Origin of the sequence: Gordoniibacillus kamchatkensis, from assembly GCF_000829455.1 — a bacterium.
Taxonomy (GTDB): Bacteria; Bacillota; Bacilli; order Paenibacillales; family NBRC-103111; genus Gordoniibacillus; species Gordoniibacillus kamchatkensis.
In genome coordinates, this window is record NZ_JXAK01000027.1 from 1 (window position 1) to 57,671 (window position 57,671).

At 58.3% G+C, this 57,671-nt stretch carries 52 protein-coding genes and 3 pseudogenes (1 of these 55 running past the window's edge); 35 read left to right on the forward strand and 20 right to left on the reverse strand.

Annotation, left to right across the window (positions count from 1 at the left end; translation table 11 throughout):
* The 8 genes and pseudogenes from SD70_RS15900 to SD70_RS15945 form a co-directional block, all read left to right on the forward strand.
* Positions 1–224, forward strand: a pseudogene (locus SD70_RS15900) (CCA tRNA nucleotidyltransferase); the annotation flags it as partial.
* A 698-nt stretch (positions 225–922) separates the two neighbouring features.
* Positions 923–1,891, forward strand: a complete 969-nt coding sequence (locus SD70_RS15915) for a biotin--[acetyl-CoA-carboxylase] ligase (RefSeq protein WP_041048529.1) — start codon at positions 923–925, stop codon at positions 1,889–1,891.
* 485 nt (positions 1,892–2,376) lie between these two features.
* A complete protein-coding gene (panB, locus tag SD70_RS15920; RefSeq protein ID WP_041048530.1) occupies positions 2,377–3,237 on the forward strand; it encodes a 3-methyl-2-oxobutanoate hydroxymethyltransferase in 861 nt (286 codons plus the stop codon).
* Positions 3,238–3,308: 71 nt separating this feature from the next.
* Positions 3,309–4,190: a pantoate--beta-alanine ligase gene (panC, locus tag SD70_RS15925; RefSeq protein WP_041048531.1), complete on the forward strand. Its 882-nt coding sequence runs from the start codon at positions 3,309–3,311 to the stop codon at positions 4,188–4,190.
* 22 nt (positions 4,191–4,212) lie between these two features.
* Positions 4,213–4,596, forward strand: a complete 384-nt coding sequence (gene panD, locus SD70_RS15930) for an aspartate 1-decarboxylase (RefSeq protein ID WP_041048532.1) — start codon at positions 4,213–4,215, stop codon at positions 4,594–4,596.
* A 351-nt stretch (positions 4,597–4,947) separates the two neighbouring features.
* Positions 4,948–5,571 carry a tetratricopeptide repeat protein gene (locus SD70_RS15935; protein ID WP_052487513.1) on the forward strand — a complete coding sequence of 208 codons (624 nt, stop codon included), beginning with the start codon at positions 4,948–4,950 and terminating at the stop codon, positions 5,569–5,571.
* A gap of 68 nt (positions 5,572–5,639) precedes the next feature.
* Positions 5,640–8,522, forward strand: a complete 2,883-nt coding sequence (dinG, locus tag SD70_RS15940) for an ATP-dependent DNA helicase DinG (protein WP_041048533.1) — start codon at positions 5,640–5,642, stop codon at positions 8,520–8,522.
* Positions 8,519–9,139 (forward strand): redox-sensing transcriptional repressor Rex, encoded by a 621-nt coding sequence (locus tag SD70_RS15945; RefSeq protein ID WP_041048534.1) that lies wholly within the window; start codon positions 8,519–8,521, stop codon positions 9,137–9,139. The genes dinG and SD70_RS15945 overlap by 4 nt, the downstream gene beginning before the upstream one ends.
* A gap of 65 nt (positions 9,140–9,204) precedes the next feature.
* On the opposite strand, the gene SD70_RS15950 is transcribed toward SD70_RS15945, so the two are convergent.
* Together SD70_RS15950 and SD70_RS15955 are read right to left on the reverse strand one after the other, a co-directional pair.
* Positions 9,205–10,212, reverse strand: a complete 1,008-nt coding sequence (locus SD70_RS15950; protein ID WP_041048535.1) for an inorganic phosphate transporter — start codon at positions 10,210–10,212, stop codon at positions 9,205–9,207.
* A gap of 17 nt (positions 10,213–10,229) precedes the next feature.
* Positions 10,230–10,847: a DUF47 domain-containing protein gene (locus tag SD70_RS15955; protein WP_041048589.1), complete on the reverse strand. Its 618-nt coding sequence runs from the start codon at positions 10,845–10,847 to the stop codon at positions 10,230–10,232.
* Between the two features lie 243 nt (positions 10,848–11,090).
* Between SD70_RS15955 and SD70_RS15960 the strand changes: the two genes are divergently transcribed.
* The 8 genes from SD70_RS15960 (at position 11,091) to SD70_RS15995 (ending at position 19,651) form a co-directional block, all read left to right on the forward strand.
* Positions 11,091–12,395: an amidohydrolase gene (locus SD70_RS15960; protein ID WP_041048536.1), complete on the forward strand. Its 1,305-nt coding sequence runs from the start codon at positions 11,091–11,093 to the stop codon at positions 12,393–12,395.
* A gap of 12 nt (positions 12,396–12,407) precedes the next feature.
* Positions 12,408–12,896: a cell wall elongation regulator TseB-like domain-containing protein gene (locus SD70_RS15965; protein WP_052487514.1), complete on the forward strand. Its 489-nt coding sequence runs from the start codon at positions 12,408–12,410 to the stop codon at positions 12,894–12,896.
* A 218-nt stretch (positions 12,897–13,114) separates the two neighbouring features.
* Positions 13,115–13,654: a hypothetical protein gene (locus tag SD70_RS15970; protein ID WP_041048538.1), complete on the forward strand. Its 540-nt coding sequence runs from the start codon at positions 13,115–13,117 to the stop codon at positions 13,652–13,654.
* Positions 13,647–15,158: an AAA family ATPase gene (locus tag SD70_RS15975; RefSeq protein ID WP_041048539.1), complete on the forward strand. Its 1,512-nt coding sequence runs from the start codon at positions 13,647–13,649 to the stop codon at positions 15,156–15,158. Before SD70_RS15970 ends, SD70_RS15975 begins: the two co-directional genes overlap by 8 nt.
* 190 nt (positions 15,159–15,348) lie before the next feature.
* Positions 15,349–16,221 (forward strand): 3-hydroxyacyl-CoA dehydrogenase family protein, encoded by an 873-nt coding sequence (locus SD70_RS15980; RefSeq protein WP_041048541.1) that lies wholly within the window; start codon positions 15,349–15,351, stop codon positions 16,219–16,221.
* Positions 16,218–17,480, forward strand: a complete 1,263-nt coding sequence (locus SD70_RS15985) for an acetate/propionate family kinase (RefSeq protein ID WP_052487516.1) — start codon at positions 16,218–16,220, stop codon at positions 17,478–17,480. The genes SD70_RS15980 and SD70_RS15985 overlap by 4 nt, the downstream gene beginning before the upstream one ends.
* 93 nt (positions 17,481–17,573) lie before the next feature.
* Positions 17,574–18,869, forward strand: a complete 1,296-nt coding sequence (gene asnS / locus SD70_RS15990) for an asparagine--tRNA ligase (protein ID WP_041048543.1) — start codon at positions 17,574–17,576, stop codon at positions 18,867–18,869.
* An 80-nt stretch (positions 18,870–18,949) separates the two neighbouring features.
* Positions 18,950–19,651 (forward strand): DnaD domain-containing protein, encoded by a 702-nt coding sequence (locus tag SD70_RS15995; protein ID WP_041048545.1) that lies wholly within the window; start codon positions 18,950–18,952, stop codon positions 19,649–19,651.
* A 639-nt stretch (positions 19,652–20,290) separates the two neighbouring features.
* On the opposite strand, the gene SD70_RS16000 is transcribed toward SD70_RS15995, so the two are convergent.
* On the reverse strand, positions 20,291–20,926 hold the full coding sequence (locus SD70_RS16000) for a transmembrane-type terpene cyclase (RefSeq protein ID WP_041048546.1): 636 nt from the start codon (positions 20,924–20,926) through the stop codon (positions 20,291–20,293).
* A 166-nt stretch (positions 20,927–21,092) separates the two neighbouring features.
* On the opposite strand from SD70_RS16000, the gene SD70_RS16005 reads away from it, so the two are divergent.
* On the forward strand, positions 21,093–22,799 hold the full coding sequence (locus SD70_RS16005) for a hypothetical protein (protein WP_156158048.1): 1,707 nt from the start codon (positions 21,093–21,095) through the stop codon (positions 22,797–22,799).
* Between the two features lie 45 nt (positions 22,800–22,844).
* Here the strand turns inward: SD70_RS16005 and mtnB are convergent, their stop codons facing one another.
* The 8 genes and pseudogenes from mtnB to SD70_RS16045 form a co-directional block, all read right to left on the reverse strand.
* Positions 22,845–23,504 (reverse strand): methylthioribulose 1-phosphate dehydratase, encoded by a 660-nt coding sequence (gene mtnB / locus SD70_RS16010; RefSeq protein WP_041048548.1) that lies wholly within the window; start codon positions 23,502–23,504, stop codon positions 22,845–22,847.
* On the reverse strand, positions 23,501–24,175 hold the full coding sequence (locus SD70_RS16015) for a 2-hydroxy-3-keto-5-methylthiopentenyl-1-phosphate phosphatase (RefSeq protein WP_041048549.1): 675 nt from the start codon (positions 24,173–24,175) through the stop codon (positions 23,501–23,503). The genes mtnB and SD70_RS16015 overlap by 4 nt, the downstream gene beginning before the upstream one ends.
* A pseudogene (locus SD70_RS16020) lies at positions 24,172–25,508 on the reverse strand (2,3-diketo-5-methylthiopentyl-1-phosphate enolase). Before SD70_RS16020 ends, SD70_RS16015 begins: the two are co-directional and overlap by 4 nt.
* Before the next feature lie 64 nt (positions 25,509–25,572).
* On the reverse strand, positions 25,573–26,433 hold the full coding sequence (gene proC / locus SD70_RS16025; RefSeq protein ID WP_041048550.1) for a pyrroline-5-carboxylate reductase: 861 nt from the start codon (positions 26,431–26,433) through the stop codon (positions 25,573–25,575).
* Positions 26,434–26,459: 26 nt separating this feature from the next.
* Positions 26,460–27,707, reverse strand: a complete 1,248-nt coding sequence (locus tag SD70_RS16030; protein WP_041048551.1) for a glutamate-5-semialdehyde dehydrogenase — start codon at positions 27,705–27,707, stop codon at positions 26,460–26,462.
* Between the two features lie 13 nt (positions 27,708–27,720).
* On the reverse strand, positions 27,721–28,989 hold the full coding sequence (proS, locus tag SD70_RS16035; RefSeq protein ID WP_041048552.1) for a proline--tRNA ligase: 1,269 nt from the start codon (positions 28,987–28,989) through the stop codon (positions 27,721–27,723).
* On the reverse strand, positions 28,986–30,083 hold the full coding sequence (proB, locus tag SD70_RS16040) for a glutamate 5-kinase (RefSeq protein ID WP_041048553.1): 1,098 nt from the start codon (positions 30,081–30,083) through the stop codon (positions 28,986–28,988). The genes proS and proB overlap by 4 nt, the downstream gene beginning before the upstream one ends.
* A gap of 757 nt (positions 30,084–30,840) precedes the next feature.
* Positions 30,841–32,055: a pyridoxal phosphate-dependent aminotransferase gene (locus tag SD70_RS16045; RefSeq protein ID WP_052487517.1), complete on the reverse strand. Its 1,215-nt coding sequence runs from the start codon at positions 32,053–32,055 to the stop codon at positions 30,841–30,843.
* A gap of 202 nt (positions 32,056–32,257) precedes the next feature.
* Here SD70_RS16045 and SD70_RS16050 point away from each other — a divergent pair, with 202 nt between their 5' ends.
* On the forward strand, positions 32,258–33,040 hold the full coding sequence (locus SD70_RS16050; protein ID WP_041048554.1) for a class I SAM-dependent methyltransferase: 783 nt from the start codon (positions 32,258–32,260) through the stop codon (positions 33,038–33,040).
* Positions 33,041–33,075: 35 nt separating this feature from the next.
* Here the strand turns inward: SD70_RS16050 and SD70_RS16055 are convergent, their stop codons facing one another.
* Positions 33,076–33,744 carry a polysaccharide deacetylase family protein gene (locus tag SD70_RS16055; protein ID WP_052487518.1) on the reverse strand — a complete coding sequence of 223 codons (669 nt, stop codon included), beginning with the start codon at positions 33,742–33,744 and terminating at the stop codon, positions 33,076–33,078.
* A 138-nt stretch (positions 33,745–33,882) separates the two neighbouring features.
* Between SD70_RS16055 and SD70_RS16060 the strand changes: the two genes are divergently transcribed.
* Together SD70_RS16060 and SD70_RS16065 are read left to right on the forward strand one after the other, a co-directional pair.
* Positions 33,883–34,173, forward strand: coding sequence for a LysM peptidoglycan-binding domain-containing protein (locus SD70_RS16060; protein ID WP_041048555.1), 291 nt, complete (start codon positions 33,883–33,885; stop codon positions 34,171–34,173).
* Between the two features lie 36 nt (positions 34,174–34,209).
* Positions 34,210–34,554: a LysM peptidoglycan-binding domain-containing protein gene (locus tag SD70_RS16065; protein WP_052487519.1), complete on the forward strand. Its 345-nt coding sequence runs from the start codon at positions 34,210–34,212 to the stop codon at positions 34,552–34,554.
* Positions 34,555–34,618: 64 nt separating this feature from the next.
* Here SD70_RS16065 and SD70_RS16070 read toward each other — a convergent pair whose 3' ends face one another.
* Positions 34,619–35,566, reverse strand: a complete 948-nt coding sequence (locus SD70_RS16070) for a LysR family transcriptional regulator (protein ID WP_041048556.1) — start codon at positions 35,564–35,566, stop codon at positions 34,619–34,621.
* Between the two features lie 144 nt (positions 35,567–35,710).
* Here SD70_RS16070 and leuC point away from each other — a divergent pair, with 144 nt between their 5' ends.
* From leuC to SD70_RS36090, 11 genes and pseudogenes are all read left to right on the forward strand, one after another.
* The gene (gene leuC, locus SD70_RS16075) at positions 35,711–37,132 is read left to right on the forward strand and encodes a 3-isopropylmalate dehydratase large subunit (protein ID WP_041048557.1); all 1,422 of its coding nucleotides are present in this window, start codon (positions 35,711–35,713) and stop codon (positions 37,130–37,132) included.
* Positions 37,133–37,168: 36 nt separating this feature from the next.
* Entirely contained in the window at positions 37,169–37,771 is a 603-nt protein-coding gene (gene leuD / locus SD70_RS16080; protein WP_041048558.1) for a 3-isopropylmalate dehydratase small subunit, read from the forward strand.
* Between the two features lie 186 nt (positions 37,772–37,957).
* Positions 37,958–38,491: a YceI family protein gene (locus SD70_RS16085; RefSeq protein WP_041048559.1), complete on the forward strand. Its 534-nt coding sequence runs from the start codon at positions 37,958–37,960 to the stop codon at positions 38,489–38,491.
* 446 nt (positions 38,492–38,937) lie between these two features.
* Positions 38,938–40,431 (forward strand): N-acetylmuramoyl-L-alanine amidase family protein, encoded by a 1,494-nt coding sequence (locus tag SD70_RS16090; RefSeq protein WP_041048560.1) that lies wholly within the window; start codon positions 38,938–38,940, stop codon positions 40,429–40,431.
* A gap of 14 nt (positions 40,432–40,445) precedes the next feature.
* A complete protein-coding gene (locus tag SD70_RS16095; RefSeq protein ID WP_052487520.1) occupies positions 40,446–41,033 on the forward strand; it encodes a GerMN domain-containing protein in 588 nt (195 codons plus the stop codon).
* A gap of 45 nt (positions 41,034–41,078) precedes the next feature.
* Positions 41,079–41,792, forward strand: coding sequence for an S-layer homology domain-containing protein (locus tag SD70_RS33430; RefSeq protein ID WP_052487521.1), 714 nt, complete (start codon positions 41,079–41,081; stop codon positions 41,790–41,792).
* Complete coding sequence (locus tag SD70_RS33435) at positions 41,777–42,793, forward strand: hypothetical protein (RefSeq protein WP_052487522.1); 1,017 nt, start codon at positions 41,777–41,779, stop codon at positions 42,791–42,793. The genes SD70_RS33430 and SD70_RS33435 overlap by 16 nt, the downstream gene beginning before the upstream one ends.
* Positions 42,690–43,826: a hypothetical protein gene (locus tag SD70_RS33440; protein WP_052487523.1), complete on the forward strand. Its 1,137-nt coding sequence runs from the start codon at positions 42,690–42,692 to the stop codon at positions 43,824–43,826. The genes SD70_RS33435 and SD70_RS33440 overlap by 104 nt, the downstream gene beginning before the upstream one ends.
* Positions 43,827–44,011: 185 nt before the next feature.
* Positions 44,012–44,702 (forward strand): annotated as a pseudogene (gene nth, locus SD70_RS16105) (endonuclease III).
* A gap of 53 nt (positions 44,703–44,755) precedes the next feature.
* A complete protein-coding gene (locus SD70_RS16110) occupies positions 44,756–45,028 on the forward strand; it encodes a hypothetical protein (RefSeq protein WP_041048561.1) in 273 nt (90 codons plus the stop codon).
* A 63-nt stretch (positions 45,029–45,091) separates the two neighbouring features.
* Positions 45,092–46,528 (forward strand): dynamin family protein, encoded by a 1,437-nt coding sequence (locus tag SD70_RS36090; RefSeq protein WP_156158050.1) that lies wholly within the window; start codon positions 45,092–45,094, stop codon positions 46,526–46,528.
* On the opposite strand, the gene SD70_RS36095 is transcribed toward SD70_RS36090, so the two are convergent.
* Positions 46,468–46,839: a hypothetical protein gene (locus SD70_RS36095; protein ID WP_156158051.1), complete on the reverse strand. Its 372-nt coding sequence runs from the start codon at positions 46,837–46,839 to the stop codon at positions 46,468–46,470. The two genes, SD70_RS36090 and SD70_RS36095, sit on opposite strands and share 61 nt — an antisense overlap.
* 178 nt (positions 46,840–47,017) lie before the next feature.
* Between SD70_RS36095 and SD70_RS36100 the strand changes: the two genes are divergently transcribed.
* Positions 47,018–48,805 carry a dynamin family protein gene (locus tag SD70_RS36100; RefSeq protein ID WP_156158052.1) on the forward strand — a complete coding sequence of 596 codons (1,788 nt, stop codon included), beginning with the start codon at positions 47,018–47,020 and terminating at the stop codon, positions 48,803–48,805.
* A 60-nt stretch (positions 48,806–48,865) separates the two neighbouring features.
* Positions 48,866–49,234 (forward strand): DUF4180 domain-containing protein, encoded by a 369-nt coding sequence (locus tag SD70_RS16120; RefSeq protein WP_041048562.1) that lies wholly within the window; start codon positions 48,866–48,868, stop codon positions 49,232–49,234.
* Positions 49,235–49,340: 106 nt separating this feature from the next.
* On the opposite strand, the gene SD70_RS16125 is transcribed toward SD70_RS16120, so the two are convergent.
* From SD70_RS16125 to SD70_RS16150, 6 genes are read right to left on the reverse strand one after another with little or no spacing between them, the layout of a single operon-like run.
* Complete coding sequence (locus tag SD70_RS16125; RefSeq protein WP_041048563.1) at positions 49,341–49,859, reverse strand: hypothetical protein; 519 nt, start codon at positions 49,857–49,859, stop codon at positions 49,341–49,343.
* Entirely contained in the window at positions 49,805–51,097 is a 1,293-nt protein-coding gene (locus SD70_RS16130) for a hypothetical protein (protein ID WP_041048564.1), read from the reverse strand. The genes SD70_RS16125 and SD70_RS16130 overlap by 55 nt, the downstream gene beginning before the upstream one ends.
* Before the next feature lie 38 nt (positions 51,098–51,135).
* A complete protein-coding gene (locus tag SD70_RS16135; protein ID WP_041048565.1) occupies positions 51,136–52,734 on the reverse strand; it encodes a DHA2 family efflux MFS transporter permease subunit in 1,599 nt (532 codons plus the stop codon).
* A 14-nt stretch (positions 52,735–52,748) separates the two neighbouring features.
* On the reverse strand, positions 52,749–54,083 hold the full coding sequence (locus SD70_RS16140) for an efflux RND transporter periplasmic adaptor subunit (RefSeq protein WP_041048566.1): 1,335 nt from the start codon (positions 54,081–54,083) through the stop codon (positions 52,749–52,751).
* 12 nt (positions 54,084–54,095) lie between these two features.
* Complete coding sequence (locus SD70_RS16145; protein ID WP_041048568.1) at positions 54,096–54,755, reverse strand: HlyD family secretion protein; 660 nt, start codon at positions 54,753–54,755, stop codon at positions 54,096–54,098.
* Positions 54,752–55,195 carry a MarR family winged helix-turn-helix transcriptional regulator gene (locus tag SD70_RS16150; RefSeq protein WP_052487524.1) on the reverse strand — a complete coding sequence of 148 codons (444 nt, stop codon included), beginning with the start codon at positions 55,193–55,195 and terminating at the stop codon, positions 54,752–54,754. Before SD70_RS16150 ends, SD70_RS16145 begins: the two co-directional genes overlap by 4 nt.
* A 350-nt stretch (positions 55,196–55,545) precedes the next feature.
* Here SD70_RS16150 and SD70_RS16155 point away from each other — a divergent pair, with 350 nt between their 5' ends.
* Both SD70_RS16155 and SD70_RS16160 read left to right on the forward strand, forming a co-directional pair.
* Entirely contained in the window at positions 55,546–57,327 is a 1,782-nt protein-coding gene (locus tag SD70_RS16155) for an ABC transporter ATP-binding protein (RefSeq protein ID WP_052487525.1), read from the forward strand.
* A gap of 8 nt (positions 57,328–57,335) precedes the next feature.
* A protein-coding gene (locus SD70_RS16160) for an ABC transporter ATP-binding protein (RefSeq protein WP_041048598.1) crosses the window boundary here: on the forward strand, positions 57,336–57,671 show its 5' portion. Its footprint extends 1,545 nt past the window's final position; only the first 336 of its 1,881 coding nucleotides appear in the window; its start codon is at positions 57,336–57,338; its stop codon lies beyond the right edge, outside the window.

Genomic DNA, 57,671 nt, shown 5'->3' on the forward strand with positions numbered 1-57,671 from the left:
GCGGCGAGGCGTGGCTCGCCGCGATGCCGGCGACGAGCCTCGGCGAGCTCGCCGTCAGCGGCAGCGACGTGCTGGCGGCGCTCGGCGAGCGGGGCGGCCCGTGGCTCGGTGAGCTGCTGCAGGCGCTGCTCGAACGCGTCGCTCTCGGCGAGACGCCAAACGAACCTGGCGCCCTGCTCGCCGCCGCAAAGCGGCTGCGCGCTGCTGCGCACAAAGGGAGCTAGTCGAGATCGGATGACCGCTGCTTAGCCCTGCTGCAATTGCGTTTTGCTCATCTGGAGCTCCGGGAACGTTATTTTGGAGCGCTCTACTTGCTTTGGCAGCAACTAGAGCAGGCCAAATTTCGAAAACGCCAGATTCTCGTGCCAGAATTGCGCTACATACACTTGCACTCCTCCGATTAGATTGAGGAGCCGCTGCAATTGCGTTTTCGGCAACAGCCGGCCCTTGGTACCGTTCTTACTATGCCCCTGCTCAGGGGCGTGCATTGCGCATAAATCGTACAACAAAACAAAGCCAACCGCAGGCGCACCACTTGCCCCTACCCCCGCGAAGTCATAGCGGAACGATATTCCGTTATTTTCAAAAATGCGGATGGCTGCGAGATATTAACGGAACATCGTTCCGCTAATTGGCTCGTTTGTCGGCTAATCGGCGCTTCTGGCACGTTATTGCGAGCAAATAACGGATTGCTGTTCCGCTAATTTCGGGAAATAATGGGAAATGCCGACGATAACGGAAATACGTTCCGCTATGTTGTCTTTGTCCTAGACAACCAACAGCACAAGCTACAGCACAAGCAACAGCACAAGCAACAGAGCAAGCAACAGCACAACCAACAGCACAAGCAACAGCACAACCAACAGCACAAGCTACAGCAATACCCCAAATGCCATAGCACGTTACAGGGAGGAATCCCAGCTTGAAGGAACAGATTATCCGCATCATGGAACAACACCGCGGCTCGTTCGTTTCCGGAGAGGAGCTGAGCCGGCGGCTGGACGTATCGCGCACGGCGGTGTGGAAGCACATCGCGGCGCTGCGCGAAGACGGCTACGAGTTCGAAGCGGTTCCGAAACGCGGCTACAGACTCGTCCAAGTCCCGGAGCGCCTGAGGCCGGAGCGCATTCGGGAGCTGCTGCGGACAACAACGCTCGGGCATACGCTGCACGTGTACGACACGCTCGATTCCACCCAGACGAAGGCGCACGAGCTTGTCGCGCAAGGGGCGCAGGAAGGAACGCTGGTGATCGCCGACAGGCAAACGGCAGGCCGCGGACGAATGGGGAGAGTATGGCATTCGCCGCCGGGGGCGGGCATCTATATGAGCCTGATCCTGAAGCCGCGCATTCCGCTCCAGTTCACGCCGCAGCTGACCTTGCTCGCCGCGGTGGCGCTGTGCCGCGCCATTGTGCGCATTGCTCGCGTGCCGGTCGGCATCAAGTGGCCGAACGATCTGCTCATCGGCGGCAAAAAAATTTGCGGCATTTTGCTCGAATCGAGCGCCGAGGACGAGCGGTTGCGGTACATCGTCGCCGGAATGGGCATTGGCGTCAACCTTCTGCCGGACGATTACCCGCCGGAGCTGCGGAGCATCGCAACGTCGCTGGCGATCGAAGCCGGGCACCGTTTTGAACGCGAAGTTCTGATTGCAGCTGTGCTGGAAGAGTTTGAAGCTTTGTACAAGCTGTATGACGAGCAAGGCTTCGGGCCGATACGTTCGCTTTGGGAGGCCAACAGCGCTTCGTTAAACCGTCCGGTGCGGGTGCGTACAGCCCAGGGAGAACTGGAAGGGATCGCGGAATCGCTGGACGACAGCGGCGGATTGAACGTTCGGCTCGCCGACGGAACGATGACGAAAATTTTCTCCGGCGAAGTTGAGCTCAGGTAGCGGCATCAGCCGCGGCAGCAGGCGGCTTGCGAAGCGGAACATGCGAATTGAAGCCTAAGAGACGACTTTTTTAATCCCGGATCATTCGCCGCAGTGGAATCAAGGAATGCGGCTTTAACGGATGCCGGAGGCCCCAATTCCGATGCGCAGCGCAGTCCCACCGCCGGCTGCCCGCTGATGCCTGGGACCGAACAGCGATCACCAAATCAAGGGTTTTGAGTATATCTTTTTGTTCTGCTATCTGCTATAATCGAGCTAACGAGGCGGTATCTTCTGGAACTGCACTCGAAGCTCGTCGATAATTCGCAAAACTGCATAACGTAGTACTAAGCAAGATTGTCGGATTCTGCTCAGAGCCGTGAGGACCGAGACAGAAAGGGTCATCTGTTTTTCTGTTTTTATGACCTTCGCTGCCCTTTCGGCCCAGAGCCGGAAGGGCATTTTTGCATGAAACCCCCAATATGAACAGGAAGCTGGGATGCGTCATGGAAGGGAAAAAACCGGTCACAGTCTCGAAATTGCGCAAGATGAAGCAGGACGGGCAACCGATCGCTATGGTCACCGCTTACGACTATCCGTCGGCGAAGCTGGCGGAGGAAGCGGGGAGCGACATTATTCTCGTCGGCGATTCGCTCGGCAACGTCGTACTCGGGTACGATACGACTGTCCCCGTGACGCTCGACGACATGCTGCATCATACGAAGGCGGTGACTCGCGGGGCGAAGGCAACGTTCGTCGTCGCCGATATGCCGTTCCTGACGTATCACGGCAGCATCGACGCTACGCTCGGGAACGCCGCGCGGCTCATGCAGGAAGGGCTCGCTCACGCGCTGAAGCTGGAAGGCGGGGCCGAGATCGCGCAGACGGTGCGAACGCTGACGCAAGCCGGCATTCCGGTGATGGGTCATCTCGGACTCACGCCGCAATCCGTACACCAGATCGGCGGCTACAAAATCCAGGGCAAAACGTCCGAACAAGCGCAAAAGCTGCTCCAGGACGCTCTGGCGCTTGAGCAAGCGGGGGCATTTGCGATCGTGCTAGAGCTGATCACGGCCGAGCTGGCGGAATGGATCACGTCGCAGCTCGCCGTACCGACAATCGGCATCGGCTCCGGCGCGGGGTGCGACGGACAAGTTCTGGTCTATCACGACTTGCTGCGTTATGACAGCGGGGCGCCCGCCAAAAAGTTCGTTCAGACGTATGCGAACATCGGGGATACGATCCGCGGCGGCATCGCCCAATACGTCCAGGATGTGAAAGAACGCAAATTCCCGCTGCCGAAGCACGCATTTGCGGCCGACGGCGAGCTGTTGACGTCGTTGTACGGCGGAGGCGTAAAAATATAATGACGCAACCTTCCAGTTTTACGGACCGGCTGCCCGCCACGAGTTTATACGGCCAAGGAGCACCAAGCGCAATGGAAATCATCGAAACGATCGCGGAGCTGCGCAAGCGCCTGGGCGCGCGCCGCGGGCAAGGACATACCGTCGGCTTCGTGCCGACGATGGGCTATTTGCACGAAGGGCACCGCAGCTTGATGGAGCGGGCTCGGACGGAGAACGATACGGTCGTCCTGAGCATTTTCGTCAATCCGCTGCAATTTGGTCCGAATGAAGATTTCGACCGGTATCCGCGCGACAAAGAGCGCGACGTGGCCGTCGCCGAGCAGGCCGGTGTCGACTTCATCTTTATGCCAACAGTAAGCGAAATGTATCCGCAGCCGGTCAACGCCCGCGTCACGGTCACAGGCGACGTGACGACGAAGCTCGACGCCGTATCCCGCCCGGGCCATTTCGACGGCGTGGCGACCGTCGTGAGCAAGCTGTTTCACATCGTCCAACCGGACCGCGCTTATTTTGGCATGAAGGATGCGCAGCAAGTCGCAGTTATTCGGCAAATGGTCGACGACCTGAATATGAATGTCACGATTGTGCCTTGCGAGACAGAGCGCGAGGAAGACGGACTTGCCAAAAGCTCCCGCAACGTTTATTTGTCCCCCGAAGAGCGGGCGCAGGCGGTCGTGCTGTCGCAGGCGCTGGCCAAGGCAAAAAAATACGCGCTTAGCCAATCGTCCGTCACGATTTCCGAGCTCAAATCGCTGCTTGTCAATCATATCTCAACTGCGCCGCTGGCCCGCATCGATTATGCCGAGGCGCTGACGTATCCCGGCTTCCGCGAAATCCATACGTGGTATCCTGAGCTAGGTACAGAGCTGATCATTGCTTTAGCCGTCAAATTCGGCAATACGCGCCTTATCGATAACGTCATTTTATCCGGCAACCAGCCATTCATCCGCTAATCCGAAGGAAGTGACATTCTCCATGTTCCGCACGATGATGAAAGCGAAGCTGCACCGCGCAACGGTGACGGAAGCAAACTTGAATTACATTGGAAGCATTACGATTGATCAGGATCTGCTGGAGCTCGTCGATATGCTGCCGAACGAAAAGGTGCAAATCGTCAACAACAACAATGGCGCCCGTCTGGAAACGTATATCATTCCCGGCCCGCGCGGCTCCGGCGTCATTTGCCTGAACGGCGCCGCGGCGCGGCTCGTCCAGACCGGCGATACGGTCATCATCGTTTCGTACGCAACGATGACCGACGAAGAGGCGCGGCGCCACAAGCCGACTGTAGCCATTATGGGCGAAGGTAACAAAGTGGTCCAGCTGCTGAAGGAAGAAGAGCCGGCAACCATATTGTGAAGATGAAGGTTCCAAGCCGCGGCGTAAGCGCGGCTGGAACCTTTTTTTGCTCCAGCGGGAAGCCTGTTATGGCTGGTTTCATGTCAGAAAACGACAGACCGAAGCAATAACGGCGAGCTCCGTGCTGTGCGTCTCGAAGCCAGCTTAACGCAAGTAAACGCGCACGCCCCAAAGTACGGCGGAAGCCGTTTAATCCTTACATGCATGAAATAAAGCCGCGGGGCACACAATGAGAACAACGAATACCGCCGGAGGAGCGCAGATTCGGATGTTTCGGACAGCCGCTCGCGGGACGGTTCGTCATCTCCACACAGCCATCGAACGAATACGCCACTTGTGGGAGGAATGCCCGTGTTCAAGCATTTGTTCTCCACGATGAACGAGGTTCTCGATCACGTTGCGAAGCATTATCCGACGGCGACAAGTACGCAAAAGGCGGAGCTTGACGAGCAATTGCACGTACTCAAGGCGATGAGCGACGAATGTATCGAATCGTGGCTCTTGTTCGAGGAGAAGCTGGGAGCCGTTCTCAAGCCTCAAGCCGATCCGTCCAAATGGCTTCACGACAACTTGCTCCAGCTGGGCCCTCCGCCCAAACAGACCGAGCAATTCGCGCGGGGGCAAGGCTATTACAAGCTGCTCATGTACGACAAGGCGATTGCCGAATTCGAGGATTTGGTGAAGCGCGAGCCCGATTTTTTGCTGGCCCGCGTCTACTTGGCGATGGCGTACTTGCGCAGCGGGGAAACCGCGGACGCTTACCGGCATTTTCAGTTTTTGCTGCCGCTCACCGAAAATAACAAGATGAAGGCCATTTCGTACAATGTGATGGGCTGCATTCAGATGCAAAATCAGAACGTGGAGATCGCCTGCCACTATTTCAAAAAAGCGTTCGACAGCTCGCCCGAATGTCTCGAACCGCTGCTTACCTCGCTTCAGCCGCCTCCTCTTTCGGGAGAAACGCCCCGCGAATAACTTGCTATTCCCTTTTTGGAAACAAATTTGGTATGCTAAGGGGAGCAAGTTGGGGAGAGGATGGAGTCATGAAGTTCGCGGTACTCGATTTCGAAACGACAGGAAGCGGGCAGACCGATGAAATTATTCAAGTCGGGCTCGTCATTATAAACGATTTTCAAATCACAGACAGGTATACCTCCTTGGTGGACCCGGGGATTCGTATACCTTCTTCTATTACAGCGCTGACGGGCATTACCGACGATATGGTCAAGGACGCGCCGTCGCTTCATCAAGTCATCACCGAGATGCAGCCGCTGCTGGCTGACGCGGTACTCGTCGCGCATAACGTCGCCTTTGACTTCGGCTTTCTGCAGCGGGCGCTTGCCCGCACCGGCTACCGACCGTTCGGCGGCCGGGTGCTCGATACGTTGGAAGCGCTGCGCTTCTTGTTTCCGTCGCTCGCCAGCCTGCAGCTGTCGATGGTGGCGGACGCGTTCGGCGTCGCGCACGAGCGGCCTCATCAGGCGGACAGCGATGCCGAGGTGACCGCGGAAATATGGCTCATCTGCCTACACAAGCTGCTGTCGCTGCCGCTGCTTACCGTTCAGCGGTTAAGCTATTTGTTTCAGGCGTACCCGAGCTCCGACATCGGATGGCTGCTGCAGGAGGTTGCTGCGTTCAAGGAGCAGCAAACGGGCATCGATATGGACGCAGACCGCTATTTCCGGCAATTTACGCTCGCTGTGGACAACTGGGACACGGAAGAGAGTGTTCGCGACGAAATCGAAGTGATGCGGCTCAGCAACAATTTTGAGCAGTTTTACGCCGAGTTCAAGGAAACGTTGCAAACGAAATTCGAGGTTTACGAAAACCGTGCGGCCCAAGAGGAAATGATCCGCGAAGTCGAGGAAGCGCTGCAGCAAGACAAGCACCTGATGATCGAAGCCGGCACCGGAACCGGCAAGTCGCTCGGCTATTTGATTCCAGCGATCTATTTCGGCTTGAAGCAGGATCGTAAAGTGGTCGTCAGCACGCATACAATCAACTTGCAGGAGCAGCTGCGAGACCGCGACATTCCGCTCCTGCAGGAGCTGTTTCCCGCCAAATTCCGGGCGGCGGTGCTGAAGGGGCGAAGCCATTACTTGTGCTTGCGCAAGTTCGAGCACAAAATGAACGCGCAAGATTTCGACAATACGAAAGAGGACGTACTGACCGCCGCGCAAATGATCGTGTGGCTCGGCGAAACGGGCCGCGGCGACGAGGAGGAGCTTCACCTGGCGCAGCGCGGCGGCTCCTTTTGGCATTCCGTTGCGAGCGATACCGATTCGTGCTTGAACCGGGCGTGCCCGTGGTTTAAAAAGTGCTTCTATCACCGCGCCCGCCACGAAGCGAATATCGCCGACTTGATTATTACGAATCATTCGCTGCTGTTCACCGATATGAAAGCCGAGAACCGGCTTCTGCCCGCCTACAAACATCTCGTCATCGACGAAGCGCACCATTTTGAAGAGGTGGCCAGCAAGCATCTCGGCGTCGAGACGCCTTATTTCGGCTTTGCCGGAACGCTGCAGCGGCTTTATAAAGATGCCCGCAGCGGCCAGCTGCCGTCGCTGCAGTTCCGGCTGCAGCAGCATGACGGCGACGAGCGGGCGGGAGCGTGGCTGGAGACGGCCGAGACGCTTGGTACGCGGGCAATGGAGGCGCGCGAGCAGTGGGATGTGCTGTGCGAAAAGCTGTACGGCATCGTGTCGGCGGCCAGCCTCGATCCGTCGGCGACGGAAACCGGGCAATATGTGCTCAGGATGAAGCCCGAGTCGCTGCCGCCGGTTTGGAACGAGCTGCTCGTGCAGGAGGACAATCTGTATTTGAACGTGACGGAGATCGTCAAGCCGCTGGAAAAGCTCGTCGGCGAGCTGAAGGAGCTGCAGGACGAATACGAGGTGCAAAGTCTCGTCACCGACTTGAACGGCTCGTTGAAGGATCTTATTCGTTACCGGGATTCGCTGCGGTTTTTCATGCGCATGCCGGACCCCGAATACGTGTACTGGATGGAAGCGGGGGCTTACTTGAAAAGCCGCTCGCTGACGCTCGTCAGCGTCCCGCACGACGTCAGCCCGCTGCTGCAGGAGCACTTTTTCGATACAAAGGATAGCATCGTGCTTACGTCGGCGACGCTCTCCGTTGACAAGTCGTTCGATTACATGCGCGAGCAGCTCGGATTGGCGGCCTCCTTCGAAGCGGAGAACGGCCCGGAGAAGCTGAAGACGGTACAGCTGCCGTCGCCGTTCAATTATCGCAAACAAGCGCTTGTCGTCATTCCGCGCGATTTCCCAGGCATCAAGGGCGGCACGGCGGGCGAGGCAGCGTTTGTTGCCGCTTTGCTGGACTCGCTCTACGAAGTGGCGCTTGTCACCAAAGGGCGAATGCTGGTGCTGTTTACTTCGTCGCGCATGCTGAAGCAGGTGCACGGTCCGCTTAAGGAACGGCTGCAGCCGCACGACATCGGGGTGCTGGGCCAAGGCGTAGATAGCGGCAACCGCAGCAAGCTGCTGCGCCAGTTCCAGGATAGCCGCGCCAGCGTACTGCTTGGCACAAGCTCGTTCTGGGAAGGGGTCGACATTCCGGGCGATGCGCTCACTTGCCTCGCCATTGTCCGGCTTCCGTTCCAACCTCCGAACCATCCGCTGGCCGAAGCGAAAAGCGAGATTATTAAGAAAAGCAATCAGAATCCGTTCATGAAGCTGTCGGTGCCGCAAGCGGTGATCCGTTTCAAGCAAGGCTTCGGCCGCCTTGTCCGGCGCGCGTCGGACAGGGGGACGGTCATCATCTACGATACGCGGGTGATCGAGACCAATTACGGCAAATATTTCTTGTATTCGCTGCCGGGGCCGAAGATCGAGCATATGCCGGCGAAGCAAATGACGGCGCGCATACAGCAGTGGCTGGAGATGGAGGGGGAGCCGGGGTGAAAACCGAGAAAATATCCGAAGCCGTCGTCCGGCGGCTGCCGATTTATTTGCGCTATTTGAACAGCCTGGCGATGAAAAACGTGATGACCGTGTCGTCGCAAGAGCTCGGCCAGAAGCTCGATTTAAATCCGGCGCAAATCCGCAAAGATTTGGCTTACTTCGGCGAATTCGGGAAGAAGGGGATCGGCTACGACGTCGGCTACCTGATCGAGAAAATCAGGCAAATTTTGAAGCTGGACCGGCACATACCGGTCGCTCTCGTCGGTGCCGGCAATCTCGGCAGGGCACTTTGCAACTACAACATTTATTTGCGCGAAGAGATGAAGATCGTCGCCGTATTCGACGCTTCCCCGGGCAAGTGGGGCGAAACGATGGGCAACTTGACGGTGCAGCCGATGAGCGAGCTGGCCGAAACGATTCGCCGCCTCGGCGTCCGCATCGGCATCATTACGGTGCCGGCGATGGAAGCGCAAAACGTCGCCAACAGCTTCGTAGCGGCCGGCATCGAGGCGGTGCTCAATTTCGCGCCGGTCATTATCAAAGTGCCGAACGAAGTGCGGGTGCATCACGCCGATTTTACGGCCGAGCTGCAAAGCTTGGCGTATTATTTGGACTGAGTCCGTACAAATAAAAAGCGCGCTCCGGCCAAGTTGCCGGAACGCGCTTTTTTGTACGTAAATTTTCACACCCAGCTGAATAATGCCCAGTAAATCGCATAGGAAAGTACGATGCTGATCGGAATCGTGATGACCCACGTAATGATCATCCGTTTGACCGTGCCCAATTTGACGTCGTAGGGCCGCAGCGCGCTACCCGTGCCGAGTACGGCCGAGGAGATGACATGAGTTGTCGACAGCGGCATGCCCATGGCAGTCGAAGTCTGTATGACAATCGAAGACGTCAGGTCCGAAGCGAAGCCGTTGATCGGCTCGATCCGCACGAGATTGCGGCTTACTGTTTTGATGATGCGCCAGCCGCCGATCGAGGTGCCGAGCCCCATCGCGATGGCGGCGGCTACTTTAACCCACATCGGGATGTGCTGAGTGTCGGATTGAATGCCGGTGGAAACGAGAGCGAACACGATGATGCCCATCGCCTTCTGCGCGTCGTTGCCGCCGTGCGAGAACGACAGCAGTCCGGCGGACAAAATTTGCAGCGAGCGAAACATCCGGTTCAATTTGGTGCGCGACGAATTGCCGGTAGCTAGTACTACAAATTTGATGAGATGCATAATGACAAATCCGACTGCGAAAGCGATGATCGGGGACAGGATCAAAATCTCGACAATTTGCACGAAGCCGTGCCAGTTGACAGCCCCTGCGCCTGCTCCCGCCATGACCGCGCCGGCAAGCGAGCCGATCAGCGTATGCGACGAAGACGACGGGATGCCGAAATACCAAGTGATTAAATTCCAGGCGATGGCGCTGATCAGCGCGGCGATGACGATCCAACCGCCGTGCGATAGCTTGGCCGGGTCGGCGATTTTGCCGCCGATCGTCTTGGCCACCTCGGAGGAAACGACAGCACCGACGAAGTTCAGCGTGGCGGCTAACAATACCGCTACTTTAGGCGACAGGGCGCGGGTCGAAATCGAGGTCGCGATCGCGTTGGCCGTATCGTGGAAACCGTTGATGAAATCGAAAGCGAGTGCCAATAGTACTATAAGGATAAGAGTAGTCGTTATCGTCATGGTTTCCCCCGCACCGATCAAGAATAGCGCAGAACGACGCCGTCCAGTATGTCCGCCACATCTTCGCAGGCGTCAGTCGTCTGCTCCATTCGCTCATACAGCTCTTTCAGCTTGAAGTCCGTGTACGGATCGCGCTGGTTCAGGAAAATGTCGCGGATGCCTTCGCGCATCAGGCGGTCGCCTTCGTTTTCAAGCGCGTTGATTTGCACCGTATGCTGCGAAATTTGCATATATTTCTTTTTCGACAGCAGCTTGAAAGCGTCCAAAATGTGCTGGCAGGACGAGACAAATACGGCCGAGAAATCTTTCATGTACTGGTCGGTGACGTGAACGTTCAAATAATCGAACCTCGCGAGCGTCGCTTCGATGCCGTCGATGACGTTGTCCAGCTTGGAAGCAAGGGCCATAATGTCTTCCCGTTCCAGCGGGGTGATGAACATCTGGTTCAGCCCTTTAAAAATGCGGTGCGTAATTTGGTCCCCCTTGCTCTCGAGCTCTTTCATCGCTTGAAAGTGGTCCGCCGGAGGCGTGTCGCCCATCATCGCCGTCCGAAACAGGTGAGCTCCTTCCAAGGCGTTCTCGGCGCCTTGTATGAGCAGCGACATAAAATCGGTTTCTCCCTTGTTCATGAACATTTTCACGGGTTTCGTTCCTCCACTATGTAAGTCCCTAATTAATAATTCCTTAACCATTTAACGACGAATGTGTCGAATTATCAAGTGAAATCTATGCGAAAGTTCAACTTTTGTCAAAGGACCGGTGCATAACGTTAGCTTGCCCTGCGAATATGCAGCGTATGACGCGCCTTGATTTTCGCCATGTTCCATTGTACATTGAAAGATGCAAGCATTTATGCCACCGGAAGGAAACATTTCATTATGAGCATAAGCAAAACTTTGATTCGGAACGCAATTTTCGTTACCGCCGACGCCGAGAACAGCATCGTTCGCGGCTGCATGGCCATTGAAGGCGACCGCATCGCTTTTTTGGGGGAGACCCCGCCTCACCCGATCGAGCAATACGACAGGGTCATCGATGGCAGCGGCAAGCTGTACTTGCCGGGGCTGGTCAATACCCACTGCCATGCCGCAATGTCGCTGCTGCGCGGCTATGGCGACGACCTGGCTCTGCAAATATGGCTGGAGCAAAAAATGTGGCCGATGGAAGCCAAGTTCACCTCGGAGGACGTCTACTGGGGAACAAGCTTATCGGTGCTTGAAATGATCAAAAGCGGCACGACGTCGTTCGTCGATATGTACGATCATATGGATCAGGTCGCCGAGGTCGTCCGCCAATCCGGCATACGCGGCGTTTTGACGCGCGGCGTCATCGGCCTCTGCCCGCCGGACGTGCAGGAGCGCAAGCTGCAGGAAGCGATCCGCTTCGCCCGCGACTGGCACGGACAAGCCGATGGCCGCATCACGACGATGATGGCCCCGCACGCCCCGTATACGTGCCCGCCGGACTACATCGAGCGCTTCGTGCAGGCGGCGCACGATTTGAACTTGCCGATTCATACGCATATGTCGGAGACGGCGCGCGAAGTGGAGGCGAACGTCGAGCAATACGGCCTGCGGCCGGTAGCCCATCTGGAGAAGCTTGGCGTGTTCACAAGGCCGACGCTGGTCGCGCACGGCGTCCATTTGACCGACGAAGAGATTGCCACGCTAGCGAAATACGATGTTCGCGTTTCGCACAACCCCGGCAGCAACTTGAAACTGGCGAGCGGTGTGGCGCGGGTCATCGACCTGATGCGGGCCGGAGTCAAAGTGTCGCTCGGCACCGATAGCTCGGCAAGCAACAATAATCTCGACATGTTTGAAGAGATGCAGCTGGCCGCGCTTATCCATAAAGGAGTGTCGGGCGATCCGGTAGCGGTGCCGGCGCGTACGGCCCTGCGCATGGGAACGGCTGCCGGCGCGGAATCGATATGGCTGGACGGCGTCGGAACGCTTGCCGCCGGGAATAAGGCGGATTTCATCGCCCTCGACATCGATCAGCCGCATTTCTTCCCGCGCACCGATCTGATCTCGCACATTGTTTATTCCGCCGGCGGCCAAGACGTCGCGGACGTATGCGTGAACGGCAGCTGGGTGATGGAAAACCGGGTGTGCCTGACGCTTGACGAGGAGCGAATCAAACGGGAATTCGCGGCGCGTTTCGAAGGTTTGCTGGCCAGGTAAGGAGTGGGGCTAATGGGCAGACGGATAGCGTTTTTCGCTTTGTTTGCGGCTGTGACGCTTGTCATCTTGCTGAGCCGCTTCTACTATGGCGTGCAGCACGATCACTGGCTGGAACTCGATCAGGCGAAAACCGCCGCGTCGAAAGAGGCAGGACTCGTGCAGATTGACAACGTGCAGTCGTTTAACGGCGACGCCGCTTACACGATTGTGACAGGCACAGACGCCCAGCACGAAAAGCTCATCGTATGGCTCGGGCCCAGCGGCACGCACATTGAGAAAGCCTCAGCGGGCATAAGCCCCGATGAGGCGCGCAATATGCTGCTGAAGAGGGCGCCCGACGCCGAAGTGCTGAGAGTCGTTCCCGCCAAGCTTCACGACGATTATGTATGGGAGCTGTTTTACCGTCGTCCGGAGCCGTCTGGTGCGAAACGATACTATTACGATTATGTGAAATTCGCCGACGGCGCTCACATCGACACATACAGGCTCAGTCTCCAATAGGAGGCCGGGCTTTTTTCTTGTATCAGGAACAATTTGCCGCGCCTCTACGCGGGCTGCTCTGCTCCGGTAAACGCGCATGTTCTGGCGGCCCTTCCACTCATTACATCCCCAATCGGTATATACGATGTGATATACTTTGCATATAGCATTTCCGATCCGATTAACGATAATCCGTCATTTTTATCATAAATTTTACACCCAGAAAGGGGGACGTTGCTGTGAGACTGCGTCTCTTACCGATAGCAATAAGCGTCGCCGTATCGTCCGTAATCTTGTTCGGCGGTTGGTTCGGCTATCATAGTTATGCGATGGAAAATCCGCTCATGAACATCGTGCAAGGCGTTCCCGGCGTGAAGGACGTTCAGATGAATCTGAAAACCGACGAAGTGGACGTCAGCCTGAAGCTCGATCCGAAGGCCGGTTCCTCGCTGCGCCAAGTATATCAGGCAATCGAAACGCAAGGCGCCGCGATTGTCGGCAAGCGCGAAGTGAAAGTGAACGTGACGAACGTTTCTTCCGAAGCGCTGGAGCGCTGGTGGTCGTCGGCGTTGTTCGATGTCGCCCAGGCGATGGAGACGAAGCAATACGCTTCCATACCGAAAGTGCTGGAGCAGCACAAATCCGAGCTGGCGGGACTGTCCGTGTCTACGGAAATGGACGACCAGAACGTGTACGTGCAAATGACGCAAGGCGACAAGAGCAAGTACGTCATTTTGCCGCGCACCGGCGAGAAAATGGTGGTGTGGCAAAATGGGTAAATTCGGCAAAGAAATCGCCATCGGCGTCATTCCGGTATTGATCGCTTTCCTGCTCTTTATAGGCGTTAACGTCGTGCCGATTATTTTGATGACGGTCGTCGGCGTGTCGCTCTTTTTCATGACGCGCGCCCGCGGCGGCTTCGGCATCGGCGGAGGCGGCTCGAGCGGCGGGAGCAAATCGAAGGCGAAAGCACCTACGTACTTGACGTTCGACCAGATCGGCGGCCAAGACCGGGCCAAAAAAGAGCTGATCGAGGCGCTCGATTTTATCGTGAAGCGGGATCAGATCGAGAAGCTCGGCATCCGGCCGCTCAAAGGGATGCTGCTGACGGGGCCTCCGGGCACGGGCAAGACGCTCATGGCCAAAGCCGCGGCGCATTATACGAATTCCGTCTTCCTGGCGGCGTCGGGCTCCGAATTCGTGGAGATGTATGTCGGCGTCGGCGCAAGCCGCGTCCGCGATTTGTTCCGCGAAGCGCGCCAAAAGGCGGCGAAAGAAGGCAGGGACAGCGCGATCATCTTCATCGACGAGATCGACGTGATCGGCGGCAAGCGCGACGGCGGCCAGCACCGCGAATACGACCAGACGCTGAACCAGCTGCTGACGGAGATGGACGGCATTCATACGTCCGATTCGCCGCGCATTTTGCTCATGGCGGCGACGAACCGCAAAGAGCTGCTGGACAGCGCTCTGCTGCGTCCGGGGCGTTTTGACCGCCACATCGAAGTCGACTTGCCGGACAAAAAGGGCCGCCTGTCGATTCTGAACATTCATGCGAAAAACAAGCCGCTCGCCGCAGACGTCAATCTCGAGCAAGTGGCGGAGCAAACGTTCGGTTTCTCCGGCGCCCATCTCGAGAGCGTCTTGAACGAGGCGGCGATATACGCCTTGCGCCACGAGGACGAGGAAATCGCCCAGAAGCATTTGTCGCTGGCCATCGACAAAGTGATGATGGGCGAAAAGACCGACCGTGAAACGAACAACGAGGAGCGCAATCGCGTCGCTTACCATGAGCTCGGCCACGCCATAGCGGCGGAGCTGCTGCGTCCCGCCTCGGTGTCGCAAGTGTCGCTCAGCCCGCGCGGCAAAGCGCTCGGCTTCGTGCGCCACAATCCGCAGCAGGACCAATATTTGTACACGAAGGAATATTTGGAGCAGCAAATCATGATCGCTCTCGCCGGTTCGGCTGCGGAGGAAATGTTTTACGGCAGCCGCTCGACCGGTTCGCGCAACGACTTCGAGCAGGCGATCAGCCTCGTGCACACGATGATGGATTGCGGCTTGACGTCGCTCGGCATTATCGACCGCGGCATGGTGACGAAGGAAGAGCTGATGAAGGAGAACGCGGCGATTCTCGAGGAGCTGACAAGCCGGACGCGGGCTTTGCTGGAGCAATATCGTTCGGTGTTCGAGCAATCGCTCGATATTTTGATCAAGGAAGAAGTGCTGTCGGGCGCCCAGTTCCGCAGCCTGCTCGAACAGACGAAAGAACGGATCGCTTAAGAGTATCGGATCGGCCAAAAGGGAAGGCAGCACCGCACAGCAGCGGGGCTGCCTTTTTCTGCATGAGCAATTGTGGCGATTTGGCGAAAGGTGTCGCAGCGATTGGGCAATCTAATGAAACATGATTTGAAAACGTGCTATGATGACTGTATGCAGACATTCTAATGACTTTGGAGAGGAAGTCGCGTACATGCAGGTGAAACGAATCGGCGTCGTCGGCGGCGGCACAATGGGGCAAAGCATCGCCGAAATGCTGGCGAGCCAGGGGCTTGACGTCGTGCTCGTGGAAAAGACACAGGAGAAGCTTGACCACGCCTGGGAGATGATCAACTACGCGCTCGATAAGCGGCTCGAGAAATGGGCCATTACCGAGGCGGAGAAAAAAGTGCTCCTGGCGAAAATACATAGAACGCTCGATATTGGCGAAACGGCCAGCTGCCAGCTCGTCATCGAAACGATTCACGAGGATATGGAGGCAAAGAAGGAAGTATTTCGCGAGCTCGACCGCATATGTCCGCCGCCGGCCATTCTCGCCAGCAACACGTCGACGCTCAGTTTAACCGAGCTGGCCGAAACGACGCGGGCGCCGGAGCGGGTCATCGGGCTGCATTTTATATATCCGGTGTCGAAAATCCAGCTGGTGGAAATCATTCGCGCGGTGAAAACGTCGGAAGAAACTTATGCCGGGACGCGCCGCTTCGTCGAGGAGACGATTCAGAAAAAGGGGATTCTCGTTTACGAATCGCCGGGCTACGTGACGACGCGGCTCATCTGCACGCTGATCAACGAGGCGATGCATACGCTGGCGGAGCGGGTCGCCTCCGCCGAAGATATCGATGCCGCGATGCGGATCGGCTACAGCTTCGGCTACGGGCCGCTCGAGCTTGCCGACAGATTCGGGCTCGACTCGGTGCTCGCGGCGCTCGACCGGATGTTTCACGAATTCGGCGACATCAAATACCGGCCGTCGTTTTTGCTGAAGCAGATGGTGCGCGCCGGCAGGCTCGGCACGAAGACGGGCGAAGGCTTTTTCCGCTACGACAAGGACGGTGACCGGGTGTGAACGTGCTCGTTATCAATGCAGGGAGCTCCTCGCTGAAATATCAGCTGTACGACATGCGGGACGAGTCGGTGCTCGCGAAAGGCAAGGTCGAGCGCATCGGAATGGATACCGCCATCCTCACCCACGAGCCGGCGGCCAAGCCGGAAGTGCGCGAGGTGAGCGAAATTCTCGAGCATACGGCGGCGATCCGCAAAGTGCTTGGCATGCTGACGCATCCGCAGCACGGCGTGCTGGAGCGGATCAGTGACATCGGCGCCGTCGGCCATCGCGTCGTGCACGGAGGCGAGACGTTTTCCGGCTCCGTCATCGTGGACGAAGAGGTCAAGCGCGAAATCAGGCGTCTGTTCGATTTGGCGCCGCTCCACAATCCGGCGCACATGCTCGGCATTCAGGCGGTGGAGGCGAACTTGCCGGACGTGCCGCAGGTCGTCGTGTTCGACACGGCGTTTCATCAGACGATGCCGGCCCGGGCGTTTTTGTACGCGATTCCGATGGTGCTGTACCGCCGCCACAAAATACGGCGCTACGGCTTTCACGGCACGTCGCACGCGTATGTGAGCGAACGCGCGGCGGCTTTTCTCGGCAAGCCGTACGACCAGCTCAAAATCGTCACTTGCCATATCGGCAACGGGGCAAGCTGCACGGCGGTGCTGAACGGCAAATCGATCGATACGAGCATGGGCATGACGCCGTTGGAAGGGCTCATGATGGGGACGCGCAGCGGCGATATCGACCCTGCGGTCGTCCCGTACATTATGGCCAAAGAGGAGCTTTCGGTTGGGGAAGTCAGTTCGATGCTGAACAAGCATAGCGGCCTGATCGCCATATCCGGCATATCGAGCGATGTGCGCGAAGTAACGGAGGCGATGGAGAAAGGCGACCGGATCGCCGGCTTTGCTTTCGAAATGTACTGCTACCGCATTCGCAAATATATCGGCGCTTATGCTGCGGCCATGAACGGCATCGACGCGCTCGTATTTACGGCCGGCGTCGGGGAAAATTCGGCGCCGGTGCGGGAGGTGGTTTGCCGCGAGCTCACATTTCTCGGCGTTGAGCTGGACGAAGAGCGGAACCGGACGGGGCATGGCAAGGAACGGCTCATTTCGAAGGACGGCTCGAAGGTGGATGTGCTCGTTATTCCGACGAACGAAGAATGGGTCATCGCCCGGGATACGTACGCCTTAGTGAGCGGGGGCCAAGTGCCAGCAGCGGATGCTGCCGCGGAAAAGTTGCCGTGGCGCCAGCCTTTAGATTCATGACGGCCGCCGTCAAATGGTGTACAATAGGAACGTTAGACAGCGCAATTTGGGAATAGCGCAAGATTTGATTCTGGCAGGAGGATACATGGACGCATGGCTACGAAAACGACTATCGGGGAAGCCCGGAACTATATCGGAGAGTCCGTTACGATCGGCTGCTGGCTGCACGGCAAACGTTCGAGCGGCAAAATTCAGTTTCTGCAGCTGCGCGACGGCAGCGGCTTCATGCAGGCCGTCGTCGTCAAAAACGAGGTAAGCGAAGCGGTATGGGAAGCGGCGTCCAGCCTGACGCAGGAAAGCTCGCTGTATGTGAGCGGCGTCATTCGCGAAGATTCGCGCAGCAAAATCGGCTACGAAATGACGGTGGAGAACGTAGAAGTCATTCAAATCTCGACCGACTATCCGATTACGCCGAAAGAGCATGGCGTCGATTTTCTCATGGATCACCGCCATCTGTGGATCCGTTCGCCGCGGCAGCGGGCTATTCTCGTCATACGCGCCCAAATCATTCAGGCGGTGCAGCAGTTTTTCAACGAACGGGGCTTCCATCTCGTCGATCCGCCGATTTTGACGCCTTCCTCGTGCGAAGGAACGACGAATTTGTTCCAGACGAAATATTTTGACGAGGACGCTTATTTGACGCAGAGCGGGCAGCTGTACATGGAAGCGGCGGCGATGGCGCTCGGCCGCGTCTACTCGTTCGGGCCGACGTTCCGCGCCGAGAAGTCGAAGACGCGCCGCCATTTGATCGAGTTTTGGATGATCGAACCGGAGATGGCGTTCGTCGATCACGAGGAAAACTTGCGCATTCAAGAGCAGTTTGTGTCGCACATCGTGCAATCGGTGCTGCAAAACTGCCGCAAAGAGCTTGAGACGCTGGAGCGCGATACGTCGAAGCTGGAAAACGTGCTTGCGCCGTTCCCGCGCATTTCGTACGACGACGCGGTCAAGTTTCTGAACGAGAAAGGCTTCGAGTTCACTTGGGGTGAAGATTTCGGCGCGCCGCATGAAACGGCGATCGCCGAAAACTACGACAAGCCGGTATTTATCGAGCGCTATCCGACGAGCTTCAAAGCGTTCTACATGAAGCCCGACCCGCAGCGGCCGGAAGTGGTGCTGTGCGCCGATCTCATCGCGCCGGAAGGCTATGGCGAAATTATCGGGGGCAGCCAGCGCATCGACGATCCGCAGCTGATGGAGCAGCGTTTTGAGGAGCACGAGCTGCCGAAAGAAGCGTATGCGTGGTATCTCGATTTGCGGAAATACGGCTCCGTGCCGCATTCCGGCTTCGGCCTCGGCCTGGAGCGTACGGTGGCCTGGATTTGCGGGCTCGATCACGTTCGTGAGACGATTCCGTTCCCGCGACTGCTGTACCGTTTGTATCCGTAACGGCGGCCCAGGTGCGGGCTAAGGCGGCGGACACCGAGGTGTCCGCCGTTCATTGTCTTTATAGAGAGTGGGGATGGGAAATGCGAAGTACCGGCAGCGACCGCAAACGGCTGGAAACGTATGCGCTCGCAGGGCTGCGGCAAGGTGAAGTACACGTGCCGTACATACTGCTCAAGTCGTACAAAGCGCTGAAGCTCGGCGAGCAAGAAGCGATGCTGCTCATACAGCTTATGGCGTTCGTCGACAAGGAACATAAAGAATTCCCGACGATCGACGAGCTGCAATCGCGCATGGCGGCGCCGCCGGAAGCGGTCATCGCTTCGCTGCAGAAGCTGCTCAAGCTGGGGCTTGTCACCATCGACGAGCGAACGGACGAGACGAGCGGGGTGCTGTACGAACGGTACAACTTTGAGCCGTTGTTCGGCAAGCTGGCGGAGCTGCTCGCGGCCGAAGTGCAAGCGGCAGAGCAAGCCCGCGCGGCGGCATCCGCTGCGGCTGACGGCGGGGCTGCGAGCGAAAAAAATGTGTTCACGATTTTCGAGAACGAATTCGCCCGGCCGCTTACGCCGATGGAGCTGGAAACGATCTCCGCCTGGCTCGACAAGGATAACTACAAGGAGGAGCTTATTTTGGCCGCCTTGAAGGAAGCGGTGTTTGCGGGCAAGCTGCACTTCCGTTACATTGACCGGATCTTGCTGGAATGGAGCCGCAACCGGGTGCAGACGGCCGAGCAGGCGAAGGAATTCACGCAGCGGTTCCGCAGCGGCGGGATGCGGACGTAAGTGGCAAGTGTGAGTTGAATAGTAGCAGCGTGTTTTTGCCTAAAATCTGTTGATTTTAGGCTTTTTTTGTTTGGTCGCGGCGGAGCAGGGGGGCGGCTGGCCTACCACGAACATATGCCCCAGAATTCGTAGCCGGAAAATCTCCTGCTAATATTGGCCATATTTGCCCAGTAGGATCGGTTAGCGGGAAAACCACCTACTAATCTAGCGATAAATCTGTGATGTAACGGTAATGCGCCGATTTAACGGGAGAAATTCCAGTAACATTCTTTCGCACGTGGCAGGATTTAAAATGTGAAGGAGCTTTTCCCGTTACTCTTATGTTTCCGATAGTCTTGAAGCAAATCACGACATTTTGCCGCAGACAAAGTATTTGAACCAGTTTGAAAGACGTATAAGTAATTACTATAAGGTGTATTTAATGTGTTTGTTAGCATACCAAAGGTGGAGTAAGTTGCCGAGGAAATATTGTTTGTTAGCAAATCGGAAACTTATCATTCAACGCTGTTGACGATGACAGAGGAAAATGGCTCACGTGGTAGAGAGGAAGGCGAAATACCGGTTACATGGATGAAGTTGATAAAGAGATCATTGTTTGGTCCAAGTCTGCATCCCAACGAACATAAAAGTAGAATCGAACTACACACGGATGACGGATTTGGTTTTCATTATTTTTACAGTCGATTGCCGAATTAAAATAATGTAAGCGACGTCGAGCACAAAGGTAAATAAATAGGTAATGAACAGCAGAACGGAATCAGGGAATAAAAAATAACCTGCGACGGAGGCCAGTAGAGTCCCGGTCATCTTCGTATAAGCGATGGTCAAAGATTGGCCCAGTACGCCACGGGTTAAGACCATTCTAACGAATAACAATGACATCATCAGATTATTTGCAAATGCCGAGTATTTGCCTAAAAAATCTTCAAATTCAAACGTAATGCCGAGTATCAGCGAACAAGATAACGCCAAACCGAATAAAAACGCAGTCCATTTCATGTTAAACAATGTTTGCGTTTTCGTGTATAGGATAAACTGGAGCACGATGATAAAGTCCAAACCGAACCAGACGATGTTTATGGCTTGCTGTAAAGACTCTTGAGGAAACACGAAAGAAAATATCGCTTCCCACATAAAATTGGCGCACAGAGCAGGCAAAGGAACTCCGGCAACACGGTCATGGAAGCCTTTTGCGATAATAAGAATATAGGTGATCGTCCAGAGCAGACCGACACCCAATTGCAGATAACGTTGAATTTCTATCAGGTGCATCATGCGCGGCGATAACTCCCCCGTTAAACTCAAATTACTAGAATTTATGAGGGGGATTGTCCCGCTATTCGCAGAAAATTGTCCGCTACCTCAGGTTGTACGGTGCAACGATTTCCCGCTTCGTCTCGTCTGAAGCAAGAGATGCCGCGATGGCAAATTTTTTCTGGAGGTGGGCCGTCTGAACAAATGGATGTGGCTCGTTGCGCTGACCCCCGTTCTATGCCTCGGCTTAGCACCGAATCCGGCGCAAGCGACGAACGCCTACCCTGCTACCGTAACGCTCGGCAAACTGACCGATACGTACGAGGCTCCGAGCGAGAAGGATCCGTCCGATGTGAAGCTGACGCCGCAAGAAGTGTACATTACCGGCATGAAGCAGAACGACAAAAATGCCGATTATGGCTGGTACCGGATTGCGACGTGGCGGGGCGAGAAATGGGTGAAGCTGACGGAAGCCGATTTTAACGGGCAGGAGCAGCTGGTCGCGTCCGATGTCGCGCTGCTTGCCGAGACTGAGCTGTACGACGAGCCGAAAAGCGGCACCGGCACCGGGATCATGCTCGGCAAGCAGACCGTTCACGCCGAGGCGATCAGTGGCTCGTATTTGAAAATAGGAACGTGGCTCGGCAGCAAGTGGATACGCATTTCCGGCGATATGCTGCTGGACGTTCAGGCGAAACCGCAGGAACTGGCCCTTGCGGCGGCTGTGACGCCGGTATTCGCGAGGCCGGACGGCTTATCGGAGCTGGTGATGGAGCTTTCGCCGCAAACGGTGCATGCGTTTGAGCAGAAGGACAACTGGTATCATATCCGTACAAGCGGCTGGGATGCCTGGATCAATCCGGACATCGCCGTTCCCGCGGGCGTATCCGAACAAACGATGTCCGCCGATGTTCAGCAAAAAACGGTGCTGTACGCGTATCCAAGCTTCGATGCGAAGCCGCTCGGCGTCATCGCCCCGCAGCAGGTCAACGTCAGCGGGACGGTCGGCGGCTGGAAACGCATTGACAGTGACTGGGTCGGCGAGGCTTGGCTGTACAACGTTCCGGACCCCGACCAATATGCACCGCCGCCGGCCACAAAGCAAAGCCCGGGGGACCGGAAGTGGCAGTTCAGACAAACGGAAGCGGCCGGAGCGGTGGGCAAGGAATTTCCGGTCAACGTCTGGCTCGAATCGCCGAATGGCCCAATTAAGCCCGGCACGAAGCTGCAGCTCGGCGTATCGATGACGAATTTTTCGCGCAACACCGTCCGGCTCGACGCGCCGGCGCAGTTCGCCATCGATATCGTGCGGCTGGCAGGCGGGGAAGAGCAGACGGTTTGGAGCGCCCTGCTGCCGGAAACGGCGACGTCCATCACCGGACAGGGCAACTATTCGATTGAAGGATACACCTGGAATCAGACCGACGCGAACGGGGATCAGGTGCCGCAGGGCGACTATGTCGTCCGACTGCGCCTCATCCGTCCGGTAACGCTTGGGGAAGACGGAGTGGAATGGAAGCATACGCTGCAATTCCGAAGCTATTTCGTCAACGTTCCGATTCACATTTTGCTGCCGGCTGGCGACTGCACACCGCGCCTCGATACGGCCAAGGAGCTTTTCCATAACTACCTTACGTCGCAGAAGCGCTCATCCGTACCGGCCAGCCGCCGCATTGCCGATTACCGCATCCAGGACGTTCGCCTCGCGCGGGAAAGCTACGACGATTTTACCTTTACCGTAACGTACGAAGTGAAGCCGGCTTCGGACAGTTTCAAGCCCGCAGCGGCAGGACAAAGCCAGTGGGACGGCTTGATCAGATACGACAAGCGCGAGTTCCATGCCATCAGGCAAGGAGATGAATACCGGCTCGATACGAAGGGCATAAGCCCGTAAAGCAAAAAGGAACCGCGTCTCGGCCATGAGACGCGGTTCCTTTTTTCATAACTTGCCTTTCAGCAGCTGCCAGCGGTAGACGTATTCGAACAAAAATTCAAACGCCTCCAGGTGCCGCTTCGCTTCGAACGCATTGGCGCCCCACGCGTAAATGCCGTGATTGCGCAGCACGATGCCGGGAATGCGCGGCACGATGGCGTCCGGCACCAGCTCGGCGATACGCGGAATGTCGGCGTAATTCGGGAGAATCGGAATGTCGATGCGGGCGTCCTCGTCCCATATGCCGAACGCCTTGATCAGCTCGACCGCTTCGACCGGGATATGCTTCAATCCTTGCTGCCAGTACCATTCCGAAACGATGTTGTTGAACACCGTATGCACGTGGAAAATGGCGCCGCACCCCGTCTTGCGGTATATTTCGCAATGGATCAGCGTCTCCGCGGACGGCTTCAGCTTCGTCGCCTCCGTCGGCTGGCCTTTCTCGTCAACAAGAAGGAAATCCTCCGGCGTCGATACCGACTTGTCTTTGCCGCTTGCCGTGACGGCAAACGTGAAGCTGTCCGGCCGGTAGTCGCCGACGCGAACCGACAAGTTGCCGCTCGTGCCCGGGAACCAGCCGCGCGCGGCGAACAGTGATTTGATGGTTTGCAGCTCCGTGAACGCTTGCTGCTTCTGTTCGAGAGTGATCGGGGCCGCCTGGCTCATGCTCGTTCCATCTCCTTCAGCCGCCCGATCACGTCGTGGAACGTCTCGAACGGATAGTAGTTCAGCTTCAGTTCTTCGCACAGATCGATCAAGTGCGAGCGGGCGAAGACGGTGTCGACCAGCTTGGCCCCCGGGAAATCGGTGATGCTGTCGCCGATCATGATGCGCTCGTACTCGCCCTGCGGGTAGGAGCGGATGATCGCCGTTTTGCACATGCCGCAGCCGCCCCGGTTGTCGCAATGCTCGTCGCATGGATGCGGCCAGACGATGCGGATGCGGTCGCCGGAGAAGTCGCTGGCGTTGCAATATATCTGCTCCGGCTTCAACCCGAACGGCTCCAATAAAGGGTAGACGAAGAAGTCGATGCCGCCGCTCGTGACGAGAAACTTGATGTCATGCTCCTTGCAGTATGCGAGCAGCTCGGCGAAACCGGCGCGGATTGTCGCGTTATGAATCGCGTAATGAACAATTTCTTCGCGGCGGCTCGTTGGCAACAGCGCGAACATCGCGCCGACGCCTTCCTTTACCGTCAGCGAGCGGTCGATGATCCGCTTCACGATCGGTTCGGCGCCTTCCGGATCGAAATGCTTCATGATGGCGACGATGTTGTCGTTGCCTGTAATGGTACCGTCAAAGTCGCAAAAAATGACTTTCTGCCTGCCGTTCTTCACGCTTCCTTAACCCCCCAGATGTCAATCGCCGCTTTCAGCTCAGGATGCGTGTCGGCATAATCGCGCAGCGAACGTCCTGCCAGTACCGCGTCGATCGCCTGCCGGAACGCCTGGCCGCCGGCCGCTGCGCCTTGCGGATGGCCGTGCACGCCGCCGCCGGCGTTGACGATCGTGTCGCGCCCGAAGTCGCGCAGGATGAGCGGAACGAGGCCAGGGTGAATGCCTGCCGACGGCACCGGGAAGCTGCGCTTGAGCGCATGCTCGGCAGCGGGAGCGGCGGAAGAGCCGGGCCGATTAGCTGCGTCTTCGCCGCTAACTGCCGAGGCCGCGCCCGGAGCCTGCGTGCCTGGCTCGCCGCCATACACGTAGTCGCTTGCGATATTCGTCGTGAGCAGCGCTTCTTTGATCGCCATATTTTCCTCGCGCGGCATGACGACCGAGCCGTAAGGCGACGGGAAGAGGACGATATCCGCACCGGCGACGCGCATCAGCTTGCCCAGCAGGACGCTTGCGGCGATGCCGTAATACGGCGACGGATACAAGGCACCGGCCATAGCCGGGTGGGCCATAATCGGGACGCTGATGTCCGGGTCGGACGCCAGCTCGTGCAGCACGTCGAAGCCGTAGGCGAGGACGTTGAACAGAAAAGCGTTGGCCCCGGCGGCGATCGCTTTGCGGGCCTGCTCCTTGAGCCGGAACGTCGGACCGGTCAAATTGGTGGCGTACAGCAGCTTTTGCCCGGTTTCGCGGGAAGCCCGCTCCGCCGCCTTAAGGCACGCTTCAACGCGCCGCTCGATCGGCGTCAGCGGGTTCTCGAACAAAATCTCGTCGTCTTTGATCAGATCGACGCCACCGGCCGCTTGCCGGTAAAACTGCTCCTGCAGCTCGTCCAGATCGTGGCCGATCACCGACTTGAAATCGACATGAGCAGCGGCCGGTTATGCACGCCGACGAGGTCCCGCACGCCTTCAAGACCGAATTTCGGCCCGGGGAAGGCGCTCAGGAAAGGCTCCGAGAAATGGACGTCGATCAGCTTGATGCGTCCGTCCATCGACAGCTTGCCGAAAATGGTCACGAGCAGGGCAGGGATGTCACGGCTGAAATTGACGTCGGGATAGGCGATGCGGATGTCGGCGAAGCGTTCGCCGCCGGCTGGCTCGTGCACGTCTACCGACAGCACTTGGCCGAGATGCTTTTCCATCGCTTTCTGCTTGGCGGCAGGGAGGTCGGTCCAGGAGCCGACGGTGAGGCCGACGGCTATCCCTTGCGCTTTTTTCGCGAAATCCGCTTTATCGTCGTAGCACCGGTAGGTGGCGACACAGTATGTGTTCATGCTTGCACTCACTCCTTCTCTACTAGCGAAAAACGAAGCGGCCGAAGCGTTCGCCCGCTTCGCGTCACCGCAGCACGCTGTCCGGCGCGATCGCTTCGCCCATCTCCTTGGCGCGCTCCGCCGCCCGGAACACGGCGCGGACGATCCCTTCGCTGAACTGGTGCCGGTCGAGCGTCTCGATCGCGGCCTGCGTCGTGCCGTTCGGCGACGTCACTTTGCGGCGCAGCTCGGCGGGATGTTCCTGCGTCAGCTCGACCATGCGGGCGGCGCCGAGAACCGTTTGCAGCGTCAGCCGCTGCGCTTCCTCGGCGCTGAGTCCGCCTTCGACGGCGGCTTTGGTCATCGCTTCCATAAAGTAGTAAATATAGGCCGGACCGCTGCCGGACACGCCGGTTACGATATCCAGCAGTGGTTCGGCAACGACGGAGACGATGCCGACCGCTTCGAAAATGCCCAGCGCGAGTTCCTTTTGCTCTGGCGAGACGTTCGCGGAGAACGCCATGCCGGTGGCGCCGAGACCGATCGTGCTGGACGTGTTCGGCATCGTGCGTACGATCGGGGCGCTCGTCTCGAGCAGCGCCGCGATTTTGGCGATGGACAGGCCGGCAATGACGGAAACGAGCAGCTGCTTGCTTGAGATAGCATGTTTCAAATCGCGGAACGTCGCTTCGACGTCTTTCGGCTTCATCGCCATAACGACAATGTCGGCTTCGGCGATCATGTCGTATTTTGTATTAGCGTCGTTGCTCGTCCGGATGCCGTAGCGGGCATGAAGCTGCTCCAGCCTGCCGCTATCGGAACGGTTGACGACGGCGATCCGGCCGGGATCGGCGACGCCGGTTTCGGTCAAGCCGCGGATAATCGCCTCCGCCATCGATCCGGCTCCGACAAAGGCGATGCGGAAGCTATGCAAACTGCTAGCCATAGCCTGGTTCCTCCTCTTCCGATTCGTCAGGAGCGGATTTGCCCGCTTCCGGCGATTTTGTATTTGTAAGATGTCAGCTCGGGCAGCCCCATCGGGCCGCGGGCGTGCAGCTTCTGCGTAGAGATGCCGATTTCGGCGCCGAAGCCGAATTCGAAGCCGTCGGTGAACCGCGTCGAGGCGTTGTGGTACACAGCGGCGGCGTCGACTTCGTTCAGGAAACGGACGGCATGCTCGTCATTTTCGGTTACGATGCACTCCGAGTGCTTCGTCCCGTGCGCGCTAATATGGGCGAGAGCTTCGTCCAGGCCTGCGACGACGCGAACGTTAAGGATGTAATCGTTGTATTCCGTATCCCAGTCCGAGTCAGCCGCCGGCTTCATGTCCGGCACAAGCGCCAAGGTCCGGGAACAGCCGCGCAGTTCGACGTTCGCCGCGCGGAACGCGGCGGCGAGCCGCGCCAGCTCGCGCTCGGCGTAAGCCTCGTGCACGAGCAGTGTTTCCATCGCATTGCAGACGGATGGGCGCTGCACTTTGGCGTTGAGCGCGATGTTTTGGGCCATTTCCGGATTAGCGCTATCGTCGATGTAAGTATGACAGATGCCGGCGCCCGTTTCAATGACGGGGACGGTGGCGTTTTTGACGACATTCTGAATAAGAGAAGCGCCGCCGCGCGGAATGAGGACGTCGATATAGCCGTTCAGCTTCAGCATCTCGTCGGCCGAGGCGCGGTCCGTGCTCTCGATCACTTGCACGACGTCCGCCGGCAGGCCGAGCGCTTGCAGCGCTTCGTGCAGGATGGCGGCGATGCGCTTGTTCGACTCGAGCGCGGCCGAGCCGCCGCGCAGCACGACGGCGTTGCCGGTTTTAAAGCAGAGGCCGGCGGCGTCGACGGTCACGTTAGGGCGCGCTTCGTAAATGATGCCGATAACGCCGAGCGGCACGCGCACTTTCTCGATGCGCAGCCCGTTCGGGCGGGAGAAGCTTTGCAGCGACTCGCCAACCGGGTCGGGCAAGCCGGCGATGAGGCGGAGGCCTTCGGCCATCGCCTCGATGCGCTTCTCGTTCAGCGCGAGCCGGTCGAGCAGGGATACGCTGAGTCCGGTTTCCCGGCCGCGGGCGAGGTCGGCGGCGTTGGCGTCGATCAGGCTCGGTGCGTGCTGAAGCAGGGCGTCAGCCATACGGTGCAGCGCTTCGTTTTTGCGGCCGGTGGAAAGGGCGGCGAGCTGCGGCGCCGCATTGCGCGCCAGCGTCGCTTTTTGAATGACTTCGGACATAGGGAATACCTCCTTATAGTTGATTGCTTTGCCGTTTCATCGTGCCAATCCAGTCAGGCAGCTTGTCGACCGATAGTTCGGTTATGGCGCCGGACAGTCTATGTTTGCATTCCGCGATGCCATGGGCAGCTTGCCGGCCGATGCGAATTTGCAGCGGGAAGCCGAGCAGATCGGCATCGGCGAATTTGACGCCGGGCCGTTCCGGGCGGTCGTCCCACAGCACGCGAAAGCCTTGCGCCAGCAGCTCCCGGTACAGCCGCTCGGACAGCTCGGTTTGGGCGGCGTCCGCGGACTGTACCGTGATCAGATGCAGCTCGTACGGAGCCAGCTCCCACGGCCACACGATGCCGTCATCGTCGTGCCTCTGCTCGATGGCGGCGGCCAGCGCGCGAGAGATGCCGATTCCGTAACACCCCATCATTATCGGCACGGAACTGCCGGCATCGTCCGCGAAAACGGCGCCGAGCTGTTCGCTGTATCTCGTTCCGAGCTGGAATACGTGGCCGATCTCGATGCCTTTCGCCGTTTCGAGCGGCGCGCCGCAGCGCGGGCAAGCGTCGCCCGCACCGGCGGCATGGAGCTCCACGTTGGCCGCATAAGGGCAGGCGGAGCAATGGACGATCGTATCTTCGCCAATTCCGGCAAGCGCGATAAATTCGTGGGTGTCCGTGCCGCCCATCGCTCCGGAGTCGGCTTCCACCGCTCTGAAGTTCAGTCCGCACCGGGCAAAAATGCGGTGATACGCGTCGTACATGGAACGGTAGCTCGCCTGCAGCCCTTCCTTCGAAACGTCGAAAGAGTACGCGTCCTTCATCAGAAATTCCCGGCCGCGCAGCAGCCCGAATCGCGGCCTGCGCTCGTCGCGGAATTTCGTTTGAATTTGGAACACGGTGACGGGCAGCTGTTTATAGGATGTGATTTCATCCGCCATCAGCGCCGTGACGACTTCTTCATGCGTTGCGCCAAGCGCAAATTCGCGCTCGTGCCGGTCTTTCAGCCGCATCAGCTCGGGTCCGTACACGTCCCACCTGCCGGATTCGCGCCACAGCTCGGCAGGATGCAGGGCGGGAAGGAGCAGCTCCTGCGCGCCGGACCGGTTCAATTCCTCGCGGATGATCGCCTCGATTCGCTGCAGCGCCTGCAGCCCTATCGGCAAATAGGTGTATATGCCGGCAGCCAGCTGGCGGATCAGCCCGGCGCGGAGCATGAGGCGATGGCTCGCCGTCTCCGCTTCTGCCGGCACGTCGCGCAGCGTGCGGTGAAAAAGCTTCTGCTGTCTCATACTGCCACCCACTCGTCGCGGTGAATCACTTCGATTCTCGGCACGTCGATGCGGCGCTGCACTTCGTCGGTCGACAAGCCGGCCACCGCCTGCAGCTGCCACGAGGCGTAATTGACGACGCCGCGTCCGATCGGGATGCGGTCGACGTTCACGACTTCGACGACGTCGCCGGGATGGAAATCGCCTTCCAGCTCGCGGATGCCGACGGGGAGGAGGCTTTTGCCGCCTGACAGCAGCGCCTCTTCCGCGCCGCGGTCGACGACGATTTTGCCTTGCGGCAGCGAGTGGAAGCCGACCCATTGCTTCTTCATCGACAAGCCGCCGGCGGTCGTATCGAAGTAGGTGCCTTTGCCGCTGCCGTCCGTCGCCAGCAGCAGGTCGCCGGGCTCGGCCGCGCGTCCGACGAACACCGGCACGCCGCCGCGCATGGCGATGCGGGCCGCTTCGATTTTGGAGCGCATGCCGCCGGTGCCTACGGCGCTGCCGGAACCGCCGGCGAAGCGCAGCAGCTCGCCCGTAATGACGTCGACGCGGTCGATGCGGGTCGCCTCCGGATTATGGCGCGGATCGTCGGTGTACAGCCCGTCGGTGTCGGTCAAAATGATGAGCCGCTGCGCTTTGACAAGGTTGGCGACGAGCGCCGACAGCGTGTCGTTCTCGCTGAACTTCAGCTCGTCGACGGAGACGGTGTCGTTTTCGTTAATGATTGGAATGACGCCGCGCTTCAGCAGTTCCTCGATCGTCGCCATCGCGTTATGGCCGCGCTTCCGGTTCGAGAAGTCGGAGCGGGTGAGCAAAATTTGGGCGACGACGAGATCGTGCCGCGCGAACGCTTCCTGGTACGCCTGCATGAGGAGCGCCTGGCCGACGGAGGCGGCGGCTTGCTTTTCGTGCAGCTGCTTCGGCCGCGCTTTGTAGCCGATTCGGCGGAAGCCGGCGGCGACGGCGCCGCTCGTGACGAGCAGCACTTGACAGCCGCGCTGCTGAAGCGAAGCCAGCTCGGCGGCGAAAAACTCGATTTTCGCGTGGGTGAGGCCGCCCTCGTCCGAGGTGAGCGAGGAGGAGCCGATTTTGACGACGATTCGCTGCTGCATAGCTCATACACATCCTTTAAGCTTTCTTCTGCCGTGCTCTCCTCGCGCATGCGGGAGAGGCTTAGCGGAACTGCGTTCCGTTAATGTGATGCCGGGACTGAAGCGGGTTAGCGATAACGGAACAAGTTCCGTTAATTGCGGGCCAAGCGGCGCTGCCGGCGGTAAATCCGGCAAATAGCGGAACGGCTTTCCGTTATTTCTGGGCAATAATCGGGAAATGGGGTGATAGCGGAACGATGTTCCGTTATGCCGGTTGGCCCGGTAAAATAAAAAGACTTCCGTCCTGGATAAGGACGAAAGTCTCGAGCTTCCGCGGTACCACCTTACTTGACGGCTTTGCGCGCTGCTGCAGCCCGGGCCGCTGGCGGACCGGACGGCAGGCGGGCGTATGCCGTCCTGCTTGCACGTATCCCTGGATAACAGGAGGGAAGAGCCTGTTCAACTCGTCGTTGACCGTTCCGGGGCGGGTTCGGCGCTAGTTCGCGGTAAATTCTTTCAGCCGCTGGAATTTACTCTCTGATCGCGATACGGATGCTGCCTACTATTCCCATCATTACGTTCGGATTTCCTTATAGAATAGCACGATCGGGCCGGTGCTGTAAAGATGGAATTATGCGCTGTTTGCTGCGATCTCTCAGCCGAATGCTGCCGCTGTTAGCCGCCATATGCACTTAGCATCGCTTGCCGCGCATCTCAAGCAGCTTGCCGTGCCGAGCATAGCAGCTCACCACATTACCGGCCTGCGGACTAGCCCGCATCAAAACAATCCGAGCTTGCCGATGCGCGCCACCGCTTCTTCGAGCCGCGCTTCCGGCGCGAGCAAGCCGAGGCGGACGTAGCCTTCGCCATTATCGCCAAAGCCGATGCCCGGCGCGACGACGACTTTCGCTTCCAGCAGCAGCCGATCGGCCAGCTCTGCTGATGTGTATCCTTTTGGCACCGGCAGCCAGGCGAAAAACGAGCCTTCGGACGGCTTGGCTTGCCAGCCGATGCCTGTCAAGGCGCCGAACAAGGCGTTGCGCCGGCGCTCGTACATGGCGCGCAGCGTATCGACGCTGTCCTGCGGGCCAGTCAGCGCCGCTGCAGCCGCGGCCTGGATGCCGCCGAACAGCGAGCAGTAGTAGTGATCCTGCATCAGGTTGAGCAGCCGGATCACCTCGCGGTTGCCAAGCGCGAAGCCGACGCGCCAGCCCGCCATGTTGTATGTTTTCGACATCGTATAATACTCGACGCCGACGTCTTTTGCGCCCGCAGCTTGCAGGAACGATACCGGCTTCCGCCCGTCGAAGCCGATCGCGCCATACGCGAAATCGCTGGCGACGACGATGCCGTGCTTTTCGGCAAACCGCACCGTATCTTCGTAGAAGGACAGAGGAGCCGCCGCTGCCGTCGGGTTGTTCGGATAGTTGACGAACATCAGCTTTGCCCGTGTGAGTTCGGACGGAGTCAGCCGCGTATAGTCCGGCAAAAAGCCGTTGTCCTCGCGCAGCGGCATGAACGCCATCGAAGCCCCGGCAAGAGATACGCCCGACCAATAATCGGGATAACCTGGGTCGGGCACGAGGCACACGTCGCCCGGATCGAGCAGGCATTGGCTAATTTCGACGAGCCCTGTCTTGCCCCCGAACAGAATGGCGACTTCCGTCTCGGGATCTAGCGTGACGCCGTAATCCAGCTTGTACCGCCGGGCGATCGCTTCTTTCAAAAACGCAAAGCCGCTGAACGGCGGGTATTTGTGATAGAGCGGATTTTCCGCAGCTTCCTGCAGCGCGCGCACGATGCGGGGCGGCGTCGGCTGATCCGGATTGCCTTGTCCGAGGTTGATGACGTCGTGGCCGAGGGCGATTTGTTCGTTCGCTTTACGCACGAGCGCGGCGAAAAACTGCGCCGGCAGCTCCGTCATGCGCTGCGCCGGCCGCACCGTCATGCGCTGCGCCGGCCGCACCGTAAAGGCGGAAGATTTCGTATCCATAGACGTGAACGTTCACACTCCATTAGGTCATACTGTGCAGCATTCGTACAGTTAATGTATCACGAAATCCGAGTCATGTATAGGGAATTGAGGCTTTATGCTCCCTATTGCGAAAATGGATAAAAACGGTACAATGAAAGTGTGGAGTTTCATCAAGAGAGATGTGGTTTCATAATGCGGAACAATGAAGGAGGCCTGTCCGATGACCGATTTTTTCCATGACTATAAAAGCCGTCTTACGTACGCAGCAAGAGAAGCCGACGCAACTTGGCTCGAATGGGCGAGAAGGCATGTTCCGCTGCAAGGCGCCAAAGTTGTCGATATCGGCTGCGGCGGCGGCATTTACACGAAGGCGATGCTGGCCCTTGGCGCGGCGGAAGCGACCGGCGTCGATTTTTCCGCGGCGATGCTGGACGGCGCCAGCCAAAACGCTGCCGGCGACAGCCGCGCCCGCTTCGTCCAAGGTGACGCCTACGCGACAGGCCTCACGGACGGCTGCGCCGAAGTCGTGCTGGAGCGGGCGCTCATCCACCACTTGTCCGACTTGCCGGCGGCGTTCCGCGAAGCGTACCGGCTTCTTGCGCCGGGCGGGATGCTCGTCGTTCAGGACCGGACGCCGGAAGATTGCCTGCTCCCCGGCAGCAAGACGCACTTGCGCGGCTACTTCTTCGAAGCGTTTCCGCGCCTCGCCTCGATCGAGACCGGCCGGCGGCCGACGGCTGACAGCGTTGTGACTGCGCTGCGCGGCGCCGGCTTCGCCGATATCCGCACGGAGCCGCTGTGGGAGACGCGCGCCGTACATGCTGGTGCCACGGAGCTGGAGCGGGACTTGCTCGCCCGCACAGGCCGCTCTATTTTGCACGAGCTCAGCGATGAGGAGCTTGCGCGGCTCACGGCTTTCATTGTTTCTACATACGGCCGGGACAAGGCGCCGATCGTCGAGCAAGACCGATGGACGGTGTGGACGGCGCGAAAGCCGCGGTAAACGACGCGCTGCGGAAACGCGCCGCAACAGAGTGGTTAGTCTTCATATTTGACGGTTATTTTCAAATTCTTCTCCCTGATCCCGTCGATAATTCGCGGAAGGGCGTCTGCCGTCGCATCTTTCAGATCGTGAAGGAGCAATATTTTGCGCGAGGCGAGCAGCGGGTCGGTCGCTTTATATACGGCTCTCGCGGTATGGAACGAATAGTCTTTCGGGTCGGCGGACCACATGACCACTTTCATCCGCAATTGATTGGCAAGGAGCAGCGTAGATTCGTTAAACGCTCCGTACGGAGGACGAAAATACGTGGGGACGACTCCCGTCGCATCTTCGATGACGCGGGACGTTCTCTCCAGCTCCTCGCGCGCTTTATCCGCCGTAATCTTGGTCATGAAAGGATGGGAAAAGCTATGGTTTCCGATCACGTGCCCCGCTTCCGCCACCTTGCGGGCCAGCCCCGGATTTTTGGCGACGTTCTCGCCCAGCATGAAAAAAATCGCCCGCGCGTTTTTATTCGCCAGTTCTTCGAGCAATTGTTCCGTATGGACGGAAGGCCCGTCATCGAGCGTTAACGTGACGTAACCGGCGTCCGTCAAAAAAACCGGATCCGTAATTTTTTGATACGCCCCGCTTTGCTCCGCAACGGTCGTCAACTGCTTTTCGGTCTCGTTCTGTCTAGCAAGGGGACGATGGCCCGGTTCCATATGCCTGCCTCCGTTTCGTTGTTCTCCTGTTACCGTATGCCGGCGCATGCCCAGTCGTGACAAACCCGGATAGGTTTTCACCTTTTCATCGGAATGGGCATATGAAGGAGTAGATGCGCGTAAGGAGGGAGCCGGTACATGCCATATAAAATCAAAAAACAGGAAAAAATCAGCGACATCGTGAGCAGGTTCGACGTTCCGTACCAAACGATTCGGCGATTCAACCCTTATGTGGAAAGCGAACAAGGGGTTTATGAAGGAAGAGAGCTGAGGCTGCCCCGCAGCTATACGGTCCTGCCTGACGAGACTTATGAAAGCATCGCCAAAACGTACGGAATTCTCCCCCTGTACTTGAAAGAATTAAACCCATATATCGGGGAGCAGCCAGTCATATACCCGGGACAATCGATTTTGCTGCCTCCGGAATAAGCGCGAAACGAAACCAAGAGCAGAGGAGTGGTTCCATTGACTTATGCCGTTCAGCCGGGCGATACGTTGTGGAGCATCGCCGCGCGCTTCGGCGTATCGGTTCATGCCCTGATGGCAGCAAATCTTTTGCCCGATCCGAACAGGCTTCAAGTAGGCCAAAAGCTTTACATTCCCGCGGTTCACCCCGGCGCATACCCGATGCCCGCCGGTCCGGGCGGCACGCCCGCGTCAGGCGGCCACGCCGAGCTGGAAGAAAGGGTGCGCGTGCTGGAACGAAACTTCGGACAGCTCGAAGCGATCGTCGATCAGCACCGGCGGCAAATTGCCGAATTGCAAAGAAAAATCGGCGCAGGCGAAATGCGTCCCGCGGCAAAAGAATAAGAAACTGCGCACAAAACCAGGTCAACTCCGGACGGATGACCTGGTTTTGTCGTTTCGCGGCAAGTTACTTTTGCACCAACCCGGCCGTAACCGACTTCATGACGGATATGAACGCTTCCGCCGCTTTCGACAAGTAGCGTCCTTTGCGGTAGGCGATTACGAGCGTGCGCGCCGGGCGGCCGGCGATCGGCAAAATGACGGGGGCGAACCGGGAAGGAGCGTTGCGGGCGATGAGCGACGGCACGAAAGCAATGCCCATGCCGGCCGCCACAAGCCCCTGCACCGTTTCCATGTTCGTGCTCTCGAAGGCGATGCGCGGCTCGAAGCCATGCTTTCTGCACAGCTCCAAAGTGAGCTGGCGCAAGCCTTGGCCTTTCTTCAAAGCGACGAACGGCTCATGCTCGAGCGCTTGCAGCGGTACCTCGGCGGCCTGCAGGCGCCGAGTCCCGGCGCTGCGTGCGCCTGGCGCACCGCCGTATTTGGCGGCAAGCGGATGCTGCGGCGGCACGGCGAGCACGATTTCTTCGTCGAGCAGCGGCTCGTAGGCGAGCGACTCCTCCTTGAGCGGCAGCGCCAGCAGCGAAATGTCGGTTTGGCCGTTCAAGGTGAGCAGGCCGAGATTCGCCGACGTTTCCTCGACGAGCGACACTTCTACGTCCGGGTACGCTGCCTGGAAGGCGGGAAGCACAAGCGGCAAAATCGTCGTCCCGGTAATCGGCATCGAGCCGACGATGAGGCGGCCGCGCTTCATTTGCGATATATCCTCCATCTCCTGCTTTAACTGCTCAACCATATCGAGAATCGCTTGCGCCTTGTCGACAAACACGGCTCCGGCGTGCGTCAGCTCGACCGAGCTCGTGCTGCGGTGGAACAGCATGACGCCGATTTCTTTCTCCAATTTGAGCAGCTGCTGGCTGAGCGACGGCTGGGCGATATGGAGCTTTTCCGCCGCACGGGAGAAATTGCGCTCGGCGGCGATTTGGACGGCGTATTGCAATTGACGAAGTTCCATGAATGGCTCCTTTAGTCGGGGAATCGTTATTACAATTACCTATTAAGCTTATAGATATTATATCTTGGAACAATCAAGAAAGAAATGCTAGGATGAACACAAGGACTTATTGTCGAAATCATTCTAAGGTTTGAGGTGAGTACGATGGCGAAGCAAACGATGTACGAAAAAATTTGGAACAATCACGTCATCTATCAAGAAACGGGCAAGCCGAGCATTATTTATATCGACCTTCATCTGGTGCACGAGGTGACGAGCCCGCAGGCGTTCGAAGGGCTGCGCCTCGCCGGCCGCCAAGTGCGCCGTCCGGATTTGACGTTCGCGACGATGGACCACAACGTGCCGACGAAGGACCGGTTCAACATTGCCGATCCGATCTCCAAGCAGCAGGTCGATACGCTGTCCAAAAACTGCGCGGACTTCGGCGTCAAGCTGTTCGACCTGAACAACGTCGACCAAGGCGTCGTGCACGTCATGGGGCCTGAGATTGGCCTCACCCACCCGGGCAAAACGATCGTGTGCGGCGACAGCCATACCTCGACGCACGGCGCGTTCGGCGCGCTGGCGTTCGGCATCGGCACGAGCGAAGTGGAGCACGTGCTGGCGACGCAATGCTTGCAGCAATCGAAGTCGAAAACGATGGAAGTGCGCGTGAACGGCCGCCTGAAGACAGGCGTCACGGCGAAAGACCTCATTCTCGGCATTATCGGCAAGTACGGCACCGACTTTGCTACGGGCTACGTCATCGAGTACACCGGCGAAGCGATCCGCAGCATGTCGATGGAAGAGCGGATGACCGTCTGCAACATGTCGATCGAAGCTGGCGCGCGCGCCGGCCTGATCGCTCCGGACGAGACGACGTTCACCTACCTCCGCGGCCGCGAATACGTGCCGCAAGGCGCGGCATTCGACGAGGCCGTGCAGCGCTGGAAGCAGCTGACGACGGATGAAGGCGCAGCCTACGACACGGTTGTGGAGTTCGACGCCGACTCGCTCGTGCCGCAAGTAACGTGGGGAACGTCGCCGGGCATGGGCACGAATGTCACCGACGTCGTTCCTAATCCGAAAGACTTCGCTACCGAGAACGAGCGGAAAGCGGCGGAAAAAGCGCTCGAATATATGGGACTGACGCCGGGAACGCCGATGACCGAGCTCAAGGTCGACCGGGTTTTCATCGGCTCCTGCACGAACGGCCGCATCGAAGACTTGCGCGCGGCGGCGGAAGTGGCCCGCGGCTACAAAGTGGCGGCGCACGTCAACGCTATCGTCGTGCCTGGCTCCGGCCGCGTCAAAATGCAGGCAGAGGCCGAAGGACTGGATAAAATTTTCACGGAAGCGGGCTTCGAATGGCGCGACGCCGGCTGCTCGATGTGTCTCGCCATGAACCCGGACGTCCTGTCGCCGGGAGAACGCTGCGCCTCGACGTCGAACCGCAACTTCGAAGGCCGCCAAGGCCGCGGCGGACGGACGCATCTCGTGTCCCCGGCGATGGCGGCGGCTGCGGCGATTGCCGGCCGTTTCGTCGATGTGCGCGACTGGAAGTTTAAAGTGCCGCAACAAGCGTAAGGTCACCGCACCCGCATAACGAGAGGAGAATCGGATATGGAATCGTTCAAACAGCATACCGGACTCGTCGGCCCGGTCGACCGCGTGAACGTCGACACCGACGCCATTATTCCCAAGCAGTTTTTGAAGCGCATCGAGCGCACCGGCTTCGGCCAGTTTTTGTTCTTCGAGTGGAGATGGGACGAGAAGGGCAACGTGATCGACAGCTTCCCGCTCAACCAGCCGCGCTACCAAGGCGCTTCGGTGCTGCTGTCCCGCGCCAACTTCGGCTGCGGCTCGTCCCGCGAGCACGCGCCGTGGGCGATCCAGGACTTCGGCTTCAAAGCGATCATCGCGCCGTCTTACGCGGACATTTTCTATAACAACTGCTTCAAAAACGGCATCCTGCCGATCAAGCTGTCCGAGGAGCAGGTCGAGGAGCTGTTCCAGCGCACGGCGAAGCATGAAGGCTACAAGCTGCACATCGATCTGGAACACAAAACGATCAGCGACGACTACGGACTGTCGTACGGCTTCGATCTCGACGAGCACCGCCGCCAGTTTCTGCTGCTCGGTCTTGACGACATCGGCCTGACGCTGCAGCACGAAGACGCGATCGCGGCTTACGAAGCGAAGCACCCGGAGCTCTCGTACAAGTAAACGAAACCTCAGACGACGTATACGTCCCCGTTCGGCAATTAACCCTCCGGACGGGGACGCTTTTATTTCTCCAGAAATCTCAAATTTAAGATTGACAAATCGAAGGGATATATATTACGATTGGAATTGAATAAAAGTAAGCAAATAAAAATAAATAAGTTGAATAATTCAGGAGGTATTATCGAAATGGCTAAAACGAAATGGGCAGTAGACGCTTCGCACAGCGCAGTTGAATTTTCCGTTAAGCACATGATGATCGCCAAAGTCAAAGGCTCGTTCCACGAGTTCAGCGCGGAAATTGAAGCCGATCCGAACGATCTCACGACGGCAAGCATCCGCTTCGACATCGACTTAAGCAGCGTCGATACCCGCAACGGCGACCGCGACGCGCATCTGCGCTCCGCCGATTTCTTCGATACGGAGAAGTATCCGAAGCTGACGTTTGACGCGACCCGCATCGTCAAAAAGGGCGACGGCGAGTATGACGTTACCGGCAACGTCACGCTGCATGGCGTAACCCGGGCGGAAACGTTCGCCGTTACGTTCGAAGGCGGCGGCAAAGACCCGTGGGGCAACGAGAAAGTGGGCTTCAGCGCTACAGGCAGCCTGAAGCGCAGCGATTACGGCTTGACGTACAATGCCGTGCTGGAGACCGGCGGCGTCCTGATCGGGGACGAAGTCAAAGTGTCGATGGACATCGAAGCCGCGAAGCTGGCTTAACGGAACGAGCACATTCAGGCTGCCCAAGAAAGTGGGGCTGCGCTGCGGACCTAAGAATGTGGGTCTCCGGCTTCGTTGAACTCGTGTTCCCTCGAATCAGTTAACATGGTGGGAACACGAGTTCAAAGGCGCACGCTCCGCTCCAAGGCCTACATTCCCATCCTCCGCTCCGCCTTTCTCGGACAGCCTGGTTCATTACATCTAAATCCGCTTACCGCAACAGGGCCGCAGCTCCTTCAGGGAGCCGCGGCTTTTCTATTTGTCCCGCGCCTGGGCATATAGTCCCGAGTTTTTCGCGCCTGCAACTTTCGCTGCCAAAATGCGTCTAAGTAAGTACTATTTACCGTCGAAGAGGAGGTTATTGTGTCTTTTTGTGGCTCTCTTTGTTAAAATTAAGTAGTTGCTAGCTTACGAGATTCGCACAATAAGAAGCATGAGGTGAAAGGATGAAACGGTTGTGGGTAGGGGCCGGATTGCTCCTCGGGATGCTGGCGCTGCCGCAGGTGGCAATGGCCGCGGGCGGCGCGACGACGCAGCTGTTCCTTAACGGAAAGCCGCTGGCAGCGGAAGTGCCGCCTCGCATTATCAGCGGCAATACGCTTGTTCCGGTCCGGATTATCGCCGAAAATCTTGGCGCAAAGGTCGGTTGGGACGATCGGACGAAACAAGTGACGGTGACAAGCGGCGCGACGAAGCTCGTGCTCACGATTGACAAGCCGGAAGTGGCGGTTGGAGACAAGACGGAGCAGCTTGAGGTTGCGCCGACGATTGTAGAAGGCAACACGATGCTGCCGGTGCGTTTTGTAGCCGAGAAGCTCGGACTGAAAGTAACGTGGGACGAGCTGACGCGCTCCGTTTTTTTGTATAAGAAATCAAGCGGCACGGCGGCAGCGGATAGCGGTGCGAACGGCGGCACGAGCGGAGCCGGCGGTTCGGCCGCGGCGGGAGCGGGAGCTGCCGGCAGCACCGGGGCGAATGCAGGTGCCGGCACGGCCGGCGGAACGGCCGCCGGCGGCGCGTCTGCAGGCGTTGCCCACGCCGCCGAGCCTGACCCCGACTCTAAGCCGGGCATCGTCCAGGCGATCGATTTTACGGGCGACCGGCTGACGATCAAAACGAACGGCGTCACGACGAAGCCGAATCTGTTCCACCTTTCCGGCCCGGAGCGGCTCGTGCTGGACGTCCCGTACGCCGTTCTGGACGAGGCGCTCAAAGCGAAGCTGAACGGTACGGTCGGCGAAATCGCGGTGCAGCATCCGCTCGCGCAAAAGATCCGATTCTCCAATTATAGTAGCGATCCTCCTACCGCAAGAATTATAATAGATTTGAAGGGACGGGCAGAGCTCGTTCCTGTCGAGGCGAAGCAGCTGCAGCCGGGCCAGTTCGCATATGACTTGAAGCTGGCGAAGTATTTGGTCGTCATCGATGCCGGCCACGGCGGGAAGGATAGCGGCGCCATCTCGGTGACCGGCAAAATGGAAAAAACGTTCAATTTGGCGATGGCGACGAAAGTAAGCGAGCTTTTGCGGAAAGAACCGCTCATCGAAGTGCAGATGACCCGGTCGGACGATACGTTCGTCGAGCTGGACGACCGCGTGGCGTTCGCCAATACGAGAAACGCGGATTTATTTTTGTCGATTCACGGCAACAAGTACACCGCGTCGTCCACAGGCACCGAAACGTATTATTACCGCGACGAAAGTCTCGATTTTGCCAAGACGATACATAAGCATCTGGTTCCGGCAACGGGGTTTGCCGACCGCGGCGTGCGGCAGGAGCCGTTCCGCGTCGTCAAGGGGACGACGATGCCCGGGATTTTGGTCGAGGTCGGATATTTATCCAACAAGAACGACGAGAAGAAGATGTTTGACGAAGCATTCCAGAATCAAGTAGCTGCCTCCCTAGTTGCCGGCATCAAAGATTACTTGAACATCCAATGAGAGGTGAGTGAACTATGATGCAGAAGTCGACAATCCGCGTCCTGCTCGCCGGCGCGGCTATCGCAACTGTACTTGCCGGCTGCGGGGCAAGGGACAAGGCTCCTGCCGCTCAGCCGCAAGTAGCACCGTCCGTGGCCCATTCGTCCGGCAATGCGGGCAGCAGCGCCGAGCCGCAAGCTCCGCAGTCCAAGCCGCAAGCGCCGCAGCCGAAAACAGCATCCGTGCACACGTATTTCGGCGATGAGAACGGAACGGGCCTTGTCGTCAAACAAACGACGATCACTTATGCGTCCGACAGCGACAAATACGGCGCCGCGTTGAAAGCTTTACAGCATCCGGGCGACAGCAAGGCGGTATCGCTTTTCGACGGCTTCACGTTCAAGAGCGTAAAGCTCGAGAGCGGCAAGCTGTACCTCGATCTGAAGCTCGACGATCAAGCGAGAACCGGCTCGGAAGCGGAAGAACTGACGCTTCAGGCGCTGCAGAAGACGTTGTTTCAATTTCCCGAGGTGGCGGAAATTTACGTGACCGTGGACGGCGCCAAAGTCGATTCGCTGATGGGGCATATGGATTTGCCGTATCCGATCAAGCGCAGTCAATAGCAATATCGCATTATCCGTACAATCGAGAGGAGACCGGAACCAATTATGAAGCAGCTTCGCATGATTAGAACGATGGTGATCGGCGCGGCCGCGGCGTCGATGCTGGCGGCGTCCGCCCCGGCATGGGGGGAGGCTGTATTAGCGGACGGCACGAATGGCACAGCACTAGCGGCAACGGGGCAAACGGCAGCGGGTGCGGCAGTGCGGACCAATTTCCCCGACGTCAGCTCCACCCACTGGGCGCTGCAGCATATTACGAAGCTGGCGATCGAGGGCATCGTCGAGGGCGATCAGCTGGGCCAATACAATCCCGAAGCCTCCGTTTCGCAGCAGGACGTGCTCATTATGGCGATTCGGATGATGGGCGCAGAGGCGGACGCCAAGGCGAATACGGCAACGGTCAAGCTGCCGTTCGACGTGAGCGGCTACGCCCAGCCATACGTCGTCGAAGCGATAAGCAGAGGCCTGATCACGACCAAGGAAGAGATAGAAGCGAACGCGCAAAGCAAAACCGCTTGGGGCTCCCGCCCGGCAACGCGCGAATGGGTCGCCAAAATTATGGTGCGCCTCCTTGGCAAACAGGCCGACGCCGACGCGCTCGCCGCGAACGCCCCCGCTTTTACGGACAACGGCAAAATTTCGGCATGGGCTACAGGCTATATTAACGAAGCGGTATCGCTCGGTCTCGTGCAAGGGTTCGAGGACGGCTCGTTCCAGCCGCAAGGCAGCGTGACGCGCGCCAGATGGCTACGTTCCTGAGCCGCTCGGAAAAGCAGGCGCCGGTCAAATCGCCGCGGTATGCGAAAGGCTATGTCAGCTCCATTGGCGGCGGCAAGCTTGTGCTGCAAGATCTCGACGGCAATACGACTACATACGACGTTGACGCTTCGACCGTCTTCTATGGCAAAAAAGAAGGCGAGCGCATCGCCTCGTCCGCGATTCAGCAAACGTACGAAGTGTCGATTCTGCAAGTCGGCGGCAAAGCTTATTACGTGGAAGTAACGAACGACCAGCTGCAGATGGACGTACACTCCGGCTCCGTGTATCTCGTCGATGCCGCGAATTTGAAGCTGTATCTGAATGACGGCAACGAGTTTTACGATCTGGCTCCCGACGTTGCCGTGACCGATGCGAACGGCCAAGGCTCGAGCCTGAGCGCGCTCGTCAAAAACAGCGTTGTCGAAGTGCGCAGAAACAAGCTCGTCAAATCGACCAAGTACACGCAAATCGTCATCAAGCAGCTTCCGGTCAACAAAACGTCGGAAGGAACCGTCCAGGAAGTGAACCGCGATACGCAAACGTTCAAAGTGCTGGACAAGTCGAGCGGACGGATCGAATCGTATACGCTCAACGACCTCATCAACGTTCGTCTTCCCGGCGACACGCCGTCGGATTTAAGCTCGATTCACGTCGGCGATACGGTGTCTTATACCGTTGCCAACAGCCGCGTCACCGCTATTAAGGTTACGAAGCAAATCGATATCGGGTTGACCGTGCAAGGAACGCTCGTCGGCACGGTAAGCGCCGCGAACGGGGTCATCAATATTAAAACGGCTGACGGGACCCTCGCCGCCTATTATCTCAGCGACACGGTGCGCGTTAACATCCAGGGCAGAACGTCGTCCAGCCTGAACGATTTGTCCGACGGCGATCAAGATGAGTCTGGACCTGCTGAACAAAAAAGTGCAAGCGGTCAATGTCACGAACAGCAACAGCCAGGACCTCGTTTTCGCGAAAATTATCAATTACGATCAAGTTAACAAATATTTGACGGTCGAAGACATTAACGGCAACCCGTATATTTTCAAAATGACGGATCAGACGGCTATTTTGATGTACGGCGTCAACTACAATTTGGCGAACTTCACAAGCAATTTCTCTCAAGGCAAACGGGTCAACATTCAGCTGTCGAAGCAGACCGTAACGAGCATCTCGCTGGCTACACAGCTGACCGGCGTCATTACCGACATCAATGCGACGACGAAGCAAATTACGGTCAAATCCGGCAGCCAGAACGTTTCGTTCACGATGGCGTTCGCGCCGTCCATCGAGCTTTACGGCAAGCCGTCGGCTACGCTCAGCGATCTGAACATCGGCGATTCGGTTACGCTCGACCTCAATCCGGGCCAGCAGGACACGATTTTGAAAATTACGGCGACGAGCACGAAGCAGTACAAAGTGCTGCTCGCTTACTCCACGTCGCGGCAAATTACGCTGCAGGATGCAGCCGGCAACAACCTGGTCATCACCTTGGACACGTCGGTTCCGATCGTTGCCGAAGGCAAAGTTTCGCCGACCTTCTCGGACATTTTGGCGGACGACTATTTGAAGCTTTCGTTCAAAGGCAACACGATCACGAATGCGGAAATCGTTTCGCCGGTGCGCGGGAAAGTGCTCGCCGTCGACGCTGGGGCCGGCACGCTTACCGTGCAAGATTTTGCCGGACTGACCAAGCTGGTCACAATCGGCGCGAATGCCACGGTAACCGGAAACGGCAACGCGCAAACGACGCTGGCGGCCGTACAAGTCGGCGACCGCGTCCAAGTCGTGAAAAACGGCGACGGCAACATGAACGTCAAAGTGGCGACTGCGCTGCAGCGTACGTTTGTAGCCTATAACGGGGGCACCAATACGTTGTCCTTTACGTCTACCGCAGGCAGCGATTCGTACATTATGAGTCCGCGCGTCTATCTGCACAAAGGAACGGATTCGCTGGCCATAACCGGCTTCGCCGCCAATGACGCCGTCACGGTCTATCTCATCGACGGCCGCGTCATCGAGATGGAAAAATAACTACGATTTCCGCTGCAACTTTGCGGCAAAACCCGTCGTCTACTAGAAGGGCAAGCTCCTTCTGGCCGGATGGCGGGTTTTGTTCTTTTAGTTGGCAAAAGTGCAATGCGTAATTTTGCAAATCTGTCGCATTTTATGGTGGCAAAGCATTGATTCCGGGCGGGCGATTCGGTAAACTTGAGGGTATGATTTGCCGAGGAGGCGATGCGCGAGTGAACCGCAAGCAAATGAGGCATATTCTTGATACCGTCGCCGCCATGTTTCCTGACGCGCATTGCGAGCTCAACCATTCGAATCCGTTCGAGCTGACGATTGCCGTGCTGCTCTCGGCGCAGTGCACGGACGAGACCGTCAACAAGGTAACCGCGACGCTGTTTCAGAAATATAAACGGCCTGAGGATTATATCGCCGTACCGCTTGAGGAGCTTGAGCAGGACATTAAGCGCATCGGCCTGTACCGCAACAAGGCGAAGCATATCCAGAAGCTTTGTCATGTGCTTCTGGAGCAGTACGGAGGCGACGTGCCGCAGGAGCACGAGAAGCTGACGGAGCTGCCCGGCGTCGGGCGGAAAACGGCGAACGTCGTCGTTTCCAATGCGTTCGGGGTCCCGGCCATTGCCGTCGACACTCACGTCGAACGGGTCTCCAAGCGGCTTGGCATCGCGGCGGAAGAGGCGACCGTGCTCGAGGTCGAGAAGCAGCTCATGAAGCTCGTCCCGCGCGAGGAATGGACGCAGACGCATCACCGTTTCATTTTTTTTCGGGCGGTATCATTGCAAGGCGCAAAACCCGCAGTGCGGCGTATGCCCGCTGCTGGACGGCTGCAAAGAAGGCAAACGACGTATGAAACCAGGAAAAACAAGGAAAACTAGTTAGAGCACTCTACGAACGAAAGACGAAATAACAGATGAACGAAGGATGGGATAACGATGAAATGCATCGCGGTTTATACGAACAATTTTGAAGTGTTCTCCGATATTTATGAAGAAGTGCTGAAAACGCCGCTGAAGGAAAACGAGGAGAAAGTGATCGAAGGCGTTACGGTGAGCGAATCCGGCGAAGTGCCGGAACATTATTTGAACAAAATGAAGACGAAGCCCGAGGTCGTCGTCATGAAAGTGAAAGACTCCGACATAACGATATTGCAGCATCGCGATGTGTTTGAAATCTTTATCCCGTCCAAAGAAAATGCGTTACACTAAAAACCGAAGCTTTTCGGTTTTTTTTTGTTGAATACAGAAGGTTGATTTGGGGAGAGAGACCGGATGATGAACAGAGAGAAAGAGAAGCTGCAGCAGCTGCAGCGCTCGTGTTTGGAAGCGGGGAATGCGGCTACGGCCGTAAAGCTCGGCCAGCTGGCCGAGAAGGCGGATAGCGGGCTTACGGCGATTGCGTTCTGCGGCCATTTCTCGGCGGGAAAATCGACGTTGATCAACAGCCTGTGCGGCAAGCCGCTGCTGCCGTCCAGCCCGATTCCGACAAGCGCGAATTTGGTGTCGATCCGCAGCGGCGATGCCGGCGCGGAAGTGACGCGGATCGCGGGCGACGGCAAGACCGCCGGTATGGCGGAGCGCATCGTGCAGCGAGTGCCGCTGGATGAATTGGAAAAGTACTGCGTCAACGGCACCGACATCGAATCGGTGCGTATTACGTACCCGCTGCCGCTGCTTGGCGGGCGCGGCATGCTGCTCGACACGCCAGGCATCGATTCGACGGATGACGCGCACCAACTGGCGACCGAGTCGGCGCTTCACCTCGCCGATGTCGTGTTGTATGTGATGGATTACAACCACGTACAGTCGGAAATCAATTTTACGTTCGCCAAGAAGATGAAAGATTGGGGCAAGCCGCTCTATTTGATCGTCAATATGATCGACAAGCACCGCGAGCAGGAGCTGCCGTTCGCCACTTACCGCAGCGGCGCCGAGCAGGCGTTCCGCAGCTGGGGCATCGAGCCGGCCGGCATGCTGTTCGTCACCGCGAAGGAGCCGGCTCATCCGCATAACGAGTGGGGCAAGCTGCTCGCTTTGATCGGCGCGCTGCTGGAGCGCGGAGACGAGCTGCAGCAGTACAGCCTGGATCGGTCCGTACGTTTCCTGCTGGACGAGCATGCGGCCTGGCTGGAAGCAGAGCGGGAGCCGGAGCGGCTGCGGCTGGAAGCGGAGCTCGCCGGGGACGATGGCGCGGCAAGCGAAGAGCTGCAGCGCGAATACGAGGCGAAGCGGGACGAGCTGGAACAGGCGCGTGAGGCGCCGGACGCGCTGACGGCGGAGCTGCGCAAGGAAACGGCCGCGCTCATCGAAAATGCCAACGTTACGCCGGCGGTTACGCGCGACCTGGCGCACGAATATTTGCAAAGCCGGAAGCCCGGCTTCAAAGTCGGGCTGTTCGGCGCGGCGGCGAAGACGGCTGCGGAAATCGCGCGGCGGCTCGAGGCGTTCCGGCGCGATTTCGCCGAGCAGGTCGAAGCCCAGCTCGACTGGCATTTGCGCGGCGCGCTGAAGCAGGCGGCTGAACGGTATGGCGTCAAATCGGCGGAGCTCGCCGCCGCGATCGAAGCGCTCGGCGCGCCGGTTAGCGGGGAGTGGCTTGCGGCGCAAGTGAGCGGGGCGGCCGGCTTCGGCAGCGACTATACGCTGAACTACAGCCGGCAAATCGCCGCGGAGCTGAAAGCCAATACCGCAAGCAGGCGTTTGAGCTGATCGAGCGCATCGCCGCAGCTGTGCGCGAGCGTACGGCGGCGCAGACGCCGCAGCTCGAAGCGGAACTGGCCGCGCTCGAAGCGCAGCTCGGCGCGTGGCACGGGCTGCGGCGGCTGGAGCAGGCGCTGCGCGAGGAACGCGCGCAGCTGGCTGCGCAGTGGCCGCAGCAGCCGCTGCCGGCGCCCGCGCTGCCCGCTCCGGCGGAGCTGGCGCCGGCGCTGGAGGCCGTGGCCGCCGGCGCGGCCGCAGGCGGTGGAGCCGCGTCGTGGGGCTCCACCGCCGACATGCGCACGGTGCTCGAGGCCTCGCACACGGTGAAGGCCGCCGCAGCCGCCGGCGGCCCCCGCTGCCCCAGCTGCCGCGCCGCGCGCAGCGGGCAGCTGGAGCGGCGCCGACTACCGGCGCCGCCTCGGCGAGAGCGCCGGCCGCCTCGAGCGGGCGGCCGCGCTCCTGCAAAGCATCGCGGCGCTGCGCCCGCAGGCTGCCGCGATGCGGGACAAAGCCGCCCGGCTGCGCGGCGGCACGTTCACGATCGCGCTGTTCGGGGCGTTCAGCGCGGGCAAATCGTCGTTCGCCAATGCCCTGATCGGCGAACGCATCTTGCCCGTATCGCCGAATCCGACGACCGCGGCGATCAACCGCATCGTGCCGCCTTCGCCGGACTGGCCGCACGGCACGGCCCGCGTCCGCATGAAAACGGCGGACGCCATCCTGGCGGACGTCCGCTACTCGCTGGACGTCCTTGGCGAGCCGGCGTCCGGCATGGCGGACGCCATTGCCCGCATCCGGCGGCTGTCGCCGGCCGCCGTGCCGGCCAAAGGCAAGCCGCACTACGCGTTCTTGCGCGCGGTCGAGGCCGGCTGGGCGCAAGCCGAGCCGCAGCTTGGCAAAGACGTCCGCATCGCGCTGGACGAATTCGCGGCGTACGTCGCCGACGAAGCGCGTTCCTGCTTCGTCGACTATATCGAGCTTCATTACGCGAACGAGCTGACCGAGCAGGGCATCATTTTCGTCGATACGCCGGGGGCCGACTCGATCAACGCCCGCCATACCGGCGTCGCCTTCGACTATATCAAGAACGCCGACGCGATATTGTTCGTCACTTATTACAATCATGCCTTCTCGCAAGCCGACCGCGAGTTTTTGCTGCAGCTCGGCAGGGTGAAGGACAGCTTCGAGCTGGACAAAATGTTTTTCATCGTCAACGCCGCCGACCTCGCTTCCGGTCCGGAAGAGCTGGAAGGCGTGCTGACGCACGTCGAGTCGAATTTGCTCCAGCACGGCATCCGCCATCCGCGGCTGTACCCGGTTTCCAGCCTGATGGCGACGGACGGCAAGCTGAGCGGGGACGAGGCCCTCATCCGGCAGTCCGGCATCGCCAGCTTTGAGCGGGACTTCATCAAGTTCTCGGTGGAAGAGCTCGCTTCGGTCGCCGTCATGAGCGCCGGGCAAGAGCTGGAGCGGGCGGTGCACGTGCTCGACCAGTGGCTGGCCGGCGCGCAGCAGGACGAAGCGGCCCGCAAGCGGCGCATCGCTGAGCTGGAGCAATCGCTGCGCCGGGCGCTCGCCGAGCTCGAGGAAGCTTCCTTCGGCGAAGAGCTTCAGGAGCTGGAGAAAGAAATCCGCGAGCTGCTCTATTACGTGAAGCAGCGCACCTCGTACCGGTTCGGGGAGCTGTACCAGCTGGCGTTCAACCCGGCTTCGTTCCGCGACGACGCCGGCGACGCGCGGACGGCGCTTGCCGGCGCTTGGAAAGAGCTGGCTCGGATGATCGGCTTCGATCTGGAGCAAGAGACGTTGGCTACGACGCTGCGCATCGAGAACGCGATGAACGCGATGGCCAAGAAGCGCCAGATCGCCTGGAACGAGCGGTTCGCCGAACTGGTCGGCGGCTACGAGCCGGAGCCTTACGAGCCGAAGAAGTTCCGGGCGGCGGAGCATACCGTGAAGTTCGAGCCGGAGCCGGTATCGGACAAAACGCTGCTGGCCTATTACAAAAACGCCAAGCACTTCTTCGAAGGAGACGGCAAGGCGAAGCTGCGCGCCGAGCTGGAAGCGCGGCTGAGCGAGCCGATGGCGGCGTACGTCGCGGCGCAGACGGAAGCGCTGCAAGCCGCGTACGCCAGCCAGTTGGCGGATCGTTTTGCCGAGCTGAAGGCGGACCGCGCCGAAAGCTTGCAGCACTACGTCAGCGGCCTCTTGGCGGCACTGAGCGACAACGTCGACCTCGAGGCGCTTGGCAGCACGCGGCGCCAGCTTGCGGAGCTGCTGAGCTGAGACGTGTCGACTGAGCATCAGACGCGATGCGCTATCTCGCAACCGAAAGCAGGAGTAACGATGAATATCGTAATTGACCAAAAGGATAACTCCAAGGTCGCCATTGTCGAAAGCTCCGACATTGTATTGAGCGATGTTCAAGGAGCCTTGGATTTGATGGCTACTATTAACTACAGCCATGATTGCAATAAAATACTGATTCACAAGTCGAACGTGACGGAAGATTTCTTCGAGCTAAAAACCGGACTTGCCGGCGAGATATTGCAAAAATATGTAAACTACAATGTCAAGCTCGCTATTGTCGGAGATTTTGAAGAGTACAGCAGCAAAAGCTTGAAGGATTTTATTTACGAATGCAATAAGGGCAAACAAGCATTCTTTGTAAAAGATAAGCAGGATGCGCTTCGCGCTCTTCACAGCATCGCTTAATCGCATCTTCCGCGTGAACCGCACCTCGTCCTTAAAGGCAAAAAGGAACCGTCCCGAGCAGCAGATGCTGCCAGGGACGGTTCCTTTTTCACAATGGAGATTTGCCTTAAGGCTTCAGCACGGCAATGACGCGGTTGGCTTCGCCGTTTGGCGTCATGATAGATTCCGACACTTTGACGGTCAAGTTGCTCTTCGCCTGATCGCTTGTCACGCCGGTGAAGGTGAGCGTCTGATCGCCGCTGACGAGCCGGTTTGCGCCGACGAACGGGAAGTATTTGGCGCCGAGCGAGGAGCCGAGCGCGTCGACGAGCTCGATTTTGAGCGTCGAGAAGTTGTTGTCGAGCACGACTTGCGGGTCGCGGGTGAAATCCATGTCCAGATGCAAATTGTACGTGTAAGAGGACCAGTTCTGGATAACCGGCGTCAAAATCCACGACTTGATGTTGAGCGTATAAGGATACAAATGAATTTCGTTACGATCGTCATCGGACTGCACGTTAACCGGCAGGGCGGCAATCGTGGAGCGGTACGCCGGCGCGGCCGGATCGCTTTGCACCGTGCCCTGCACTTTCAGCGTGAAGGAGGAGCCCGTTTCCGACGTCGGCATCGTGAACGCGTACGACACGATCGCGCTCGTTCCCGGCTGGACGGACGCCATCGTCGCCGTTTGCCGGGCGCGGTATACGAGCCGCCCGTACCGCCAGCGCTCACAAGCTCCGTCTGGAGGGCAGGCACCGGGATCGGCTTGTCGCTCTTGTTCTCCAGCTTCAGCTTGGCGAATGCGGTGCGGTAGCCGTTCTCGACGCTGTCCGTCGCGTGCAGCTCGACGAGCGACACTTGCAAATTCGGGTTGACGAAGCCGTTCGAAGCTTCGAATGCGATCGGCGCTCCGTACTGGTACGCCGGGGCGGTCGTATCGCCAGCAGCCGCTTTGGGCAGGGCAACGTTCAGCTTGCCGACGCCGAACGCCGTCAGCTTTGGCGTACCGGACGGATCGGGCACTGCGAAAGGTTCCAGCGCGAGCACGTTCAGGCTGTCGAGCTCCGTATCGTGCTCGGTGTTGATCACATAATGGATGTAGGCCGTGTCGCCGGGCTGTACGGTCACGGTGCCGGTTTCGGCGCGAATGCCGCGGTACGAATCGGTTTTCGTTTTGCCGTCCACTTCGAACGCCGGCACCGTTTCCGCCTGCTCCGAAGCGTTGTCGACGCGCAGCTTGACGAGGTAAGAGGCGCCCTGGTTCGTGAACGATTTGCTGACCGACACGGGAGTATACGTCAACGGAGAGTCGAGCGTCGGCACGGCAAACGGTACGCCCCAAGCTTTCAGCGCCGCCGGAGCGGTGAGCGTGCCGCTGCTTCCGGTCCATACTTGTCCGCCGACCGGAACGGAGACGAGCGTCGTCTCCACTTTCGGATACACGTCATAATTGACGTCGACGAGCGATAAGTCAGTTACTTTGACATCCTTTTTATGGTCGATCTGCCGCAAATACGTCAGGTCGACCTGCGACCCGCCCGGGACGCCGTGCACGTTCGCCGCGCTTGGCGTCAGCGTGTACACAAGCCCGTCGTCCGTCTTAAGGCGCAGCTCGTGGTCCGGAATGCGGACCGTATCGCCGTTCGTATTGATGACGCGCACGGCGGCGCCGAGGCGGACGCCGGAAAAATTTTTGTCGCTCAGCACGCCGAGCACCTGCACTTGCAGCCCGCCCCCCAAATCGTAGCTCGCAGGCGTCAAGGAATCGGACGCTGCTGCGGCTTGAGCGGACGGCTGGGCGTCGTCGGCCAGTGCCGGGACGGTCGCGAGCAGGGAAGCGGAAAGGACCATTGCAGCGGCCAAATGTTTGAATTGTACTTTCATGGTATGTCCTCCTCGTATTGTACTTCTCGAATGTCAAGTTACATCTCGACCATGACGTGTTGCTGCGTTTCTCCCGAAGCTCCCGCTGCGGCGGCTTTTTTCCGGCGAATCATGAACAGCACGAGAACGAGCGACACGAATGCCGGCAAGGCCGACACAAGCAGCGTTTCGGCAATGCCCCGGGTGAGCGCTTCTTTTTGAATCAGAGCGGAAAGGAAGCCGGATACGCCGCTTGCCGCCGATCCGGGACCGGTTCCAAGCTCCATGTAGCGATGGGCGACGTTCGTCTGAAATTCGCCGAACGCGGGGCTCGACGTATCGATTTCCTCGGCGATTCGCGTCCCGATATTGCTCGATTGTTTCGTCATAATGCTGGTCAGCACCGCGATTCCGAACGACGCCATCACGTTGCGGATAACGTTCGACATGGCGGAAGCTCTGCCGATCATATGATTCGGGAGCCCGTTCATCCCCGCCGTAGAGAGCGGCATCATGCAAAGCCCGATGCCGATGCCGCGGATGACCAGCAACCATTGAATCCAGCCGTGCGGTGTATTTTGCGCGATGTGGTGCAGCTCCAAAGTCGAACAGCCGATAATCGTCAGCCCGACAACGCCGAGCGGGACGACGCCCACCTTGCCCATCAATTTGCCGGCTATTGGCATCATGAACGCCATCGCGATCGATTGCGGCATCATGAGCAGGCCGGTCTGCATCGGCGTGAGGCCGAGCACGTTTTGCAAATAGATCGGCATCAGGTACACGCCGCCCATCATCGCGATCATGACGAAGCTGGAAGCGATGAGGCTCAGCGTAAACTGGCTGTTTTTGAACAAGTGAAAATCCATAATGGCGTTGTCTTTGCCCAGTTCGACCCACAGCAGCAGCAAGAAGCTGAAGAACGAAATAAAGAATAAGGACACGATGTAGAGCGACGACCAGCCTTCCTTCTGCCCGTCGGTAAGAGCAAGCAGCAGGCAGCCGAAGACAAGCATCGCCAAAAACGAGCCGAGGAAGTCGAACTTCAAGCCTTCCCGCTTCGGAGTTTCTTTCAATAGAAAGTATCCGAGCCCGACGGCTACAACGCCGATCGGCACGTTGATGTAAAACAGGTAGCGCCAGCTGAAATGATCGACGAGATAGCCGCTGAGCGTGGGCCCCATGGCCGGCGCAGCCATGGCCGAGATGCCCCATACGCCCATGACGGTTTGCACTTTGGCGCGCGGCACGATTTGATACAGCATCGCCATGCCGACCGGCATGATGAAGCCGCCGCCGAGACCTTGAATAATCCGCGCAATGACGAGGCTTCCATTGCTCCAGGCGATACCGCACAAAGCGGAGCCGATGACGAAGGCGGTAACCGTCGACAGGAACGTTGTCTTATAGCCGAACCGGTCGGCGAGGAAGCCGCCCATCGGCACAACGACGGCCGACGCCAGCATATAGCCGGTCACGACCCATTCGATGTCGTTCTGTGAAACGCCGAACACCGCCATCAGCTTCGGGATGGCTACGTTCATCAAGCTGTTGTCGAGAATCGCCATGAACGTGCCGATAATGAGAACGATGACCGCGAGCCAGTAGCCGCCTTCTTGTTTCGGCGCTTCAGCCGCTGCGGAGGCAGTTTGCGACATGCGTCAGGCCTCCTTTACTCGGCGCGTACTTTCGCGCCGTCAGCCAGTTTCTCGTCCGGCTTCAGCACGATTTTATCGTTTGCTTTCAGCGCGGAATCGCCTTTCAGGTAAACCCAGTCCTGATTCTTTTCTTCGGTTTGGACCGCAACTTTATGTACCGTATCGCCGTCGACTTTAAACACGGCGCTGCCGTTTCCGTCCTTCACGAGTGCGCTCTTCGGCAGCTCGATGCGGCTTTGCTGCGCACCCCCGAACGAGACGACGGCAACGGCGCCGGCGCGGAGAGCGCCGTCCGAATTTTTTACGGCTACTTTCACCGGGAACGTATTGTTGTTTTGGTCGGATACGGGGGACACGAAGGTGACCGTTCCGTCGAACGTTTTGTCCGGAATGCTCGGCAGCGTCACTTTGACGCTCGCGCCTTCTTTCACTTGAGCGACCATATCTTCCGGAACGCTCACGTCGACATCGACGGTGTCCATATTGACCATCACGAGCAGCTCGGTTCCTGACGGCATCATCGTGAACGCCATTTCGCCCGGCTCGATCAGCTTTTTGACGATGGTACCGTCTGCCGGAGCTTTAATGCTGGCGGCTTCCAGCGCGTTTTTGGCCAGCTCGAGCGCCGCCTGCGCTTGATTCGCTCTTGCTTTCAAGCCGTTGATCGCTTCCGCCGTCGCGCCTGCTCTGGCCAGATCGAGCTTGGACTGGGCCGCCGACAGCGCCGCTTTCGCGGTTGCTTGCCCGGCGACGGCTTGTTCGTACCCCGACTTGGCTTTGTCGTAGTTCATCGTGGCGTTGTCCAGATCGCTCTTGCTGACCGCGCCTTCATCATAATGGTTTTTCACTTGGTTGTACGTTTTGGTTGCCAGATCGAACGCTGCTTTAGCCCCTTCGACAGCGGCGTTTGCGTTGTCCACGCTTGCTTTCGCTTGCGCCACGCCGGCTTCGGCAGCCTGCAAATCTTGCGGCCTTGCTCCGTTCTGAGCGTCGTTCAGCGCCGCTTGCGCCTGGTCGAGGGCGGCTTGCGCCGAGTTCACTTGCTGGGTAAGATCGTCGGTTTCGAGCTGAACGAGCACGTCGCCTTTTTTGACTTTCGAGCCTTCCGTGACGTTGACAGCGGCGACGCGTCCGGGGTTTTTGGCGTATATGCGGGTCGTTTGCGACGGGGCGATTTTGCCGCTGGCTCCCGGAGCGCCTGCGCCGCTTAACGTAATGACTTTTACACTCGGAACGGTGGCCGCGGAAGCGGAAGCTTGCACTGCCGGTGCGCCGCCGCATCCGGACAGTGCCGTTGCCGACGCCGACAGCAGCGATATGGCCATGATGATTTTCAAATGTTTTTTCATGTAACTCGCTCCTTACTTCCCTTTGATATGAATTTTAATGATAGCGTTCATGCCCGGAGCAAGATCCAAACCGTGTGTTTCGTCCACGGACATCTTTACGGTAATGCGCTGCGTCACTTTCGTGAAGCTGCCGCTCGTGCTGGTCGTAGGCAGCAGGGAGAAGGTGGAAGCGGCCGCTTCGCCGATTTCGAACACTTTCCCGGTAAAGGTGACGCCCGGATATGTATCAAGCGTAAATTCGACCGGCTGGCCGATTTTGACTTTCTTGATCTTCGTCTCTTCAACGTCGGCGGACACGTAAAGCTTGCTCTTGTCCACGATCATCGCGACCGCCTGGCCCGGAGACACGACTTCGCCGGGTTTGGCCGAAGTTTGAATGACGGTGCCGCCGATCGGGGCGCGCAGCGTCGCCTGATCCAGCAAGCTGTTGGAGAGGTTGGTGATGTCTTGCTGGCCTACTACTTGGTCGGCAACGACGGTATCGCCGATTTTAACGTTCAAAGAGTTGATTTTGCCGGCGATGCGCGGCATGACGCGATAAATATCGGCCGAAACGCGCGCGTCGTCCGTCGATACGAAGTTGGCGTCCTCGTACCAGTAATAGCCGCCGATGCCGGCGCCGCTGACGACCATCACCAGCAAAATGACGTAAAGCACAATTTTTCGTTTCATTTGGTTCCCTCCAGCTTTTTCTCGAGATACTCGATTAATTTTTCTAGCATGTCTTTAAGCAGAGCAAACTGCTCGGGGGTAAACGATTGTTGCAATTCCTCGTAAAAGTCGGCTTGAAACTTGTCGAACAGCTCCGATTTCATGTGCATGCAGCTTGCCGTCGGACGGATCCAGACGACGCGGCGGTCCTTCTCGTCCCGGTGGCGTTCCACCAGTTTCGCGCGTTCCAGCCGGTCTACGATACCGGTCACCGTGCTGTTGCTAAGTTCGACTGCCCGTGATAAGTCGCCGATCGTACGCGGTTCCCCCATAAATAACTCTCTCAATACAAAAAGTTGCGGACCGGTAATCCCTAATGCTTTCAATTCCGAATACACCATCGTCATCCGGACTTTGTTCAGCTTGACGAACAGCTGCCTCAAATCGCTACCGAAGTCCAACGAGTCTCACCTTCTTTCAAAAGTGCGTAGAGTAGGGCATAGTAAATAGTACGAGTGCGAATATTTCGCATCCGAAATATTCGAACACGAAGAATAATATCATGAAATATTTGCCTTGGGAATACCTGAAATGCCGCGGCAAATCGTGAAATTTCAGTGAACGGAATGAAAGGGTTTCCATATGGGGGGATTGCGATGATTTGGGAGAATAGGAGGGATTCGGAAAGGCAAATGTGACGAAACGGTGAAATACCCGCATATATGAAGGAATTATGTCTTTGCCCGCCGCTCTAATATGATGCTAAGATGCAGGGAGATTGTAACCTTACGAGGGGTGTGAAGGTGCCCGCATGAACGTATTCAAGCAGTTGAAGCCTTACTACTGGCCGGAGCGAAAATTTTTGTTCGCTTCGATCGCCTGCCTTGTGTGCGCTACGGCGCTGGGGCTTGTTTATCCGAATTTGCTTCGCTATCTTATCGATGAGGTCATTCGCCCGAAACAGTTCGGCCGCGTTCCCGGGCTCGCGCTGCTCGTCGTCGGCGTCGTCTCGCTGAAAGGGCTGTTTCAGTTCTCGCACGGCTTCTTCGGCGGCCGCCTCGGCAACCGTACTGCGTACAACTTGCGGGAAGCCCTTTACAGCAAGCTGCAGTACTTGTCGTTTCAATATTATGATACAGCCCGCACCGGCGATCTCATGTCGCGCCTGACGGCCGATCTGGACGGCGTGCGGCAGTTTATCGGCTTCGGCTTCGCGCAAATTCTCAACGTTATTCTGATGGTCGTGTTCGGCATGACGATGATGCTTACGATCAATTGGAAGCTGACGCTCATTACGATGGTCACGATGCCATTCCTGGCGTTCACGGCGATCCGGTTCGAGAGCAAAATCCACCCGTCGTTCCGCATTATCCGCAATTCGTTTTCGTCGCTGCAAACCGCGGTGCAGGAAAACATCACCGGCGTGCGCACGGTCAAGTCGTTCGCGCGGGAACCGTACGAAATCGACAAATTCGCCACCCGTAACGAAAGCTATAAAATGAACAATATTAGCTCGTCCGGCATTTGGGCCCGCTATTTTCCGCTCATGGAGCTGTTCGCTAACCTCAGCGTCGTTATCCTGCTCGGCACAGGCGGCTATCTGGTCATCCGCGAGCAGCTGACGCTCGGCGAGCTGGTCGCTTTTTTCAGCTTGATCTGGTACATCATCGGCCCGATGTGGGGCATCGGCTTCCATATTAACGCCTTTACGCAAGCGCGCACGTCCGGCGAGAAAGTAATGGAAATATTGACCCAGTACGTGCATGTAAAAGACCAGCCGAACGCGATCGAGCTGAAGGGCGAAGCGGTGCAAGGCCACGTTGTTTTTGACCACGTCACGTTCGCCTATCCCGAAAACGCCCCCGCGCTGCACGATTTCACGCTGGAGGCGAAGCCGGGCTCGGTCATCGGTCTGCTCGGCGGCACCGGCTCGGGCAAGACGACGGTCGTCTCGCTGCTGCTGCGCGCCTACAACGTCAAAGACGGCGCGATTACGCTCGACGGCCGCAACATCAAGGAGTATACGCTGGAAAGCTTGCGCCGCCAAATTGCGATCGTCTTCCAGGAGACGTTCCTGTTCTCATCCACGATCCGCGGCAACATCGCCTACGGAAGGTCCGACGTGACGATGGACGACATTATTCGCGCCGCCAAGCTGGCGAAGGCGCACGATTTTATCTCCGAGCTGCCGGACGGCTACGACACGATCGTCGGCGAGCGCGGCCTCGGATTGTCCGGCGGGCAGAAGCAGCGCATCGCGATCGCGCGGGCGATTCTTACCGATCCGAAAATTCTCATTCTCGACGATGCGACGAGCGCCGTCGATATGGAAACCGAGCACGAAATTCAAGCCGGCTTCCGCGAAGTGATGCAAGGACGGACGACGTTCATTATCGCCCACCGCATTTCGTCGCTTCGCCACGCCGACGAAATTATCGTGCTGGATAACGGCCGCATCGTGCAGCGCGGCACGCACGAGCAGCTGCTGCAGCAGCCCGGGCCGTATCTCGATACGTTCCGCATCCAATACGCGGACCAACCGGTAGAGCCGAACGATAAAATTACGAAGCTGGAAAGAAGGGTCGCCCATTGAGCGCACAAGTGAAAACGTCGCCGCCGCACGCTCCGCAGCCCGGACGTACGGCGGATGCCGCCGGAAACGGGCAAACGGCGGGGGCCGAGCAAGGGCAAGCGCGATTCGTATATACGGACGATACGCTGATGGACAAAGCGTTCGACTGGGGGCAAATGCGCCGCCTCGCTACATATATGAAGCCTTATTTGAAGCAAATTATCCCGATCATCGGGACGATGATGGTCGTCGGCGCCATTACGAAGCTGACGGTGCCGCTCATCATCAGCCGCGCTATCGACAAGGCGATCGGCGGCGGCAACGGCAAGCTGCTCGGCGAGCTCGTCGCCATCATGCTTGGCGTA

What these genes read in the sequence shown, in the direction of transcription:
- SD70_RS16130 (WP_041048564.1), bottom strand. Translation starts at nt 51,097, where the DNA reads ATGAAAGTACAATTCAAACATTTGGCCGCTGCAATGGTCCTTTCCGCT.
- SD70_RS15975 (WP_041048539.1), top strand. Translation starts at nt 13,647, where the DNA reads ATGGGTAAATTCGGCAAAGAAATCGCCATCGGCGTCATTCCGGTATTG.
- leuD (WP_041048558.1), top strand. Translation starts at nt 37,169, where the DNA reads ATGGAATCGTTCAAACAGCATACCGGACTCGTCGGCCCGGTCGACCGC.
- panC (WP_041048531.1), top strand. Translation starts at nt 3,309, where the DNA reads ATGGAAATCATCGAAACGATCGCGGAGCTGCGCAAGCGCCTGGGCGCG.
- SD70_RS33440 (WP_052487523.1), top strand. Translation starts at nt 42,690, where the DNA reads ATGAGTCTGGACCTGCTGAACAAAAAAGTGCAAGCGGTCAATGTCACG.
- SD70_RS16095 (WP_052487520.1), top strand. Translation starts at nt 40,446, where the DNA reads ATGATGCAGAAGTCGACAATCCGCGTCCTGCTCGCCGGCGCGGCTATC.
- SD70_RS15955 (WP_041048589.1), bottom strand. Translation starts at nt 10,847, where the DNA reads ATGTTCATGAACAAGGGAGAAACCGATTTTATGTCGCTGCTCATACAA.
- SD70_RS16000 (WP_041048546.1), bottom strand. Translation starts at nt 20,926, where the DNA reads ATGATGCACCTGATAGAAATTCAACGTTATCTGCAATTGGGTGTCGGT.
- dinG (WP_041048533.1), top strand. Translation starts at nt 5,640, where the DNA reads ATGAAGTTCGCGGTACTCGATTTCGAAACGACAGGAAGCGGGCAGACC.
- leuC (WP_041048557.1), top strand. Translation starts at nt 35,711, where the DNA reads ATGGCGAAGCAAACGATGTACGAAAAAATTTGGAACAATCACGTCATC.
- SD70_RS16135 (WP_041048565.1), bottom strand. Translation starts at nt 52,734, where the DNA reads ATGTCGCAAACTGCCTCCGCAGCGGCTGAAGCGCCGAAACAAGAAGGC.
- SD70_RS16045 (WP_052487517.1), bottom strand. Translation starts at nt 32,055, where the DNA reads ATGGATACGAAATCTTCCGCCTTTACGGTGCGGCCGGCGCAGCGCATG.
- SD70_RS15950 (WP_041048535.1), bottom strand. Translation starts at nt 10,212, where the DNA reads ATGACGATAACGACTACTCTTATCCTTATAGTACTATTGGCACTCGCT.
- proS (WP_041048552.1), bottom strand. Translation starts at nt 28,989, where the DNA reads ATGAGACAGCAGAAGCTTTTTCACCGCACGCTGCGCGACGTGCCGGCA.
- SD70_RS33430 (WP_052487521.1), top strand. Translation starts at nt 41,079, where the DNA reads ATGAAGCAGCTTCGCATGATTAGAACGATGGTGATCGGCGCGGCCGCG.
- SD70_RS16155 (WP_052487525.1), top strand. Translation starts at nt 55,546, where the DNA reads ATGAACGTATTCAAGCAGTTGAAGCCTTACTACTGGCCGGAGCGAAAA.
- SD70_RS36090 (WP_156158050.1), top strand. Translation starts at nt 45,092, where the DNA reads ATGATGAACAGAGAGAAAGAGAAGCTGCAGCAGCTGCAGCGCTCGTGT.
- SD70_RS15980 (WP_041048541.1), top strand. Translation starts at nt 15,349, where the DNA reads ATGCAGGTGAAACGAATCGGCGTCGTCGGCGGCGGCACAATGGGGCAA.
- SD70_RS16090 (WP_041048560.1), top strand. Translation starts at nt 38,938, where the DNA reads ATGAAACGGTTGTGGGTAGGGGCCGGATTGCTCCTCGGGATGCTGGCG.
- SD70_RS16120 (WP_041048562.1), top strand. Translation starts at nt 48,866, where the DNA reads ATGAATATCGTAATTGACCAAAAGGATAACTCCAAGGTCGCCATTGTC.
- SD70_RS15960 (WP_041048536.1), top strand. Translation starts at nt 11,091, where the DNA reads ATGAGCATAAGCAAAACTTTGATTCGGAACGCAATTTTCGTTACCGCC.
- SD70_RS15965 (WP_052487514.1), top strand. Translation starts at nt 12,408, where the DNA reads ATGGGCAGACGGATAGCGTTTTTCGCTTTGTTTGCGGCTGTGACGCTT.
- SD70_RS16030 (WP_041048551.1), bottom strand. Translation starts at nt 27,707, where the DNA reads ATGTCCGAAGTCATTCAAAAAGCGACGCTGGCGCGCAATGCGGCGCCG.
- SD70_RS33435 (WP_052487522.1), top strand. Translation starts at nt 41,777, where the DNA reads ATGGCTACGTTCCTGAGCCGCTCGGAAAAGCAGGCGCCGGTCAAATCG.
- SD70_RS16140 (WP_041048566.1), bottom strand. Translation starts at nt 54,083, where the DNA reads ATGAAAAAACATTTGAAAATCATCATGGCCATATCGCTGCTGTCGGCG.
- SD70_RS16050 (WP_041048554.1), top strand. Translation starts at nt 32,258, where the DNA reads ATGACCGATTTTTTCCATGACTATAAAAGCCGTCTTACGTACGCAGCA.
- proB (WP_041048553.1), bottom strand. Translation starts at nt 30,083, where the DNA reads ATGCAGCAGCGAATCGTCGTCAAAATCGGCTCCTCCTCGCTCACCTCG.
- SD70_RS15995 (WP_041048545.1), top strand. Translation starts at nt 18,950, where the DNA reads ATGCGAAGTACCGGCAGCGACCGCAAACGGCTGGAAACGTATGCGCTC.
- SD70_RS16060 (WP_041048555.1), top strand. Translation starts at nt 33,883, where the DNA reads ATGCCATATAAAATCAAAAAACAGGAAAAAATCAGCGACATCGTGAGC.
- SD70_RS16055 (WP_052487518.1), bottom strand. Translation starts at nt 33,744, where the DNA reads ATGGAACCGGGCCATCGTCCCCTTGCTAGACAGAACGAGACCGAAAAG.
- asnS (WP_041048543.1), top strand. Translation starts at nt 17,574, where the DNA reads ATGGCTACGAAAACGACTATCGGGGAAGCCCGGAACTATATCGGAGAG.
- SD70_RS16070 (WP_041048556.1), bottom strand. Translation starts at nt 35,566, where the DNA reads ATGGAACTTCGTCAATTGCAATACGCCGTCCAAATCGCCGCCGAGCGC.
- SD70_RS16145 (WP_041048568.1), bottom strand. Translation starts at nt 54,755, where the DNA reads ATGAAACGAAAAATTGTGCTTTACGTCATTTTGCTGGTGATGGTCGTC.
- SD70_RS16085 (WP_041048559.1), top strand. Translation starts at nt 37,958, where the DNA reads ATGGCTAAAACGAAATGGGCAGTAGACGCTTCGCACAGCGCAGTTGAA.
- proC (WP_041048550.1), bottom strand. Translation starts at nt 26,433, where the DNA reads ATGGCTAGCAGTTTGCATAGCTTCCGCATCGCCTTTGTCGGAGCCGGA.
- SD70_RS36100 (WP_156158052.1), top strand. Translation starts at nt 47,018, where the DNA reads ATGCGGGACAAAGCCGCCCGGCTGCGCGGCGGCACGTTCACGATCGCG.
- mtnB (WP_041048548.1), bottom strand. Translation starts at nt 23,504, where the DNA reads ATGAGCCAGGCGGCCCCGATCACTCTCGAACAGAAGCAGCAAGCGTTC.
- panD (WP_041048532.1), top strand. Translation starts at nt 4,213, where the DNA reads ATGTTCCGCACGATGATGAAAGCGAAGCTGCACCGCGCAACGGTGACG.
- SD70_RS16110 (WP_041048561.1), top strand. Translation starts at nt 44,756, where the DNA reads ATGAAATGCATCGCGGTTTATACGAACAATTTTGAAGTGTTCTCCGAT.
- panB (WP_041048530.1), top strand. Translation starts at nt 2,377, where the DNA reads ATGGAAGGGAAAAAACCGGTCACAGTCTCGAAATTGCGCAAGATGAAG.